The 57,671-nt window shown below is 73.9% G+C and carries 43 protein-coding genes and 1 CRISPR repeat array (1 of these 44 running past the window's edge); of the genes, 19 read left to right on the plus strand and 24 right to left on the minus strand.

Annotated features, from left to right (window positions below):
- Positions 1–167: 167 nt before the first annotated feature.
- Both ACIQIB_RS20405 and ACIQIB_RS20410 read right to left on the minus strand, forming a co-directional pair.
- Complete coding sequence (locus ACIQIB_RS20405) at positions 168–365, minus strand: DUF397 domain-containing protein (RefSeq protein ID WP_400650951.1); 198 nt, start codon at positions 363–365, stop codon at positions 168–170.
- A gap of 11 nt (positions 366–376) precedes the next feature.
- Positions 377–1,228: a helix-turn-helix domain-containing protein gene (locus ACIQIB_RS20410; protein WP_400759493.1), complete on the minus strand. Its 852-nt coding sequence runs from the start codon at positions 1,226–1,228 to the stop codon at positions 377–379.
- A 148-nt stretch (positions 1,229–1,376) separates the two neighbouring features.
- On the opposite strand from ACIQIB_RS20410, the gene ACIQIB_RS20415 reads away from it, so the two are divergent.
- A complete protein-coding gene (locus tag ACIQIB_RS20415) occupies positions 1,377–1,730 on the plus strand; it encodes a hypothetical protein (protein ID WP_400759495.1) in 354 nt (117 codons plus the stop codon).
- A 663-nt stretch (positions 1,731–2,393) separates the two neighbouring features.
- Positions 2,394–3,141: direct repeats of the CRISPR family, unit length 29 nt; unit sequence GTCGTGATCAGCCCTGGAGGGCTTGCAAC.
- A gap of 434 nt (positions 3,142–3,575) precedes the next feature.
- Here the strand turns inward: ACIQIB_RS20415 and ACIQIB_RS20420 are convergent.
- Genes ACIQIB_RS20420 through ACIQIB_RS20430 form a run of 3 tightly spaced genes read right to left on the minus strand, consistent with a single transcriptional unit; the run spans position 3,576 to position 8,810 of the window.
- On the minus strand, positions 3,576–4,568 hold the full coding sequence (locus ACIQIB_RS20420) for a thiopeptide-type bacteriocin biosynthesis protein (protein WP_400759498.1): 993 nt from the start codon (positions 4,566–4,568) through the stop codon (positions 3,576–3,578).
- A 34-nt stretch (positions 4,569–4,602) separates the two neighbouring features.
- Positions 4,603–5,814, minus strand: coding sequence for a lanthionine synthetase C family protein (locus tag ACIQIB_RS20425; protein WP_400759501.1), 1,212 nt, complete (start codon positions 5,812–5,814; stop codon positions 4,603–4,605).
- Positions 5,811–8,810, minus strand: a complete 3,000-nt coding sequence (locus ACIQIB_RS20430; protein ID WP_400759504.1) for a lantibiotic dehydratase — start codon at positions 8,808–8,810, stop codon at positions 5,811–5,813. The genes ACIQIB_RS20425 and ACIQIB_RS20430 overlap by 4 nt, the downstream gene beginning before the upstream one ends.
- 293 nt (positions 8,811–9,103) lie before the next feature.
- On the opposite strand from ACIQIB_RS20430, the gene ACIQIB_RS20435 reads away from it, so the two are divergent.
- From ACIQIB_RS20435 to ACIQIB_RS20450, 4 genes are all read left to right on the plus strand, one after another.
- Positions 9,104–10,168, plus strand: a complete 1,065-nt coding sequence (locus ACIQIB_RS20435) for an enoyl-CoA hydratase/isomerase family protein (protein WP_400759507.1) — start codon at positions 9,104–9,106, stop codon at positions 10,166–10,168.
- Between the two features lie 104 nt (positions 10,169–10,272).
- A complete protein-coding gene (locus ACIQIB_RS20440; RefSeq protein WP_400649816.1) occupies positions 10,273–10,938 on the plus strand; it encodes a GntR family transcriptional regulator in 666 nt (221 codons plus the stop codon).
- Positions 10,939–11,175: 237 nt separating this feature from the next.
- On the plus strand, positions 11,176–13,863 hold the full coding sequence (gene aceE / locus ACIQIB_RS20445; protein ID WP_363604562.1) for a pyruvate dehydrogenase (acetyl-transferring), homodimeric type: 2,688 nt from the start codon (positions 11,176–11,178) through the stop codon (positions 13,861–13,863).
- A 147-nt stretch (positions 13,864–14,010) separates the two neighbouring features.
- Positions 14,011–14,790 (plus strand): enoyl-CoA hydratase, encoded by a 780-nt coding sequence (locus tag ACIQIB_RS20450; RefSeq protein ID WP_363604561.1) that lies wholly within the window; start codon positions 14,011–14,013, stop codon positions 14,788–14,790.
- 136 nt (positions 14,791–14,926) lie between these two features.
- Here the strand turns inward: ACIQIB_RS20450 and ACIQIB_RS20455 are convergent, their stop codons facing one another.
- A complete protein-coding gene (locus ACIQIB_RS20455; protein ID WP_400759510.1) occupies positions 14,927–16,786 on the minus strand; it encodes an NAD-binding protein in 1,860 nt (619 codons plus the stop codon).
- A 242-nt stretch (positions 16,787–17,028) separates the two neighbouring features.
- Between ACIQIB_RS20455 and ACIQIB_RS20460 the strand changes: the two genes are divergently transcribed.
- A complete protein-coding gene (locus ACIQIB_RS20460; protein ID WP_400759512.1) occupies positions 17,029–17,628 on the plus strand; it encodes an HdeD family acid-resistance protein in 600 nt (199 codons plus the stop codon).
- Positions 17,629–17,842: 214 nt separating this feature from the next.
- Here ACIQIB_RS20460 and ACIQIB_RS20465 read toward each other — a convergent pair whose 3' ends face one another.
- A complete protein-coding gene (locus ACIQIB_RS20465) occupies positions 17,843–19,279 on the minus strand; it encodes a CoA transferase (RefSeq protein WP_400759513.1) in 1,437 nt (478 codons plus the stop codon).
- A gap of 21 nt (positions 19,280–19,300) precedes the next feature.
- Positions 19,301–19,930: a LysE family translocator gene (locus tag ACIQIB_RS20470; protein ID WP_363604554.1), complete on the minus strand. Its 630-nt coding sequence runs from the start codon at positions 19,928–19,930 to the stop codon at positions 19,301–19,303.
- Positions 19,931–20,050: 120 nt separating this feature from the next.
- On the opposite strand from ACIQIB_RS20470, the gene ACIQIB_RS20475 reads away from it, so the two are divergent.
- Positions 20,051–20,509, plus strand: coding sequence for an Lrp/AsnC family transcriptional regulator (locus ACIQIB_RS20475; RefSeq protein ID WP_400759515.1), 459 nt, complete (start codon positions 20,051–20,053; stop codon positions 20,507–20,509).
- A 32-nt stretch (positions 20,510–20,541) separates the two neighbouring features.
- Here the strand turns inward: ACIQIB_RS20475 and ACIQIB_RS20480 are convergent, their stop codons facing one another.
- Together ACIQIB_RS20480 and ACIQIB_RS20485 are read right to left on the minus strand one after the other, a co-directional pair.
- Positions 20,542–21,810, minus strand: coding sequence for a cytochrome P450 (locus ACIQIB_RS20480; protein ID WP_363604552.1), 1,269 nt, complete (start codon positions 21,808–21,810; stop codon positions 20,542–20,544).
- A gap of 109 nt (positions 21,811–21,919) precedes the next feature.
- A complete protein-coding gene (locus ACIQIB_RS20485; protein ID WP_400759517.1) occupies positions 21,920–22,078 on the minus strand; it encodes a hypothetical protein in 159 nt (52 codons plus the stop codon).
- 275 nt (positions 22,079–22,353) lie between these two features.
- Between ACIQIB_RS20485 and ACIQIB_RS20490 the strand changes: the two genes are divergently transcribed.
- The gene (locus ACIQIB_RS20490) at positions 22,354–23,262 is read left to right on the plus strand and encodes a hypothetical protein (protein WP_400759520.1); all 909 of its coding nucleotides are present in this window, start codon (positions 22,354–22,356) and stop codon (positions 23,260–23,262) included.
- Between the two features lie 250 nt (positions 23,263–23,512).
- Here the strand turns inward: ACIQIB_RS20490 and ACIQIB_RS20495 are convergent, their stop codons facing one another.
- Positions 23,513–23,851: a zf-HC2 domain-containing protein gene (locus ACIQIB_RS20495; protein ID WP_400759522.1), complete on the minus strand. Its 339-nt coding sequence runs from the start codon at positions 23,849–23,851 to the stop codon at positions 23,513–23,515.
- Between ACIQIB_RS20495 and ACIQIB_RS20500 the strand changes: the two genes are divergently transcribed.
- The 4 genes from ACIQIB_RS20500 (at position 23,850) to ACIQIB_RS20515 (ending at position 28,762) form a co-directional block, all read left to right on the plus strand.
- Complete coding sequence (locus tag ACIQIB_RS20500; protein WP_400759524.1) at positions 23,850–24,497, plus strand: sigma-70 family RNA polymerase sigma factor; 648 nt, start codon at positions 23,850–23,852, stop codon at positions 24,495–24,497. The genes ACIQIB_RS20495 and ACIQIB_RS20500 overlap by 2 nt on opposite strands.
- A 311-nt stretch (positions 24,498–24,808) precedes the next feature.
- A complete protein-coding gene (locus ACIQIB_RS20505; protein ID WP_400649842.1) occupies positions 24,809–26,200 on the plus strand; it encodes an MFS transporter in 1,392 nt (463 codons plus the stop codon).
- 129 nt (positions 26,201–26,329) lie between these two features.
- Positions 26,330–27,676, plus strand: a complete 1,347-nt coding sequence (locus ACIQIB_RS20510; protein WP_363604544.1) for a cytochrome P450 — start codon at positions 26,330–26,332, stop codon at positions 27,674–27,676.
- Positions 27,677–27,781: 105 nt separating this feature from the next.
- Complete coding sequence (locus tag ACIQIB_RS20515; RefSeq protein WP_363604542.1) at positions 27,782–28,762, plus strand: isocyanide synthase family protein; 981 nt, start codon at positions 27,782–27,784, stop codon at positions 28,760–28,762.
- Here ACIQIB_RS20515 and ACIQIB_RS20520 read toward each other — a convergent pair.
- From ACIQIB_RS20520 to ACIQIB_RS20530, 3 genes are read right to left on the minus strand one after another with little or no spacing between them, the layout of a single operon-like run.
- Entirely contained in the window at positions 28,744–29,559 is an 816-nt protein-coding gene (locus ACIQIB_RS20520) for an ABC transporter ATP-binding protein (RefSeq protein ID WP_400649845.1), read from the minus strand. The genes ACIQIB_RS20515 and ACIQIB_RS20520 overlap by 19 nt on opposite strands.
- Positions 29,556–30,635, minus strand: coding sequence for an iron ABC transporter permease (locus tag ACIQIB_RS20525; protein WP_363604539.1), 1,080 nt, complete (start codon positions 30,633–30,635; stop codon positions 29,556–29,558). The genes ACIQIB_RS20520 and ACIQIB_RS20525 overlap by 4 nt, the downstream gene beginning before the upstream one ends.
- 3 nt (positions 30,636–30,638) lie before the next feature.
- Complete coding sequence (locus tag ACIQIB_RS20530; protein WP_363604537.1) at positions 30,639–31,727, minus strand: ABC transporter substrate-binding protein; 1,089 nt, start codon at positions 31,725–31,727, stop codon at positions 30,639–30,641.
- 222 nt (positions 31,728–31,949) lie between these two features.
- Between ACIQIB_RS20530 and ACIQIB_RS20535 the strand changes: the two genes are divergently transcribed.
- Positions 31,950–32,714, plus strand: a complete 765-nt coding sequence (locus ACIQIB_RS20535; RefSeq protein WP_400759648.1) for a helical backbone metal receptor — start codon at positions 31,950–31,952, stop codon at positions 32,712–32,714.
- A gap of 10 nt (positions 32,715–32,724) precedes the next feature.
- Here ACIQIB_RS20535 and ACIQIB_RS20540 read toward each other — a convergent pair whose 3' ends face one another.
- Complete coding sequence (locus tag ACIQIB_RS20540; RefSeq protein WP_400759528.1) at positions 32,725–33,723, minus strand: LD-carboxypeptidase; 999 nt, start codon at positions 33,721–33,723, stop codon at positions 32,725–32,727.
- Positions 33,724–33,970: 247 nt separating this feature from the next.
- On the opposite strand from ACIQIB_RS20540, the gene ACIQIB_RS20545 reads away from it, so the two are divergent.
- Positions 33,971–34,969 (plus strand): transglycosylase SLT domain-containing protein, encoded by a 999-nt coding sequence (locus ACIQIB_RS20545; protein WP_363604533.1) that lies wholly within the window; start codon positions 33,971–33,973, stop codon positions 34,967–34,969.
- A 162-nt stretch (positions 34,970–35,131) separates the two neighbouring features.
- Here ACIQIB_RS20545 and ACIQIB_RS20550 read toward each other — a convergent pair whose 3' ends face one another.
- From ACIQIB_RS20550 to ACIQIB_RS20565, 4 genes are all read right to left on the minus strand, one after another.
- Complete coding sequence (locus tag ACIQIB_RS20550) at positions 35,132–37,561, minus strand: hypothetical protein (protein ID WP_400759531.1); 2,430 nt, start codon at positions 37,559–37,561, stop codon at positions 35,132–35,134.
- A 184-nt stretch (positions 37,562–37,745) separates the two neighbouring features.
- Positions 37,746–39,938 carry a hypothetical protein gene (locus tag ACIQIB_RS20555; RefSeq protein WP_400759533.1) on the minus strand — a complete coding sequence of 731 codons (2,193 nt, stop codon included), beginning with the start codon at positions 39,936–39,938 and terminating at the stop codon, positions 37,746–37,748.
- Between the two features lie 204 nt (positions 39,939–40,142).
- The gene (locus tag ACIQIB_RS20560) at positions 40,143–41,687 is read right to left on the minus strand and encodes a lipase maturation factor family protein (RefSeq protein WP_400759651.1); all 1,545 of its coding nucleotides are present in this window, start codon (positions 41,685–41,687) and stop codon (positions 40,143–40,145) included.
- A 335-nt stretch (positions 41,688–42,022) separates the two neighbouring features.
- Complete coding sequence (locus ACIQIB_RS20565; protein WP_363604527.1) at positions 42,023–43,081, minus strand: GAF domain-containing protein; 1,059 nt, start codon at positions 43,079–43,081, stop codon at positions 42,023–42,025.
- A gap of 422 nt (positions 43,082–43,503) precedes the next feature.
- On the opposite strand from ACIQIB_RS20565, the gene ACIQIB_RS20570 reads away from it, so the two are divergent.
- The 5 genes from ACIQIB_RS20570 (at position 43,504) to ACIQIB_RS20590 (ending at position 48,707) form a co-directional block, all read left to right on the plus strand.
- Positions 43,504–44,784: an acyl-CoA dehydrogenase family protein gene (locus tag ACIQIB_RS20570; protein WP_400759653.1), complete on the plus strand. Its 1,281-nt coding sequence runs from the start codon at positions 43,504–43,506 to the stop codon at positions 44,782–44,784.
- 399 nt (positions 44,785–45,183) lie between these two features.
- Positions 45,184–47,232, plus strand: a complete 2,049-nt coding sequence (locus tag ACIQIB_RS20575; protein ID WP_400759536.1) for a sensor histidine kinase — start codon at positions 45,184–45,186, stop codon at positions 47,230–47,232.
- On the plus strand, positions 47,232–47,663 hold the full coding sequence (locus ACIQIB_RS20580) for a roadblock/LC7 domain-containing protein (protein ID WP_363604524.1): 432 nt from the start codon (positions 47,232–47,234) through the stop codon (positions 47,661–47,663). Before ACIQIB_RS20575 ends, ACIQIB_RS20580 begins: the two co-directional genes overlap by 1 nt.
- The gene (locus ACIQIB_RS20585; protein WP_363604523.1) at positions 47,660–48,040 is read left to right on the plus strand and encodes a DUF742 domain-containing protein; all 381 of its coding nucleotides are present in this window, start codon (positions 47,660–47,662) and stop codon (positions 48,038–48,040) included. Before ACIQIB_RS20580 ends, ACIQIB_RS20585 begins: the two co-directional genes overlap by 4 nt.
- 94 nt (positions 48,041–48,134) lie before the next feature.
- Positions 48,135–48,707 carry an ATP/GTP-binding protein gene (locus ACIQIB_RS20590; protein ID WP_363604522.1) on the plus strand — a complete coding sequence of 191 codons (573 nt, stop codon included), beginning with the start codon at positions 48,135–48,137 and terminating at the stop codon, positions 48,705–48,707.
- A 54-nt stretch (positions 48,708–48,761) separates the two neighbouring features.
- Here ACIQIB_RS20590 and ACIQIB_RS20595 read toward each other — a convergent pair whose 3' ends face one another.
- The 5 genes from ACIQIB_RS20595 to ACIQIB_RS20615 form a co-directional block, all read right to left on the minus strand.
- Positions 48,762–49,232 (minus strand): MarR family winged helix-turn-helix transcriptional regulator, encoded by a 471-nt coding sequence (locus tag ACIQIB_RS20595; RefSeq protein WP_400759538.1) that lies wholly within the window; start codon positions 49,230–49,232, stop codon positions 48,762–48,764.
- 114 nt (positions 49,233–49,346) lie between these two features.
- Positions 49,347–51,338: a hypothetical protein gene (locus ACIQIB_RS20600; protein WP_400759540.1), complete on the minus strand. Its 1,992-nt coding sequence runs from the start codon at positions 51,336–51,338 to the stop codon at positions 49,347–49,349.
- Positions 51,335–55,249 (minus strand): DUF5682 family protein, encoded by a 3,915-nt coding sequence (locus ACIQIB_RS20605; RefSeq protein ID WP_400759542.1) that lies wholly within the window; start codon positions 55,247–55,249, stop codon positions 51,335–51,337. The genes ACIQIB_RS20600 and ACIQIB_RS20605 overlap by 4 nt, the downstream gene beginning before the upstream one ends.
- 4 nt (positions 55,250–55,253) lie before the next feature.
- Entirely contained in the window at positions 55,254–56,432 is a 1,179-nt protein-coding gene (locus tag ACIQIB_RS20610) for an AAA family ATPase (protein WP_363604515.1), read from the minus strand.
- Positions 56,429–57,671 carry the 3' portion of a hypothetical protein gene (locus ACIQIB_RS20615; protein ID WP_400759544.1) on the minus strand. 3,848 nt of this gene lie beyond the right edge of the window, so the window shows 1,243 of its 5,091 coding nt (coding positions 3,849–5,091); its start codon lies off the right edge, out of view — the gene reads right to left on this strand; its stop codon occupies positions 56,429–56,431. The genes ACIQIB_RS20610 and ACIQIB_RS20615 overlap by 4 nt, the downstream gene beginning before the upstream one ends.

A 57,671-nucleotide genomic window follows, 5' to 3' on the forward strand; every position in this document is an offset into this window, starting at 1 on the left:
AGGCCCCACTTTCATGCCCGGCCGACCAGAAGATCACCCGACCGAGTCGGCAGACTCGAACTCACGCCCACCAGGATCGATAGAGCAACGGCTAGCAAGGATCACAGAGGGCGACGTGTTTTACGTCCAGTCGTAAATCAGCGCACCCACACATGCGGCAGGACAGCCTAGTTTGTCAGGTGGTCGAACTCGCCTGCCTTGATGCCGCGCAGGAAGGCGCGGAGCTTGTCGGGGGTGGTGGTGATGATGGTGTCGGGGTCGTCGCTTTCGCGGAGCTTGATGGCGCCGTCGGGGGCTGCGGCGAGGCAGATGCAGTTGACCGACTCGGAACTGTAGCTGGACTTCTGCCAGTTGAGAGCTGACATGGCGCTTCCTCTCAGGTGTCCTTTTCGATACGGGCAATGAGATCACGTGACTTCGGGGGGCTGAGGGTGCAGGCTTCCATGAGGTCCAGAACCTTCTGATACTTCACCAGTTGCGCATGGGCGTCAAGGAACTCGGAGCCGTGATACGTATCGAGCTGCACGGTGTCGAGTTGGGGCACGGGTGCGGAGCAGTAGACGATGGACTGCCCGGAGCCGGGGAGCGTGCCCGCACCGAAGGGGATCACGAGAACCGAGACATTCTCGCGGGTGCTCACCTCGATGAGGTGCCTGTGTTGTGCGCGGGCCACTGCCGGCCCGCCGAACCCCATCCGCAGGGCTGCCTCATGGACAATCGCCGTGAGCGGGATCGCCTGTCGGCTGTAGAGGACTGCCTGCCGTTTCATCCGGTACGACACCCGGTGCTCCACGTCGTGCGGCGCCAGAGGCGGTACGGCGTTGCTGGCGAGTGCACGTGCCTGGTCGACGGTCTGGAGCAGGCCGGGGATGTGAATCACCGAGGCGATGCGCATCGCCGTGGTGTGGTGTTCCGTTTCGGCAAGATCGAGCATGTTTGGCGGCAGGATGTCGCGATACTCCTCCCACCACCCTCGGGTCCGCCTGCCGGTCATGCCGGCGAGAGCGTCGATCAGGTTCTGGTCTGTGCATGTGTAGGCGCGAGCGAACGTGCGGACGCGCTCCGCGCTCACCGCGTACCGGCCCGCTTCGATTCGGCTCATGTGGGCCTGGTTCACTCCGAGGCGTGCGGCGGCGGCAGTTGAGCTGAGCCCGGCGTTCTCGCGGAGTTTGCGCAGCTCAAGTCCGAGCCGCTGCTGTCGCAACGTTGGGGTGCCGCTCGCTGTCATCGTGCTCCCTCTCATCTCTCACTTACAGCACGCAAACCTTCGATTCCCAGCATGGCATTTCTATCATGATGGCGCTACGGTATGACACGGTTCACTTACTGCAAGTGATGAATCTTGGCTCAGTCACGCCTCCAGGCAGGAGACTTCCATGACCGCTGCGCCCTCGCAAAACCCCCGCCCTGCCACCCGTCTGTGGGCGACGCCTGTGCCCTTCGACCAGGAGCTGTGCGGGCTCGTGCTCGATACCGCGCCCCGGCTTTTCGCCGTCGTCCAGGTGTGCGGTAACGGCCGCGCGGACGCTGACGGATGGGTCGTGGCCTGGGGGCTCGCCGACGGTGACGGGTCGACCTACGTGGTCGGCGTCGACGGGCAGACGCGGATGACCGTCGCGTCGCCCGAGCGCGCCGTGCACCTGTTCACGGGGCAGCCGGGTATCACCGCGAGATTGGTGTGGCTCGCACAGCCGGCCGCTGCTGCGCTCGACCGGGCCGAAGCCGCCTGAACTCGCTTGCCTGCGCTGCCCGGTTGCCTCGGTTACTGAGCCGTGAGGACCGGTTGCCGCGGCGATCGTTCGTCGGTGGTCGGCGATAGCATCCGGTTCGGCGTGAACGGTACTGGCGAGACAGCAGGAAGTGGAACCGCCGTGGGCTTCGCTACGCGTGACATGCTTGCTGCAGTGACCGGGAGCTTTCTCATGTACTCGGCGCTCGGCGAGAGGTTCCGTACGCGGCATCCTGATCTTGCCGGGCGCCTTCAGATGTCGGCCTCCCCTGCGCCGCACCTGTCGGTGCCGCTGACCGGTGGCGTTCCGTGGTCCTTGCCCAGCTGCGTTTCGCCAAGCCGTATGACCACACCCCGGTCTGGGCGGTCGTGGGGCCGGACACCTCCGAGCCGCCTCGCATCTGGTGGGGCACCACGGACACCGACGTCCTTGTGGACGCAGGGCTGTCGCCGAGCTCGAACGCGGTGAGGAGCGGAGCCCCTGGAGGTGGGACGAGCCCGAGACCGGCGAGATCGTGGCAATCGGCTCCATAACACTCGGTGCTACCCTCGGCGGGCCGGGCGACATCCTGTGACCAGCACCGCTGCAGTACCGGCCGGTTGCCGCGCTGCCGCGACCCACGACGGCGCTCGCAGGCACTCTGACCTTGGACTTTACCCTCGGGTCGTGATCAGCCCTGGAGGGCTTGCAACGGGGGTTCTTCTCTGCGGTGTCCACCCGCAGAACCCAGTCGTGATCAGCCCTGGAGGGCTTGCAACGTGACCCGAACGTCCAGCGATGCAGGAAGGGCGCGAGTCGTGATCAGCCCTGGAGGGCTTGCAACCCGCGGCCCGTCCGCGTTTGCACACCCGGCCGGAGCGTCGTGATCAGCCCTGGAGGGCTTGCAACATCAGACCCTCCGACCTCAATGCGGTGAGGACCTTCTGGTCGTGATCAGCCCTGGAGGGCTTGCAACCCGGGGTGTACACCGCCGAGGAGATGGGGCAGGCGGGTCGTGATCAGCCCTGGAGGGCTTGCAACACTGGCGCCACGGCCGCCGTGAACTGTGCGGGTGGTCGTGATCAGCCCTGGAGGGCTTGCAACCCCCCTGGTACACGTACGAGCTGGCCTGGTGCGTCCGTCGTGATCAGCCCTGGAGGGCTTGCAACGAGATGCCCGCCCACGAGTACCTGGAGCAGCAGGCCCGCGTCGTGATCAGCCCTGGAGGGCTTGCAACGCGAAGGACCTCCGCGACGCCGCGCACGGACCCCTGGTCGTGATCAGCCCTGGAGGGCTTGCAACCCGATGGCGGGGTTGAGCTGGACGACCAGGTGGCTCGTCGTGATCAGCCCTGGAGGGCTTGCAACCTGCGCCTCGGGGTGTCGCCCGGGATGGTCAAGTTCGTCGTGATCAGCCCTGGAGGGCTTGCAACAAACCCGGGTTCGTGCCCTCCCATATGCTGCCCGCTTGATGCCGTCGAGCGGGCTCTCGTCATAGAGGCCGAGCCGGTGGGCGTCGAGGAGGATCGACTTCAGTTTGTCGAAGGCGTTGGGCTGGGGAGCGAGGCCGACGCCGTTGCGCTCCATGGCCTGGATGAAGGCCTCGACGACCTTGTGGTCGAAGGTGCTCATCCGGCGACTGCGGAAGGCGGGTAGAGGTGGTGTTCGAGGAGCGAGTTGAGGTGGTGTCACCGGTATCCAGTTACTCGGGCCCCGAGGACGTCGGCGTCCCGGTCCTGGCCGGTATCGGAAAGTCGGGGATTCGGGTGGGTTGGCACCAGACCGCAGGACCGTGGTCCGGTGCCCGCCTTGGTGTCTCCGAGGTGCTCTGCTGCTGAGCGGGTGAGGGCACCAGGCGGCAGGCCGGTCAGCACGGTGTGCCCAGCGGTGGGCCGAGGATGTGGTCGCGGGCGGCGCGTGCGAGGACGGCCTGGACGTGGGTCGGGATCGCGGCGCGGTTCCAGTGGAAGATCACCATGAGCGCGAGCATGGCGCGCAGTCCTCGTGTCAGTTCGCCCGTGCGGGCGGCTTCGGCGAGGTCGTGGCCGGTCTGCGTGAACGCGGCTGTGCGCTCTTCAAGGAGTTCGAGGGCCTGGCCGGGGGCGGTCATGGCCACGGTGTCCGCTGCCATCAGCCGGCCGATGCTGGACGTCGTCGACGTGATCGACTCGGGTGTGGTGCAGGTGGGCAGTTGGCGCATCTGTGCGACGCGGTCCCACACGTCGCCTTGCTCGGTCCACTCCTGGCCTGCGGCGCGCAGCATCGCGCTGCACAGCAGGATGGACAGTTCCGGGCGTCGCACGGGTATGACCGGTCCGGTCGCGTGGTGGCGCGACAGGGCCTCTCTCAGGATGGCGCGGCTGTCGGTGTGGAAGAGGCGGTGGGCGGCGTCCATTCCTCGCGGGCCGCCGAGGGCGGCGGTCTCGGGTTCGTAGATGCCGTGGGACCAGGTGGTGATCACGCCCTGCTGCTGAAGCGCTGTCAAGGTCCCGGTCAGGGAGGTGCGCAGTCTGGTGGCGGTGGTGGCGGGGCCGGGCTGGAAGCGCAAGCGCCAGACGGGGTGTTTGCGGACGTACCACCAGCTGAGGATGTCACCGCTCGTCTCCGCGTCGCGGAGATAGGGGAACAGCTGGGTGGCGAAGGCGTTCTCGGCGGTGTCCCAGGAGGCCGGCTGCACGAAGAAGTGGACCCAGGTGTCTGCGGGGTTGTCGATGGCGGCGCGTCCGGCCGTGCGGTAGGTCTCGGCGGCCGAGCCGAGCGTGGGTGCCGCCACGCCAACGCGGGCGGCGGCGTCGGCGAGTGGCGTTCCGGTGAGGACCGCGAGTACGGCCTTCTCGATGGCGTCGGGACGGGACGGCATGGGCGTCTTCTCGGGAGGAGGTGGGAGCGGGGGTTCAGGACAGGAGCAGGCAGGCGTCCCAGCCGGTGGCGGGCGAACCGCCCTGCTCGGTGGCGTGCAGGGCGAGGCGGGTTCCGGCGAGGCCGTCGAGGAACCCTGGCTCGCGGGCCGGAGCCTGGTCGTGGAGCAGCGCCCGTAGGGCGGGCAGGTGCGCGGCGAAGTCCCGTGCTCGTGCGGAGTCCTGGGCGACGCGGTGCACGGTGTGGAGCAGGCCGGCCGCACCGTGGCACAGTCCGGCGTCGCAGATCAGGGCGAGCTGGGCCGGGTCGGCGATGCACCGAAGGAGGGCCTGTTCAGCGGCGCGCTTGCGGTGGTCGTCGCCGAGCGCGATGGCGGCGAGCTGTTGTGCGCGAGCCAGACCGGGGGTGCCGTAGCACCAGCTTGGGCGCATCGGACCGTCCTGGAACACGGCGCCGGAGTAGTGCTCGCCGACGGTGACCCACTGCGGCCACCACGGTCCCGTGGCCGCGTCCTGGCGCAGGCCGTCCAGCCACGCCAGGATCCGCCGCATGGCGCCGGTGTGGCCGTCGACCAGAGCCCCGGCGCTCTTGGCCAGGGCCAGGAGCGCGAGCGGGCCGGTGATGCCGTGGGCCAGGCCGACGTTGCCGTGACCGCCGGGGAAGGCACCGGAGGTGCGGCCGGAGGGGTCGTAACGTACCCACCAGCCGGGCAGGTCGCTGCCGGGGATCGGCTGGGTCAGGCGTACGAGGTAGGAGAGGACGTCGTGCAGGGTGTCGCCGTGCGGGTCACGCCGCAGCAGGTAGGCGCCGAGACCGGTCAGCCCGTACAGCAGGTCGTACTCGGAGGCGGTGGTGAGTTCGCCGCGGTCGATGCGGGTGTGGGCGGTGTCGAGGCGGCGCCGGGTCAGGGCGGTGACCGCCGCATCGAGGGTGTGCAGGGTCTTGCGGTGGTGGCCGGTGGTGCCGGCCGCGGTGTGCAGGACGTAGGCGAGGGCCGGGGCTCCGACGAACAGGCCGGCGTCGTCGGAGCCGACGAGCGGGGTGCGGGCGATGCTGGTCAGCCGGTTCCGCACGGTGGCCCAGTCGCCGGTGCCGAGGTGGGCTCGTTCGATGTGCAGGAGGGTGATGCCGACGGCGCCGGTGGCGAGGGCCTGCGCGTGCGGGGGGTTGTCGGGCCCGCCCGGCACCGACGACGACGTGGCCGGCACGGAGTTGGGCGGTTGTGGACGGGCGGTGCGGGGGGTCATCGGAGGGCTCCGTGGGTGCGGGTGGTCCAGGAAAGGGCGGCGGCTCGGGCCAGGCGGTGGCAGGCGCGTTCCGCGTCGGGGTCGATCCCCGCCGCGCGGATGTGGTGCATGTGGAGCAGCGACGCCAGGACGCTGTCCGGGTGTGGGCCGTCAAGGACGGTGAGGCGGCGGCGGTAGGCGTCCAGGGCGGCGCGGCGCCGGGCCCAGGCTTCGGTGATCGAGGTGCCGGTGACGGCTCGCAGCGCTGCCCAGGTGTCGGCGGGGTCTGCGAGGGCGACGGCTTGGGTGAGCAGCGTTCGGTCCGGGGCGGGTGCGGGGGTGCGGGCGACGTTGTCGATGAGCCAGCGCATCCCTGCCTCGGTGCCGCCGAGGAAGCCAGCTGCGATGTCGGTCATGCTCGCCGCGGTCAACGCCGGTGCCCAGAGCTTGCCGGGCCCGGAGTGCTGGAGCTGGGCGAGGACGGCGGCGGAGTCCGCGACGAACATCCACTCCGCGAGGCCGAGCAGCGAGCCCTCGCCGTAGCGGCCGGTCTCGGGCCAGTAGGTGTCCCACTGCACCCGGCCGGTGGCCAGGCCGGCGTCGGCCAGGTCTCGTGCCCAGGCACTGACCCGGAGGGCGACCTCGCCGAAACCGCCGTCGCCGTGGCGGATCCGCAGCCGCAGGTGCGGGTCCGGGTCGCGGTAACGGATGAACCACCACGGCGTGTCGCCCAGGGCAGTGGTCAGGTCGGGCAGGCGGGCCAGCAGGTCAAGGTGGCGGGCCGGGTGGGCGTAGACCTTGGCGTACGCCCACCCGGCACCGGCGGCGCCCGGGGTGCGGCCCGGGGCGGGTGCAGCGGGCCGCTGGGGAACGGGCAGCCGGGCAGGCTCGCGGGTGGAGACGAGCGGGATGACGATCTCGTGCGCGCGGCCACCGATCCAGCCCAGGGCCCCAGGGGCGGGTGCCTCGCGCAGGATCGCTCGGCCGCGCTGGTCGACGTGGGCACGCAGGAGCTGCCGGTGGTGGCGCTCGGCGAGGTCGAGCCGAAGACGACGGTCACCGTCCCCGAGGTCCAAGTGGTCTGGTAGCAGACGCCGTTCTCGCAGCCGGGCGAGCGCGTTGTCCCAGTCCCGCCACGAGGACGCCGCCGGCGGAAGGTCGGCGCTCTCCAGGCACCAGCGGGCCGGGGCGAGGATGCTGCGCCCGTGCCGGACAGCGGGAAGGAATGGCAGCTTCCCGGCGGCCGGTCCCCAGGAGAACGGTGCCAGGACCGCGGTCCGGGCCCGGGGAAGTTCGATGAGGAACCGGGCCAGCGGGTGGGTGAAGTTGCTCAGTTGGACGGCGTTCAGGACGGTGGGTTCGATCGGGCGGCCGGTGGTGCGGGAGACCAGCCACAGGCAACGGGCGTCGCTGGTGACCGCGAGGTCGGTCAGCGGCACGGTGCCCTGGTTGTGTTCGGCGATTGTGATCGTCTCCAGCAGGACGCGGGCGGTGCGGGCGACGTTCTCGGTGCGCACGCGCAGCGGCGGGCTGGAGAGCTGGGCGCGGACGGCGCCGGCGGTGAGCGCCGGAGCCCGGCGCAGCGCGCTGGCCATGCGCCGGCCGTCCGCATCGTCGAAAAGGTGCAGGAACCGGCCGGTTGTGGTGCCCGCGCCGTGGGCGAGGCCGGTGACGACGAGCGTGAACAGTCCGTCGTCCAGCAGGTCCGGTGACTCGCTGTGGAGTTGGAAGCACAGCTCCAGGTGAGCGGGCACCTGCTCGACCGGTCCGGGGACCAGACGCGGCAGCACGTCCGTGACGTCCACCGCCGTCAGGCCGTCGAGAGCGGCCAGCTGCGCGACTTCGAGCAGCGTGGCGTCGCGCTCCTGCATGGCCGGTACGGTGGCCGGCAGCTGGGATCCGCGGTACCCGGCCGGGTAGCCGAGCCCGGTGTCGGGGTTGACCAGCTCCAGCAGCGGGACGTGCGCGCCCATGCCGTACCGCTCCAGGAAGCGGCCGTGGTAGTCCCGCCAGGCGGGCGGGCCCTGTGGGTAGGGACCGGCCAGCGCCAGGGCGGCGGCCGCGCGTTCGGCCTCCAGCGCGACGTTCCTGGGCAGGGCCAGGTCGCAGTCCAGCCGCAGGTCCACCGCCAGCAGCGGCGGGCCGCCGCCCGGGACGGCCGCCATCGCCTCCAGCGTCTCGGCGCGGGTACCGGCCTGGTGGCCCGGGTCCTCGGCGCCATGCCGGACAAGGTGGTCGTGCACGGCGCCGAGCAGGTACACCGTCGGTGCCACGGAGCCGCAGCCGGCGGCGCCGGCGTGCCCGAGCTGGGCCAGGAGATGGCCGAGCGGATCGGGAGCGGTCATCGGCGGCCTCAGCGAGGTGATGAGCACGCGCTGCCCGACCAGTCGCGTGACCATACGGTCGATGGCTCCGCACGGAGCGTCCGGGAACTCAACGCTCACCTTCGCCACCAGCTCCTCGACCAGGACAGCGTCCCGGGCGGCGGCCAGGATCGCCGCGACGGGCGGGGTCCGGCGAACCGACACCTCCTGCGGCGCGCCACCGCCAACGGGCGGCTGGCGGCAGGGCAGCACGAGCTGGTCGCCACGGATCTGGCAGGTTGCGTCCGCTACGACCAACAGCCGGCGCAGCAGTTCGGCGTCCGCCTCCAGCCGGTCCACCACGGCGGCCAGCCAGGCCGCGTCCGGTCGCGCGCAGGCTCGGTGCTCCCCGTCCCAGGAGACCTTCAGCCGGTCCCCCAGCCGGGCGGGCGTGACCCCGGCGAACAGGCCGAAGGGCGTCGCCCGGTGCCGGGCCCGCAGCAGGTAGCGCACCAGGGACTCCCCGAGCCGGCGCAGCTGACGCCCCGAGGCCACCTGGCCGGCTCCCACAGCCCGTACCCGGGCCGCCAGGACGGGGCTCGCCACCTCCACGGCCTCCGCCACACCGGGGTCGGCCCACGCCTCGGCCAGCCACCGCCGCCACGCCGCCGAGTCCTGCGCACCTTCGTCGCTCAGGTCCGGCCACGGTGCCACGGCCTCCGTCCCACCGTTCGCGGCAGCTCGCAGCAGCACCGTGTCCACAGCCCGGAACATCCCCACCCCCAGATCGACTTCGTACGGCCCGCACCCCGGGTGTGGCGGGGGCCCCGCCCGCCCCCCCCCCCCCCCCGGGCGGGGGGGGGGGGGGGGTTTTTGGGGGGGGGGGGGGGGGGGGCCCCCCCCCCCGCCCCCCCCCCCCGCTCGCCTCGCCCAGTACGGTGGCGGCAGGATCTTCGGACGAACGACGGCCGACCACGAACGACCAACGACGAACGGGAGCAGGCCCGATGAGCGCAGAGGTGCAGGTCTACCGGGACGGCGGGACCGGGCGGATCGTGCTCGACCGGCCGAGGGCGCTCAACTCGCTCACCCACGGCATGGTCACCGCCGTCCGGGAGGCGCTGGACGGCTGGGCGGCGGACGACACCGTACGCGCCGTGGTGCTGACCGGCGCGGGCGAGCGCGGGCTCTGCGCGGGGGCGGACATCCGCGCGATCCACGACGACGCCAAGGCGGGCGGGGCCGGTTCGCGGGCGTTCTTCCGGGACGAGTACCGGCTCAACGCGCTGATCGCCCGCTACCCGAAGCCGTACGTCGCGGTGATGGACGGCATCACCATGGGCGGCGGCGTCGGCCTCTCCGCGCACGGCGCGGTGCGGATCGTCACCGAGCGCTCCACCGTGGCGATGCCCGAGACCCGGATCGGCCTGGTGCCGGACGTCGGCGGCAGCCGCCTGCTGGCGAGCGCCCCGGGCGAGTTGGGCACCCACCTCGGACTCACCTCGGCCTCGATGGGCCCCGGCGACGCACTGCTCTGCGGCTTCGCGGACCACTTCGTCCCCTCGGAGCACGTCCCGGCCCTGCTCGCCGAGCTCGCCGGCCTCACCGAGCGTTCCGGGCTCACCGACCCCCGCGACCTCACCGGCGCGGTCGCCGCGCACGCCGAACCCGCGCCGCCGGCCGCGCTGGCGGCGCAGCGGGAGTGGATCGACGCCTGCTACGCCGCCGACACCGTCGAGGAGATCGTCGAGCGGCTGTTCGGCACCGGCGTCCCGGAGGCCAAGGAGGCCGCCGAGCAGCTGCTCGCCAACTCGCCGACGGCCGTCAAGGTCACCCTCGCCGCCCTGCGCCGGGCCCGTACGCTGCCGTCCCTGGAGGCGGTGCTGGACCAGGAGTACCGGATCTCCTGCGCGGCCCTGGCCGGCCACGACCTGGTCGAGGGCATCCGCGCCCAGGTCGTCGACAAGGACCGCGACCCGCACTGGTCCCCGGCGGACCTGTCCGCCGTCACGGACGCGGAGGTCGCCCGCCACTTCGCCCCGCGCGAGGACGACGAGCTGGGCCTGGCCTGAGCCGGTCGCCCCGGCGCCCCGACCGTCCCGGCATGCCGACCGCCCCGGTACGCCAGCCCGCCCCGGTACGCTGGCCGCCCGCACCCCTCCCCGCAGGAGCCCGCATGACGCCCGGCCACCCGGTCCACCAGCAGCTGCCGGACGACGGCGATCCGCTGTCGCGGGTGCCGCTCGGCGAGCAGGTGCGCGGGCTGCTGCTGGACGGGCTGATGAGCGGGCGGTGGCAGCCGGGCGACCGGATCGTGGAGCGGCGGCTGGCGGCCGAGCTGAACGTCAGCCAGGCCCCGGTGCGGGAGGCGCTGCGGGCGCTCCAGGCGCTGGGCCTGCTGGACTCGGAGCCCAACCGGGGCGTGCGGGTCCGCGAGATCAGCCCGGCCGAGCTGCGCGAGGTGTACGAGGTACGGGCGGTGCTGGAGCGGCTGGCGGCGGAGCTGGCCGTGGAGCGGCTGGGCGGGGACACCGCCGCACTGGAGCGGCACGCGGAGCTGATGGAGCGGGCGGCCTCGGCGGGCGACCCCCTCGGGCAGGCCCGGCACGGGGTGGCGTTCCACCGGGAGATCGTGGCGGCCGCCGGGAACGAGGTGCTGCTGCGCACCTGGGAGGGGCTGGGCGTGGAGGTGTGGACGGTCCTGTCACTGCACCGCGTCCGGCCGGAACTGCACGAGAACGCGGCGGACCACCGGCCGCTGATCGAGGCCTTCCGCCGGCAGGACCGGGAGGTCGGCCGGCTGCTGGCCGAGCACGTGCTGGAGTACGCCGGGTCGCTGTAGGCCGCGTCTCGGGCGACTCCGTCCCGGACGCGTCCCGGCTCCGCCTCGTCGCGGCCCCTCCCGACATAATAGTTCGTATAGAAATGATCGATCATCGCTCACATTACCGCCCAGTAACGGTTGACTCACCCATCCACACTCCCTACCTTCCGTAGAGAGGAATGCCGTTCCACATCATGGAATCGGCGCCAGACGCATACCCGGCAACGACGCACACCCGGCGAAGGGGAACCACCCGTGTCCCAGCTCGACCAGCTTCCCGACCACGACCCGGAGGAGGTCGCGGAGTGGCGCGCCTCGCTGGACGCCGCCAGCGACTTCGGCGGACCGCATCGCGCCGCCCACCTGCTGCGCCGCCTCGTCGAGCACGCCGAACTACGGCGCCTCGACGTGCCGCCGCTGCTGGAGACCCCGTACGTCAACACCATCCCGACCGCCGCCGAACCGGCCTTCCCCGGCGACGAGGCGATGGAGCGGCGGATCACCGCCTGGAACCGCTGGAACGCCGCCGCCATGGTGACCAGGGGCAACCAGCGCGGCGGCCTGGGTGGACACATGGCCACCTACGCCTCCGCCGCCTGGCTCTACGAGGTCGGCTTCCAGCACTTCTTCCGCGGCAAGGAGACCGACGGCTCCGGCGACCAGCTCTACCTCCAGGGCCACGCCTCGCCGGGGATCTACGCCCGGGCGTTTCTCGAAGGACGCATCGGCGAGGCCCAGTTGGACCGCTTCCGGCAGGAGGCCGGCGGAGGCGGCCTGCCGTCGTATCCGCACCCGCGCCGGCTGCCGTGGTTCTGGGAGTTCCCGACCGTCTCGATGGGCCTCGGCCCGCTGTCCGCGATCCACCAGGCCCGGTTCAACCGGTACCTGACCGCGCGCGGCATCAAGGACACCTCCCGATCGCACGTCTGGGCGTTCCTCGGGGACGGCGAGATGGACGAGCCCGAGGCCACCGCCGCCCTGGCGCTGGCCTCCCGCGAGGGGCTGGACAACCTCACCTTCGTGATCAACTGCAACCTCCAGCGGCTGGACGGCCCGGTACGCGGCAACGGCAAGATCGTGCAGGAGCTGGAGCGGCAGTTCCGGGCCGCCGGCTGGCACGTCGTCAAATCGCTCTGGGGCGAGGCCTGGGACGATCTGCTGGCACGAGACACCACCGGCGCGCTCGTCCGCCGGCTGCGCGAGGTGCCGGACGGACAGTTCCAGACCTACGCCGCCTCGGACGCCGGCTATCTGCGCGACCACCTCTTCACCGGGCCGGGCGACCCCGCGCTGCGCGCTCTCGCCGACACCCTGGACGACGCGCGCCTGCTGGAGACCGTCGCCACCTCCCGGGCCGGCCACGAGCCGCGCAAGGTGTACGCGGCGTACCGGGCCGCGCTGGAACACCGGGGCGCACCGACCGTCGTGCTGGTCCAGACCGTCAAGGGCTGGACGCTCGGCCCGGGATTCGAGGCCCGCAACGCCAACCACCAGATGAAGAAGCTCTCCGGCAGCGAGTTCCGCGCCATGCGCGATCTGCTCGAACTCCCCATCCCCGACAGCGTGCTGGGCGAGGGTCTGGTCCCGTACGCACACCCGGGACCGGACTCCCCCGAGGCCCGTTACCTCCGCGAGCGCCGTGCCGCGCTCGGCGGGCCGGCGCCCGCCCGCCGGGTGCGCTTCACCCCGCTGCCCGAGCTGCCCGACCGGCCGTTCGAGGCGCTGCGCAAGGGCTCGGGCAGCCAGGAGATCGCCACCACCATGGCCTTCGTCCGCCTGGTCAAGGAGCTGATGCGGGACGGTGCGACCGGCCACCGCTGGGTGCCGATCGTCCCCGACGAGGCCCGGACCTTCGGCATGGAGTCGCTCTTCCCCACCGCCGGCATCTACTCGCCACTGGGCCAGACGTACGACCCGGTGGACCGCGACCAACTGCTGCACTACAAGGAGTCGGCGACCGGCCAGATCCTCAACGAGGGCATCACCGAGGCCGGTTCGATGGCCTCGCTGACGGCCGCCGCCACCGCGTACGCCACCCACGGCGAGGCGGTGATCCCGTTCTACATCTTCTACTCGATGTTCGGCTGGCAGCGCACCGCCGACCAGATGTGGGCGCTGGCCGACCAGTTGGGCCGGGGCTTCCTGGTCGGCGCCACCGCCGGGCGCACCACCATGACCGGCGAAGGGCTGCAACACGCCGACGGGCACTCGCAGTTGATCGCCTCCACCAACCCGGCCGCGCTCTCCTACGACCCTGCGTTCGCCTACGAGATCGCGGTGATCGTGCGCGAGGGCCTGCGCCGGATGTACGGGCCGGACGGCGAGGACGTCTTCTACTACGTCACCGTCTACAACGAGACCCGGCCGCAGCCGCCGATACCCACGGGCGAGGGCGTCACCGAGGGCATCCTGCGTGGCCTCTACCGCTTCCGCGAGGCCGACCGCCCGGGGCCGGACGCGCCCCGGATCCAGCTGCTCGCCTCCGGCACCGCCGTGCACTGGGCGCTCGCCGCGCAGCGCCTGCTCGGCGAGGAGTGGGGGGTGGCGGCGGACGTCTGGTCGGCGCCGTCCTGGACGGAGCTGCGCCGCGAGGCGCTCGCCTGCGACGCCGCCAACCTGGCCGGGGCCGCCGCCGGGACGGGCGGCACCGCCCGCGTCCCGTACCTGACCCGGGTCCTGGCGGGCGCGCCCGGACCGGTGCTGGCCGTCAGCGACTGGATGCGTGCGGTGCCGGACCAGATCCGCCCCTGGGTGGAGCAGGACTGGACCTCGCTCGGCACCGACGGCTTCGGCCTCTCCGACAGCCGCGCCGCCGCCCGCCGCCACTTCGGCGTGGACGCCGAGTCGGTCACCGTGGCCGCGCTCGCCGCGCTGGCCCGCCGGGGCGAGGTCAAACCGGAGGCCGTCCAGCAGGCCGCCGGGCGGTACGACGTCCGGTTCTGACCGGCCGCGCGGGCCGCGGCCGGATCCCGGCACCCGTGACGACCGTCTCGCATGGCAAGACTGGCGCGAGGCGACCCGTGTCGTAGATCGTTGGGTGGTCAGGGCGCACCCGCGTGGTGCCGAGCAGCGACATGGGAGTCAATGGCGATGACCGAGACCTACGAGACGATCCTCGTCGAGCGCAAGGGCCGGGTCGGGCTGATCACGCTCAACCGGCCGAAGGCGCTCAACGCGCTGAACACCCAGCTGATGAACGAGGTCGTCACGGCCGCCACCGCCTTCGACCGGGACCCGGAGATCGGCTGTCTGGTGATCACCGGCTCGGAGAAGGCCTTCGCGGCCGGCGCCGACATCAAGGAGATGCAGGGGAACACCTTCCCCGGCGTCTACCTGGACGACTGGCTGGGTCCGTGGGACCGCCTCGGCGAGCTGCGCAAGCCGGTGGTCGCCGCGGTGGCCGGGTTCGCGCTGGGCGGCGGCTGCGAGCTGGCGATGCTCTGCGACATCCTGCTGGCGGCGGACACCGCGAAGTTCGGGCAGCCGGAGATCAAGCTCGGCGTCATCCCGGGCATCGGCGGTTCGCAGCGGCTGACCCGGGCGATCGGCAAGGCCAAGGCGATGGAACTCTGCCTGACCGGCCGGATGATGGGCGCCGAGGAGGCCGAGCGGGCCGGTCTGGTCTCCCGGATCGTCCCGGCCGACCAGCTGCTGGCCGAGGCGCTGGCCACCGCCGAGACCGTGGCGGCGATGTCCACCCCCGCCAGCATCATGATGAAGGAGAGCGTCAACCGCGCCTTCGAGACCACCCTCGCCGAGGGCGTCCGGTTCGAACGGCGGCTGTTCCACGCCACGTTCGCCACCGCCGACCAGAAGGAGGGCATGGCCGCCTTCGCCGAGAAGCGGCCGCCGTCCTTCACCCACCGCTGACGGGTTTCAGGTGACGGCCGACGAATGACGGATAACAGATAACAGATAACAGATTTCAACATCTGTTATCTGTTATCCGAAACCTGTCGCCCGTCAGCTGGCCGCCGGACCGGCTACCGCCGGACCCGCCCACCCGTCAGCCCTCCCCCACCAGCGCCGGGTTGATGCGGGCGAGCCCGCTCCGGGTGGCGGCGACCACGATCCGGTCGCCGGGCACCAGCCCCCGGGTGCGGTCGGCGTAGTTCCACCGGTAGGCCCCGGGGCTGTCGGCCGGGCGGACGGCGATCACCCGGACACCGCCCGGGTCCTCCAGGTCGTGCCGGTTCATCCCGACCAGGCCGCCGCCCTCCTCCGCCCGCAGTTCGGCGATCAGCAGCACATGCCGGAACACCGAGAGCGTGCCGAGCACTTCGCGCCCCATCAGGGCGGCGGCGAAGGCGGGTGCGGCGAGGTAGGAGACCGACCGGGACGCCGCGTTGTCCAGCGTGGCGTACACGTGCCGGGCGAAGTCGTCATTGAACAGCCGTACCACCACCCGGATTCCGGGCTTGCCGTGACGCGCCTCCAGAGCCGCCTCCAGGTTGGTGGCGTCGTCGCCGCTGACCGCGACCAGGGCCCGGCCGTGCTTCAGCCGGGCCCGGCGCAGCTGCTCCTCCAGTGGGCCGTCACCGACCACCACCGGGATGCCGAGCGCCCGGACGGCGGCGATGCCGCGCGCCTGCGGGTCGCGTTCGACGCAGACCACCGGCACGCCCAGCCCGTACAGTTGGGCGGCGACCCGGGTGCCGACATTGCCCAGGCCGAACACGATGACGTGGTCCCGGGTACCGGCGCCGGGGTTGCGGGGCTGGCCGCGCCGGCCGGAGCCGAGCACCTCGACCATGATGGCGGTGGCGACCGGGGCGAAGGTGATGCCGCAGAAGGTGATCACCACTTGGGCGACCCGCTGCCAGGCGCCGCCCGTGCCGGTCCCGGCGGTCGCTTCGGCGGGCTGGTCGGGCTGGGCGGCACCGGCCAGGTCGAGCAGCGAGACGTAGAGCGACCAGCCGAAGTCCCGGTTGAGGTACCAGAGCAGGCCGAAGGCGAGCAGCACGGCGGCCAGTGCCGTGATCAGGACCAGCCGCAGCCGGGCACTGGTGAAGAAGCGCAGCGTGTCGAGCAGCCGCCAGCGCAGCCGGCGCCACCAGCCGATCAGGACCGGCGGCTCGCTGGGCAGCGCCTGCAGAGCCGCCACCCCGCCGGCCGCCACCCCGCCGACCGCCGCCTCCGGCTCCCCGGTCCCGTCCTCCTCCACCCCGGTCTCCGCGGCCGGTGGCGGTCTCCGGACACCACCGGGACGGATCGGCCCGTCGTCGCCGAACTCCCTGGCCAGCCGGACGAACGCGGCCGAGTCCCCGTCCTGGTCGGGCAGCAGGCGGATCCGGCTGAGGTCCTGTCGGTCGATCTGGTCGGCGACCACGCAGATCCGGCCGGAGTCGATGTCGCCGTCGTAGGCGATGTGCAGGAAGCGGTCGCCGACCTGGACGGAGTTGGGGCGTGAGAGCGCGGCGGCGGCGAAGGCGGGCGCGGCGGTGGCGGAGCCGGAGAGCGCGGCGCCGTTCTTCAGCAGGTGCTGGATGTTCTCGCCGAGGCGCTGGTTGAACATCCGGAGCACGATGCGGATGTCCGGGTTGCAGCCCTGGGCGCCGAGCGCGGCATGGATGTTCCCCTCGTCGTGGCCGTCGACCAGCGCGAGGCCGCGCGCGGTCTCGACCCGGACGGCCCGCAGTGCCTCCTCGGTGATGCCCGCGCACTCGACCACGGCGGCCACTCCGGGCAGTTGCTCGATCCACGGCGCGTGGTCGCGGGTGCGGTCCGGGAGCAGCACCACCACCGGAACCTCGTAGTGCTCGACGAGTTCCAGGACCAGCCGGTGGGCCAGCGCGTTGCCCCCGCAGACGATGTAGTGCTGGCTGATCGGCTCGACCGGAGGGGTCCCCCACCCTTCAGAAGTCATACCGCAGGACGGTATCGACGCCGGGTGAGCGGCAGATGTCATTCGGGTGACTGAGGAGCAATCAGTTCCGCTGCCGTTCGACAGACCCCGCCGTCCCCCGAACGGGCGTATCCGACGGGCGGAACCCCGCACCCGTGGCGATCATGAAAGACGTCCCCTGCCCCGTCGCTTCCCCCCGCAACCGCTCACCCCGATCCCCCGATCCCCCCATCCAGCCATCCAGCCATCAGGAGTACGCCACCGTGGTCTCCCCACTCATCACCCCCGACGGTTCCCCGGTCGCCGGACCGCTCGGAACGCTCGCCAAGGCCGCCTGGCAGGTCCTGCTGCTCGCCGGACTCGCCTCCCTCGCCCTCGGGATCATCGTCTTCGTCTGGCCGAAGCAGACCCTGCTGGTGGTGGGCGTGCTGTTCGGCCTCTACCTGCTGATCATCGGCATCGTGCAGCTGGTCGCCGCCTTCGGCACGCACGCCACCACCGCGATGCGCGTCCTGGCCTTCATCAGCGGCGCGATCTGCGTGCTGCTGGGGCTGCTCTGCTTCCGCAGCGCCGTGCAGTCGCTGCTGCTGCTGGCGATCTGGATCGGCATCGGCTGGCTGTTCCGCGGTATCACCCAGCTCGCCGCCGCGGCCTCCGACCCGGACATGCCCGCGCGCGGCTGGCAGGCCTTCGCGGGCGTCGCCAACACGCTGGCCGGCGTACTGCTGATGATCTGGCCGGTCGGTTCGATCGCCGCCCTGACCGTCCTCGCCGGGTGCTGGCTGGTGATCCTCGGTCTGATCGAGATCATGACGGCCTTCCAGGTCCGCAGCCGGGCGAAGCAGATCCCGGCCGGCGTCTGAGCCCGCCACCGAACCGGAGCCGGTGAACCGGGCCCGGCGAGCCCGGCTCACCGGGAGCGCCCTGGAGCGGCGGAGGAGTTCCGCCGCGGCGAGCCCCTCGGCCACGGTCAGGCAGTACATCTCGGTCAGGACCGGGCACCGCTCGCCGGGCCAGGTGCAGTCGGTCGCGTGAGCGGTCATGGCCCCGATGCCGGCACCGGGGTCCGGCGGCCCGTCAGCGCCAGACGGCCGCGTCCGTCCCCCAGCGCCCCGGCGGCCGGGCCCAGTCGGTGGGGCCGCCCTCGTAGGCGATCGGCGGGAGGGCGTGGCGCAGCCGCCCGTACGGGGAGCCGGTCTCGGCGAGCCAGGGGGCGGGACCGTACGGGCCTCCGGCCGTCCCCTCCTCGGGCCGGATGCCGCGGACCAGCCAGGACGCGGTGCCGGCCAGCGAGAACCGCAGGTGACGGCCGCCGGGCCGGCCGGTGCGCTGGTCGGTGAGGGCGCGTAGGACGGCGGCGGCGATCAGGTAGCCGGTGCCGTGGTCGAGGGCCTGGGCGGGGAGGACGCCAGGGCGGCCGTCGGCGGCGGCCGTCAGGGCGGCGATGCCGGTCCCGGCCTGGACCAGGCTGTCGAAGCCTCGGCGGTCGGCCCACGGGCCGGTCCAGCCCCAGGCGCAGAGCTGGGCGACGATCAGCCCTGGTCGGCGTTCGAGCAGGGCGTCGGGGGCCAGACCGTGGCGGTCGAGGGCCCCGGGGCGGTAGCCGCTGACCACGACGTCGGCCGTGGCCAGCAGGTCCTCGAAGGCGGCGCGGTCGGCGGGGTCGGCGAGGTCGAGGCGGGTGGAGCGCTTGCCGAAGCCGGTGTCGGCGTGGGCGTCCTCGTCCTCGGGCAGGTGCGGGGAGTCGATCCGCAGCACGTCCGCGCCGAGCAGGGCGAGGGTGCGGGTGGCGACGGGGCCGGCGGTCACCCGGGTGAGGTCGAGGACCCGGAGGCCGGCGGCGGGCAGCGGGGCGGCGGGCAGCGGGCGGGCGGGGGCGGCGTCGACGGTCCGGGACTCGATCAGGGGGTGGGTGGACTCGCCCGGGGGTGCGACGGCGACGGCGAGCGCCCCCGCCTCGTACGCGCGCTCCTGGATCCGGACGGCGGGCTGCGCGCGCAGCGTCTCGGCGAACTGTTCGGGCGCGGTGTCCGGGGGCAGGCCGAGGGCGGCGAGCAGCCGGACCCTGTGGTGGGGGTAGTTGGCGTGGGTGCGGACCCAGCCGTCGGCGGCCTGCCAGAACCCGGAGAACGGGGCGAAGCCGACCGGGGCGCGGCCGTCGATCCGGAGGTGACGCTCGCTGACGAAGGCGGTGGCGACGGCGCCCTGGTCCACCCGGACGGCGGGAACGGGGCCGCCGTCGCGGTGGGCGGCGAGTTCGGCGGCGGCGAGCGAGCAGGCGGCGACGGTCGCCCGGGCGAGCTGCCGGACGGGCAGTCCGGAGGCCAGGACGGCATCGGGGCCGCGGAACGAGACCCGGTCCAGCAGCCCGGCGGGCCCGCCGACGGCGGCCCAGGCGTCCGCGGTGGGCCGGTCGCCGCCGGACCCACCGGACCCACCGGACCCACCGGGCTCAGCAGGTTCGGCGGGCTCAGCGGGCTCAGCGGGCAGCGGGCGGAACGAACGCTCGGTCATGCCCGCATTCTGCTCCGGATCTCAGGCGCTCGCCGTGACGCCCGCCACCAGCATCAGCAGCACCGCCGAGACGGCGGTCAGCCGGCGGGCCGCCCGCGGAGTGCCGCCGAACCGGCCGCCGAGCCGCCCGCTGGCATGCGCCACCAGGCCGTAGACCAGGGCGCAGGCCAGCACGTTGAGCGAGCCGAGGACGAGGACCTGCCCGCCGAGCGGCAGGGCGGCGGCCGGGTCGACGAACTGCGGCACCAGGGAGAGGTAGAGCAGCAGGCCCTTGGGATTGAGCAGGGCGGTGAGCATGCTCTGGCGCAGCACGGTGGCGGTGGGCTGCGGCCGGGGCGCGGCGAGGGCGGTCGCGGCACCGCCCCGGCGGAGGGCGAGCAGCATGGTGACGGCCAGCACCAGCAGGTAGGCGGCGCCGGTGAGGCGCAGCACGGGCAGGGCGGCGGGGACGGCGCGCAGGGCGGCGGCGAGTCCGGCGCTGGAGAGCAGGGTGTGGACGGCGTAGCCGGCGCAGACGCCGCCGACGGCGGTGAGGGCGGCGCGGCGGCCCTGGCCGAGACCGCGGGCGGCTATGTAGAGCCAGTCCGGGCCGGGGGTGCAGACCAGCAGCAGGTCGACCCCCAGGAAGAGGAGGAGGGCGTGGGTGTCCATGGGCGGTGACCTGTCGTGCTCGTTCGGGCGGTTTCCGGTCACTGACAGTAGCCGGATGAGGCTGGCATCCGATGGCCACTTCATGCCCTTCCGGGCCCGGTTTTGGCAGAATGTTGCGCCATGGACCGAATCGACCGCAGAATCCTCCACGAGCTCCAGCAGGAGGGTCGGCTGACCAACGCGGAGCTGGCCGTCCGGGTGGACCTCACCCCCTCGCCGTGCCTGCGCCGGGTACGGCAGTTGGAGCAGGACGGCGCGATCCTCGGCTACCGGGCGCTGCTGGACGGGGCGGCGGTGGGGCGGGGCTTCCAGCCGTTCGTGACGATCACGATGCGGCACGAGGACCGGGAGACGGTGGCGGAGTTCGAGCGCCGGGTCGCGGAGCTGCCGGAGGTGGTGGAGGCACACCGGCTGTTCGGCGAGCCGGACTATCTGCTGCGGATCGCGGTGGCGGACATCGCCGCGTACGAGCGGTTCATCACCGATGTGCTCTCCGGGCTGCCGGGGATCGCGCAGGTCAACTCGCATCTGACGATGAAGCGGGTGAAGGCCGACCGGGGCATCCCGACCGGCGGGTAGGACGCCCCGGCCCCCCTGGAAGCCCCGGCCCCCTAGAAGGTGAACCCCAGTGACCGGACCCGGTGGTCGAAGCTGGACGGGACCAGCTCCGGCTCGCCGACCGAGCGCACCTCGGGGAGCCGGGTGAACAGTTCACGGAAGAGCACCTTCATCTCCTGCCGCGCGAGGTGCGCGCCCAGGCAGTAGTGCGGGCCGCCGCCGCCGAAGCCGAGGTGGGGGTTGGGGGTGCGGGTGAGGTCGAAGGCGTCCGGGTCGGGGAAGACGGCCTCGTCGCGGTTGGCGGAACCGAAGAAGAGCACCACCTTCTCGCCCTCGCGCAGCAGGGTGCCGCCGGGGCCGCCGAGTTCGTGGTCGGCGGCCAGGGTCCGGCGGAACTGGATGATCGGGGTGGAGTGGCGGACGATCTCGTCCACCGCGCCGCCGAGGTGGCGGTCGAGGTCGCCGAGCAGCAGGGCGCGCTGCCCGGGGTGGACGGTCAGCAGGTGCAGGCCGTGGGCGAGCGCGTTGCGGGTGGTCTCGACGCCGGCGACCAGCAGCAGGGAGAAGAAGGCGCCGAGTTCCCGCCCGCTCAGCCGGCGGCCGTCCACGTCGGCGGTGACGAGGGCGGAGATCAGGTCGTCGGTGGGCCGGCGGCGGCGCTCGCGGCCGAGCTCGGCGACCATGCCCTGCATCCTGGCGAGGGCCCGCAGCCCGCGCCCGGGGACGCGGATGCGGCTGCGCAGCGGACGGGCCACGCCGGTGTGTTCGGAGGCGTGGTTGACCTGGTCGAGGATGGCGCGGCGGGGCTCCTCGGGGATGCCCATCATGTTGCAGATCACCTGGAAGGGGAGTTCGGCGGCGACCGAGGTGACGAAGTCCTCGGGCCGCCGCCGCACCACCCCGTCGACCAGTTGGGCGGCCACCCGGCGGATGTCGTCCTCGACCCGGGCGATCAGGCGCGGGGTGAACGCCCGGGAGACGATCCGGCGCAGCTGGGCGTGCCGGGGGTCGTCCAGGTTGACCATGGAGTCGCCGAACAGCAGCCGGACCCAGCGGGCGGGTTCGGGGGTGGTGACGCCCGGTCCGCTGAGGAAGACGGCGGGGGTGCGGCTGGCCTCGACCACGTCGGCGTGCCGGACCAGGGCGTGGAAGCCCCTGGCGCTGCCCGGGCGGCCGGCGGCGGGGCGCTCGCCGAAGTACACCGGGGCGGGCAGGGCACGCAGTTCGGCGAAGACCGCGGCACGGTCGGCGGCGGGCAGCCGCCAGAAGCGGGGGTCGGCGAGGTCGACGGCCGGGGCCGCGGGTTCGGTGACTGTGCCCATGCCGGGCCTCCTGTCCGGTCGGTGCCCACCTGACGTGCTGTGACGAGCACATTTAGGGAGCACCGACCGAATGGTGTCAAACCGCAACGACCGTACGATTGAAGGATATTCAGACGGTCGCATGCAGGGTTCGACCGCGGGCGCGCGAGGTGATGTCCGTGCCGATGCACTCCACGAGGGAGAACACCGACAGCTCGGCCGTGGCGTCGATCGGACGGACCACCGCCGCGAGATCGTCCTCGCGATAGTCGTGAATCAGCCAGTACACCGTTCCGCCCGCCTCTCCGTGCCCACCGGCCCGGGCCGCCGCCGACCCGACGGCGCTCCGCCGCGGGGTGCCCGAGCACTACGGGCGGGCACGGGCGGCGGTCCCGCGCCAGAACGGACAATCGAGTACTCGTCAACCGTACGAACCGTCTCTACCGCGCGACCTCCGGGGGTCCGTCGACCCGGCCCGGCCGGGCGGGCCGGGCATGCTCCCACCGGCATGGAACCGGCCAATACCGGAGGGGGCAGTACGGGGCGGTGGGGGCGGGTGCGACGATGAGTGTCATCGTGATGACCGACCGGATCCGCTCGCTGCGCGCCGTGGTCTTCGCCGCGCTGTGCGTGGCGCTGGCCGCCACGGCGCACGTCGCCATGGCCGGCGCGGGGGTCTCCCCGCCGGTGCTGGTGGGCGCGTTCGGCCTCACCCTCGGATTCACCTGGCTGCTCGCCGGGCGGCGACGCGGGCTCGGCCTGATCAGCGTCTGGATGGTCGCCGCGCAGAGCGCGCTGCACCTGGTGTTCGAACAGGCCGGGGCGCTCACCGCCGGCGGCACCGGTCTGGGCCGGCTCACCACGACGGACTGGACGGCGCTGCTGCTCTGCAATCCGGAGCGGGCGCCCGCCGGGCTCTCGCCCACCGATCTGGCCAGGATGGCCGGGATCGATCCCGACATCCCGCCGACCGAGGGGCTGCGCGCCGTGTCGGGCCTGCACCGACTGGGTTCGCACGGCGCGGCGGGTGTCGAGGCATCGAGGATGTCCGCGGGCATGCCGGGGATGTCCTCGTCGGGGATGTCCTCGTCAGGGGTCTCCTCGGAAATGGCCTCAGGGGTGTCCTCGTCCCATCTGCCGGGAATGGGCGGGATGCCTGGCCACGACATGTCGGCGCACGGCATGTCGGCCGGGATGATCGCCGCCCATGTGCTGGCCGCGTTCGCCTGCGCCCTGCTGCTCTGGCGCGGCGAGACGGCACTGGCCAGAATGTTCGAACTGCTGGGCGCGCTCGGCGCCGTGGTGGCCGGTGTGCTGCTGGTCCCGCTGCTGGCGCTGTTCGCCCGCCCGCAGGGGTACGAGCCCCCGGCCTCGCCGAGACCGGCCGAGCGGCGGGCCCGGCTCCCCCGGCTGGTGCTGCTCTCCCATGCCCTCGTCCGGCGCGGCCCGCCGGCGTTCGCGTCCGCCCTCTGACGCGCCCGCCGCCCGGACTCCGCCGATGGTCTCCGCCGCCGCGGGCAGGTCGCCCTGCGCCGCGCCGTCCCCTGACGGCCGCGCGCCGGGGCCCGGGCCCGCGCCCGCCGTCTCCTCCGGGACGCGGCTCCCCGCGCCCGCCCACCGACGCCGCCGGTGCCGTCCGCAACGGCACCGCGCCCAGACCTTGACCTCAGGACCTTCCATGCCTGACTACGACGGCGCACCGGCCTCGCCCGACGCCACCGTCCTACCGCACCGGCCCGCCGTCCCCCTGCCCGGGACGACCGGCCGAGACGCCCACCGCACCCACGCAGACCGTCGCGCCGGGGCCGGCCTCCCTGCCGGAGCCGCCCGACGTACCAGAGCCGTCCTTCCCCAGACCGGCGAAGAGCTGCGCCGACCACTGGGCCGAGGGCCCGTCGGGCAGACCCGTCAGGGCCGGCGCCCGCAGGCGTTCGGCCTGTTCCAGCCACTCCCGGCAGGCCGCGCACCGCGCGACGTGCTTGTCCAGCCGCCGGTCCGGCACACCGGCCGGCTCACCGTCGAGACGGGTGGACAGAGCGGTACGGAAATGGGCGCATCTCATGCGACCATCGTCCCGCACCGCCCGGCGGCCCGATCCGGCCGGGTGGGAGGCCGCCGTGGATGACGACCAGCTGACCGCGCTGGCCCTGGCCGCCCGCGAGGGCCGGGCGGCCGACGTCGAGGCGTTCGTCCGGGCCACCCAGCGGGACGTGTGGCGGTTCGTCGCCCACCTCACCGATGTGCAGTCCGCCGACGACCTGGCCCAGGAAACGTTCCTGCGCGCCCTGCGCAGTCTGCCCGGCTTCGCCGGACGTTCCTCCGCCCGGACCTGGCTGCTGTCGATCGCCCGGCGGACGGTCATCGACCGCTACCGCACGGCCGCCGCCCGTCCGCGCTGCGCCGCCCTGCCCGACTGGCAGGAGGCCGCCGAGCGGCAGAGCATCCCGCCGACCGCCGGCTTCGAGGACGGGGTCGCCCTCGGGGACCTGCTCGACCGGGTGCCGGCGCAGCGCCGCGAGGCCTTCGTGCTCACCCAGGTGGTCGGCCTGAGCTACGCCGAGGCCGCCGAGGTGGCCGGCTGCCCCGTCGGCACCGTCCGCTCCCGGGTCGCCCGCGCCCGGGAAGAGCTGATAGCCCGTCTCCGGGCGGCCGAGGCCGCCGATGTCTCGGCTCCGGCGCCGTCCGCCGAACTGGCGGCCGTCTGCTGACCGCACAGATCTAGAGCCCACCCGGGCGGCGCGCCCCGTACGGTCACCCCGTCGGAGCGCGCCGCCCTTCGCATGCCCGGACGACGGCACAAGTGGTGGTCGGACGGGCCGCGACCGGCCGACGAGCGGGTGGCGGGCAGGCGACGAACCTGTCGGCGGACGGTCAAGATCGGCCACCGAAGCAAGAATCCGGCCAACCGCAAGAATTCCTTCAAGTGTTCGGAACTGAAGCCCGCACACCTCCGACTGCTCTACCGGAACCCGCCGCCGAGGTGGTGTCCGGAACAGTGCGGGGGAAAGGAAGGAAGACCATGGCAGCGCAGCAGCCGCTCGCCACAGGTGGACTGAGTGGCGGCCAGGCAGAGCCGAAGGACCGGTGGAGCCTGGTCGTCGCGGCCGGCCTGCTCTCGTTCGTGGCGATGCTCGACATGAACGTGGTCAACCTGGCGCTCACCGACATCGCGGACAGCCTGCATGTCTCCTCCACCACCGCGCAGTGGGCCGTGCTCGGCTACCAGCTTCCGCTGGTCGCCCTGCTGCTGCCCGCCGGGCGCTGGCTCGACCAGGTCGGCACCCGGTCCGCGCTGCTGCTGGCGGTCAGTTGCTTCGCGCTCTGCAGCGTGCTCGCCTCCGTCGCCCCGTGGGCGAGCTGGCTGATCGCGGCCCGGCTGGCCCAGGGTGCCTTCGGCGCGGTGCTGTTCGTGCTGATGCCGGTGCTGGCCGCCACCGCGGTCCGGCCCGAACTGCGTGGCCGGGCCATGAGCGTGCCCGCCACCCTCGGCCCGCTCGGCGCCGTCACCGGCCCGGTGATCGGCGGGCTGCTGCTCGACCACGCCGGCTGGCGGGCCATCTTCCTGGTCAAACTACCGGTCTGCCTGGCCGCGTTGCTGATCGCCCGGCGGGACGCCCCGCGCGGCGGCAGGCTGCGGCTGCCCGACCGGGGCTCGCTGGGTGACGCCGCGCTGATCGGCTCGGCGGTGGCCGCCGTCCTGCTCGCGCTCACCCTCGCGCCCGACGCGCCGCTGTGGCTGCTGCTCGCGCTGCCCGCCGCCCCGCTCGTGGTCTTCTGGGCGCGCCGGCCCGGCGGTCGGCCGGTCATCGAGGTGCTGCGCGCCGCCGGCACCGCCGGGGTCAACGGCTCGGTGCTGGCGCTGGCCGCCGGCTTCGCCGCCAACCACTACCTGCTCGCCCAGCACCTCCGCCGGGACGACGGGATCAGCGCCACCGACACCGCTCTCACCATGCTCGCCTTCCCGCTGGGCATGGTGCTCGCCGGCCGCTTCGGCGGACGGCTGGCGGACCGCTGGGGCGCCCGGCCCACGGCGCTGACCGGCGCGGCCGTCACGGCGTTCGGCATGCTGCTGCTCGTCCCGCTGGACGCCGACTGGTCCTCGCTCGACATCGCCTGTCGGCTCGCGCTCGCCGGGGCCGGCATGGGCCTCAACGGCGGCCCGGTACAGGCGCTGGTGATGAGCTCCTCACCGCCGAAGCAGCTGGCCACCGCCGGCTCCGCCGTCCAGCTCGCCCGCAGCCTGGGCTTCGCCCTCGGCCCGGCCCTCGCCACCGCCGCCACGATGTTCGGCGGCACCGGCACCTCGGGCATCCGGGCGGGGCTCGTCCTGGCCACCCTGGTGGCCGCGCTCGCGGTGGCCCTTCTCGCCCTGCGCCACCGCACCAACGGCACCACCCGGAGCACCCCGTAACGCCCGGCACCATCCCGTCACACCGGTACGAGCCGCACCACTCGGGGACCCACCGCACCACCCGGCACCACCGCGCAACACCCCAGCACCACAGGCACCACCGACAACCCGACCGGAGGAACACCGCACATGACCGACACCGTGCACGATCCGACGGCAGGCAGGCCGGCCGGCGATGCGGCCGACGCCCCGAGCTGCCCCTTCGGATACGACAGACTCCCCGACCCGGTACCGCTGTACGGGCCGGAGTACAAGAGCGACCCCTATCCGCTCTACCAGCGGATGAGAGAGGCGGGCCCGGTCCACCGGGTCGAGTTCCCGAGCGGGATCGCCGCCTGGCTGGTGACCGGCTACCGGGCCGCCCACGAGACCCTCAGCGACCCGCGGCTCGGCAAGAACCACTCCCTGGGCAACGACGCCTGGCGCAAGCTCGCCTCGATCATGCCCGAGCCGCAGCACTCCCAGCTCCAGGTGCACCTGCTCCACCAGGACCCGCCGAAGCACACCACGATGCGCAAGCTCGTCCTGGACGCCTTCGCCCCCCGCCGGGTGGAGGCCCTGCGCCCGCGCATCCAGGAGCTCGCCGACGCCCTGGTCGACGAGTTGCCCGAGACCGGCGACGCCGACCTGGTGGCCGGCTTCGCGGCGCACTACCCGTTCCGGGTACTGGCCGAGGTCATCGGCCTGCCGCAGGAGCTGGCCGTCCGGTTCGACCGTGACTGGGGCAAGGTCGTCCAGCCGGTCGGCCCGCAGGACCCGGGCCGCCCGGCGTACGAGGGCCGGCTACGCGGCCTGCAGACGTACATCGCCGACGTCGTCACCCACAAGCGCGCCCACTACGACCCCGCCGGGCCCGATGTCGATCTGCTCGGCAGGCTCGTCACCGCTTGCGACGAAGGCGAGTTGAGCCCGGAAGAGCTCGACTCGATGGTGTTCCAGCTGCTCGTGGCCGGCCAGGAGCCCGTCACCAACCAGATCACCACCATGCTGATCACGCTGCTGCGCCACCCGGAGCAACTCGCCCGGCTGCGCGACGGAATCGCCGGAAACCCGGGCCTGCTCCCCCGGGCGGTGGAGGAACTGCTGCGCTACGACTCCGCGTTCGAGCTCACCACCTGGCGCTTCTTCGCCGAGGACAGCGACCTGCACGGGACCACCATCCCGGCCGGGGACTCGGTGATCATCTCGCTCTGTGCCGCCAACCGCGACGGCGAGCAGTTCCCGGACGCCGACGTCCTGGACTTCGACCGCACCCCCAACGCCCATCTGGCCTTCGGCCACGGCATCCACTTCTGCCCCGGCGCCGCCCTGGCGCGGACCGAACTCCAGGTAGCCATCGGCACGTTGATCACCCGGCTGCCCGGGCTGCGCCCGTCCGCCGGGCCCGGCCAGGAGATCGACGCACTCACCTGGGTGCCCGCCGTCCTGGCGCGCGGGGTCAACCAGCTGCCGGTCGCCTACGACAAGCGGGTCTGACCGGCCCCACCAACTCCCCGGCACCCCCTCAGCGTCCCGGCAACCAGTGCCGGGGCGTGGCTCCGCCTGCCCCGAAGCCCGTAACCCATTCCGTGGAGGACCACCATGCCGCCCGCCGGCACCGTTATCACCGACACCCAGTCCGCCAGCACCACCGGCCCCGTCACGGACCCGCAGTCCGTGGAGCGGCTCTGCGACGAGATCCTCGACCTGCTGCTGCCGCACCGCCGGGCCTCCGACCCCGAGGTCGACGCCACGCCCGCCGACTTCCCGCTCCAGCGGGAGCAATTGGCGGACTTCATCACCTCCGGCGACCCGATCCTGTTCACCCTGCCCGGCTTCCCGTGCAAGTCGCCCAACCTCGCCAAGGTGCTCAGCCACCTGCCCGACGAGGGCGAGCGCCTCTCGCTCACCTTCCTGAACGGGCTCTGCGAGGAGATCGGCAAGCTCTACGAGCCCGGCGCTCAGATACTCATCTGCTCCGACGGGCACATCTTCGGCGATCTGATCCACGTTCCCGACGACCACATCGACCAGTATTCCGACGAACTGACCGCGATGATCGAGCGCGAGGGCCTGAACCACCTCGCCACCTTCGACCTGCGGGCCGTCCTCGGCGACCTGCCGTTCGACGAGAAGCGCGCCCGGGTGCACGCCAAGTACGCGCCCACCAAGGAGGAGCTGCGCGAGCAGGTGCTCACCGACGAGGAGACCGCCCGCCTCTACCGCGGGATCACCCGGTTCCTCACCGAGGACACCTTCGGCTTCGAGGGCACCAAGTCCGCCCTGCAGCGGGACTGCCGCCAGCGTGCCTACGGCGTCATCCAGCGCAGCCGCGCCTGGGGCGACCTGATCGCCGAGCATCACCCCCGCTCCTTCCGCCTCTCCATCCACCCGCAGAAGGTCGGCGTGCTGAAGTTCGGCATCCGGCTGCTGGAGGCCGCCGACGTCTGGATGACGCCGTGGCACTCCTCGGTGCTCCACCAGCCGGACGGCCGCTGGGAGCTGCTGCGCAGCGAGGAGGCCGCGAAGGTCGGCCGCCTGGTCGAGCGCAACGGCCGCCCCAGTCACTTCGAGACCTCCTGACGGTGGCCGGCCGGCGCTGAGGCGCCGGCGGGCGTGCGGTGGTCGAACGCGATCAACGGGTCACCGGTGAGCGGATGTTCGACCACCGCCGCCCGCACGCCGAACACCTCGGCGAGCAGGTCGGCGGTCAGCACGTCACGCGGCACCCCGGACGCCACCAGGGTGCCGCGGTGCAGTACGTGCAGCCGGTCGCAGACCGAGGCCGCCGCGTTGAGGTCGTGCAGCGCGATCAGCGTGGTGCGGCGCTGTTCGCGCAGCAGGGTGAGGAGTTCCACCTGGTGGCGGACGTCCAGATGGTTGGTCGGCTCGTCCAGCACCAGGACGTCCGGCTGCTGGGCCAGCGCCCGGGCCAGCAGCACGCGCTGGCGCTCGCCGCCGGACAGCTGGGCGAACTGACAGGACGCCGACTCCGTCATGCCGACCCGCACCAGCGCCTCGGCGACCACCCGGTGGTCCTCGGCGTCGTCCGCGGCGAACGCCCGCTTGTACGGGGTGCGGCCCATCGCCACCACCTCGCGGACGGTCAACTCGAAGTCCCCGCCGCGCTCCTGGGGCAGCGCGGCGATGTGCCGGGCGGACTCCGCGGGGGTGAGCTCGGCGAGCTCCCGGCCGGCCAGCAGCACCCGGCCGGCGCTCGGCCGCAGATGCCGGTAGACCGTGCGGAGCAGACTGGACTTGCCGCTGCCGTTGGGGCCGACCAGACCGGCGATCTCCCCCTCCTTGGCGACCAGGTGGACGCCCGCCACCACCGTCCGCCCGGACAGGGTGACGCTCAGATCCTCGACCGCGATCCTCAACTTCGCTCCAGACGTCGGTCCAGCAGGTAGAGCAGGGTGGGCGCGCCGAGCAGGGCGGTGACCACGCCGATCGGGAGCTCCTGGGTGTCCAGCGCGGTGCGGGCGATGGTGTCGACCACCACCAGCAGCACCGCCCCGGTGAGGGCCGAGAGCGGCAGCAGCCGGCGGTGGTCGCCGCCGACCAGCAGCCGGCAGACGTGCGGCACCATCAGGCCGACGAAACCGATCGCGCCCGAGACCGCGACCAGGACGCCGGTCAGCACACTGGTGACAACGAAGATCTCGCGGCGCAGCCGGGTGACGTCCACGCCGAGCCCGGCCGCCGTCTCGTCGCCCATCAGCATGGCGTTCAGCCCCCGGGCGCGGGCCTGGAGCAAGGCCAGACCGAGGGCCACCGCGATGGCGGGGACGGCGAGTTGGCCCCAGACCGCGCCGCTGAGACTGCCCATCAGCCAGAACAGCACGCCCCTGGTCTGCTGTTCGTCGCTGGTCTGCAGCACCAGGTAGCTGGTGAAGCCGGTGAGGAACTGGCCGATACCGATGCCGGCCAGCACCAGGCGCAGCGGGGAGAAGCCGCCGCCGCGCCTGGCCAGGACCCAGACCAGGGAGAACGCGGCCAGTGCGCCGGCGAAGGCGGCGAGCGAGACGGTCAGGCCGATGGCGCTGCCGAAGTTCATCTCCAGGCCGAGCGAGGTGCCGAGGACGATCACCGCGACCGCGCCGAGCGAGGCCCCGGAGGAGATGCCGAGCAGATAGGGGTCGGCGAGCGGGTTGCGGACCAGGGCCTGGACGGCGGTGCCGACCAGGCCCAGGCCCGCCCCGACCATCGCCGCCAACAGGGCACGGGGGACGCGCAGTTGCCAGACGATGAGGTCCCGGGTGCCGGCCTCGGGCGCGCGTCCGGTGAGCCGGTGGGCGACCACCGACCAGACCTCGCCGGGCGGGATGTCCACCGACCCGAAGGACACCGCGGCGGTCAGCGCGAGGACCAGCGCGACGGCGAGCCCGGCGGCCAGCGGACCGGCCCGCAGGGTCCGCGCCCGGCTCCTCTTCTCGGTCAGGGCGGCCGTGGTCACCTGCTACTGCCCGTTCTTGACGAGGGTCGGATGGACGGTGGCGGCGATCTGCCGGACGGTGTCGGCGTCGCGTACCCCGGCGATGGTGGTGACCTCGGAGCCGATCCGCAGGAAGCGGCCGTCCTTGACCGCCTTCAGCCCCTGGGTGGCGGGGAAGCCGCGCAGGAAGGCCTCCGCGTCGGCGAAGGCCTTGCGGTTGTCCTCCTCGCTGCCCCGGTTGCGCACCGCGAGCTGGATCCAGTCCGGGTTCTTGGCCACCACGTCCTCCCAGGAGACCTGCTTGAAGTCGGCGTCGCAGTCGGCGAAGACGTTGCGCGCGCCGGCCAGGGTGATCACCGCGTTGGCGACCTGCCGGCCGCAGACGGCGACGGGCTGCTTGACGCCGCCGTCGAAGTCGAAGAGGAAGTAGCCGGGCCGCTGGTCGTCGGGGACGCCGGCGGTCGCGGTCCGCACCTCGCCGATCTGCTTCTCCATCCCGGCCACCAACTCCTCGGCCCGGGCGGCGGTCCCGGTCACGGCGCCGAGCCGGCGGATGTCGTTCTCCACCTCGGCGAGGTCGGTGCGCGGGCCCTTGGCGGCCTTCGGCGTGCCGGCGCAGGCGGTGGAGAGGAGGACGACGTGCTTGATGCCCGCCGCCGTGAACTCCTCCTCGCTCGGCCCGGCGCCCGCGCCGCCCATCATCGGCATCGACCCGAAGGTGTCGACGTAGAGGTCGGCGCCGGAGCCCAGCAGCTTCTCCTTGGCGATCACCGTGTCCCCCAGGACCGGGACCTTTGCGCCCTGGTCGGCCAGGGCCGCCGGGAGGCTGCCCTTCCCCGGCGGGAACCCGGTACCGATCACCCGGTCGCCGACGCCGAGTTGCAGCAGCATCTCCAGGCCTGCGGCATTGCTGGTGACGATCTTCCGGGGGGCCTCCTTGACGACGGTCTCCTTGCCCGCGCAGTCCGCCACCTTCACCGGATACGCCCCCGCGGCCGCCGCCTGGCCGCCGGCCCCGCTCACGGCGTCGTCGCTCCCCCCACCACCGCTTCCGCAGGCCGTGGCGAACAGGGCTACGGCGGCCGCGATACCGCAGAACACGCGAGGGCGCATGACAACTCTCCTGGTCAATGGTCGTGCTCGGGCCCGTCCTACGAACCCGGACCAGGTAGTCGGCCCTTGTGCCCGCTCGGTTCCCGGGACTTTCCGGCGCAGCGCCGCACCGTGCGAAACGGCACGGTCTACGGTGATGGGATGGCCTCTCCCCCGGCTCCCTCGGCTCGCTCCACCCACTTCTTCCCCTCCGACCTCTTCGCTCCGGTGGACGATCTCGGTATGCCCGTTCGAGTCGGCCCCCACCCTGTCCGGCGGGTCGTCTCGCTGGTCCCGTCGCTCACCGAGGCCGTCGCCGTCACCGCGCCCGGGCTGCTGGTCGGCGCCACCGACTGGTGCTCGCACCCCGCCGGTCTCGCCGTCACCCGCGTCGGCGGCACCAAGAACCCCGACGTCGACCGGATCGCGGCGCTCGCCCCCGACCTCGTCCTCGCCAATGACGAGGAGAACCGCCGGCCCGACCTCGACGCCCTGCGCGCGGCCGGTCTCCCGGTCTGGGTCACCGACATCCGCACCCTCGACGGGGCCTTCCGCTCGCTCCACCGGCTCCTCACCGCCGCCTGCGGCCTCCCGCGCCCGTCCTGGCTCGACGACGCCGAGGCCGCCTGGGCCACCGTCCTCCCCCGGCCGGCCCCGCTCCGTGCCGTCACCCCCGTCTGGCGCCGCCCCTGGATGGTGCTCGGCCGCGACACCTTCGCCGGTGACCTGCTCCGCCGCCTCGGCGTCCAGCTGATCCACGCCGACCACCCGGACCGCTACCCGGCCGTCCCGCTGCCCGAACTCCTCGCGTCGAAGCCGGAGTTGGTCGTGCTCCCCGACGAGCCCTATCACTTCACCGCCACCGACGGCCCCGAGGCGTTCCCCGGTGTCCCGGCGGCCCTGGTCAGCGGCCGCCATCTGACCTGGTACGGCCCGTCGCTGGCCGAGGCGCCGGGGGTGCTGGCGGCCCAGCTGGCGCGGGCGCTGCCCGGGGCGGCACCGGCCTGAGCGCCGGTGCTCAGGCCCGGACGACGGCCGGCTCGTCCAGGGCCAGCGTCCGGGCGGTGGCGTCGACGGTGGCCCTGATGCCCAGCGGGAGCGGGAGGTTGGGGCCGGCGTGCCCGAAGTCGACCCCGCCGAGCACCGGCAGCTCCCGGTCGCCGACGACGTCGAGGACCACGTCCCTCAGGGTGGGCCGGGTGTCCCCGCAGCCGGCGGCCGGGACCTGGTGCGGCACGCCGACGACCATCGCGGCGACCCGGTCCAGGACTCCGGAGAGCCGCAGGGCCTGGAGGTCGTGCCAGACCCCCGACAGCGGGCGGTCCACCTCCTCCCAGAACAGCACCGCGCCGTCGAAGCGCTCGGGAGGCAGGGCGAACGGCGTCGCCTGGAGCGTCACCAGCCGGCCGAGCAGGCCGCCGACCAGTGGCCCAGACGCCCGGCCGGGCCGCCAGCACTCCCAGGGGGAGAGCGCGGTCAAGGCGCCCAGCGGTTCGGTGCCGGTCAGCAACCGGGCGTAGGTCCCGGTGAGTTCGGCCCGGTGGTCGCGGTGTCCTGCGGGCCCTGGGCGGTGCCAGGAGCCGCCGAGGCCGTAGGTGGCCATGTCCGCGTGGATGCCGGCCAGCCCGGTGCGCGCGTGGAGGGCGAGCAGGAGGAGGGAGAGGTCGCTGCAGCCGAGGATCGGCTTGGGGTCCGCCCGGACGGCGTCGAGGTCCAGCAGGTCCAGGTAGCCCACCGTCGCCTGTCCGCCGGTGTGCGCCACGATCGCCCGGACCTCCGGATCCCGGAGCAGGCCGTTGAGTTCCCCGGCCTGCTCGACGGGCGGCGCCGAGGCCCACCACCGACGACGGTCGACGGCCGTCAGCGTGCTCCGGCGGACCCGGAAGCCCATCGCCTCAAGGGTGGCCACACCGCGGTCGAGCAGGGGCACCGCCTCGGCCTCCAGCGGTCCGGCGGGCGCGGCCACCGCGACGAGGTCCCCCGGGGCCAGGGCACGGGGACGCAGAAGGTCGGGCACTGGAGAACTCCCTGGCTCTCGGCCGCGCGTCGGCCGGCACGGCTCGTCCGGCCGAGTCTCATCGCGCGGTCGCCTCCCGGCAAACGATTTTCACCCCGGGCTTCCCGCCGGGCCGGCGAACGGGCCGAACCCGCCTATCAGTCCGATGATCTGCTCACCGTAAGATGACCGCCTCTCACCGGGCCGGCCGGTGACGACTGGGGGGTTGGATCGCATGCACCTGGGTGCTTCGCGTCGGGTACTGGTGATGGTGTCGGCTGCGGCGGTGTCGACGGCGCTGCTGACGGGCTGCGGCAGCAAGAAGGTCACCGACGAGGCCGGGGGGCCACCGAGCACACCGGCCGCCACCACCACGGAGATCTCGCCGTCCGCGGCCCCGACGGCCACCCCCTCCGACACGCCGACCGCGAGTACCGGCCCGAGCCCGACCGGCAGCCCGTCGCCGAGCACGAGCAGGTCGGCCAAGCCCAGCGCGACAACGAGCAGCGCGACGCCGAACGGCGCCAAGCCGAACAGCGCCAAGCCGAACAGCGCCAAGCCCTCCGCCCCGGTCGCGGAGAAGGCCCCCGCCCCCGTCGCGGCCGCGCCCGCGCCGACGGCCAAGCCCGGACCGGTCGCACCCCCGCCGCCGCCCGCGCCCGCGACCCCGCACGTCCCGCCGCTGCAGAGCAGTTGCAAGCCGAGCAAGCCCCAGCCCGACGAGCCGAAGGAGGCCGTGGCCGCGGCGCTCACCGCCGCCGCCGGCCAGCCCCGGGTGCTGAACCTCAGCAACGGCGGCACCGACAGGCTCCCGGCACTGCCCGCCAACCTGGTCAGGGCGATCGCCTGGCAGGAGAGCGGCTGGCAGTCCGGCATCCTCGCCTGTGACGGCGGCATCGGCACCATGCAGATCATGCCCGCCACGGTGAGCTGGATGAACAGCAAGTTCGGGACGGCCTCCGACCCGAAGACCCTCGCCGGGAACGTCCAGCTGGGCACCCAGCTGCTCGACTGGCTGGTCGCCTACTACGGCGACTCCTCCTTCGGCGGGAAGTACGACCTCTCCCCCGACCCGGTCACCGGCAAGACGCCGCTGCTCGACCTGGTCATCGCCGCGTACAACGCGGGCGCGGGCAACGTGCACTACAACACCGTCACCGACCCGGTCACCGGCGAGACCGGCGGCAGCCTGGTCATCCCCAACCCCGGCTACGTCGCCAACGTCAAGGCCCTGATGTCCAGCGCCCCCTGGACCAAGACCGACTGAGCCGCGGTACGGGGCCCGCGGCCACGAGCGGCGACAACGGCGGCCCCGCAACAGACCGGCGGCCCCACCGGCGATGAAGCACGGTGGGGCCGCCGCGGTGCTGCGGGCCGGCGTCCTGCGGCCTCGGACATGACGTCGGCCCGAGGACGAGCCGTCCCGCGGTCAGCTGTCCCGCGGGGCCGAGCGCTCGGTGACGGCAGCGCGTCGGCGGGACCGGCGCCACAGGGCGCAGCCCAGGACGATCAGGCCGCTCCCGGCCAGGCCCGCGACGGCGGTCTCCGGACCGCTGCCGGTACTGGGGAGGACGGAGCCCTCGGCGTGGCCGGCGCCCGGACCGCCGGGGTGGCCGCCATCAGCGGGCGGGACGGCGTTCGGCCGGTCGTGGCCGGGGTGGCCGGGGTGGCTCGGGCAGCCCGGGTGCCCGCCCTTGTGGTCGTGATCGGCCGGGCAGGGGGTGACGGTGACGGTGACCTCCGCCGGCGGACTCTCCACCGTCCCGCCCTGCGGGTCCAGAGCGGTCGCCCGGGCGCGGTTGGTGACCTTGCCGGCCTTCGCGTCGGCCTCGGTGACCTGGTACGTGCCGTGGCAGGTGGTGCTCTGGCCCGCGGCGAGGCTGGTCAGATCGCAGGTGACCTGCTGGACGCGGTCGTCGGTGACCGTGAGGCCCTGGAGTTCGGTGGTGCCGGTGTTGGTCACGGTGTAGGTGTAGTGGATCGTTTCGCCGGGCCGGACCGGGCCCTTGGTGTCGGCGTGCTTCTTCAGCTTCAGCCGCGACGCCCCTCTGATCGTGATCGTGGCGTCGACGGTCGGGGAGGTGACCGTGGTGCCGTTGGCGGTGCCGGTGGCGAAGGCGTGGTTGGTGACCTGGCCGGCCGCCGCGTCCGCCTCGGTCACCACATACGTGCCGTGACAGGTGGTGCCGGCCCCGGGGCTGCCCGCCGGTGCCAGCACGGTGGCGGCGCAGACGATGCCGGTGACCCTGTCGTCGGTCACCGTGACGGCGTCCAGCTGAACACCGCCGGTGTTGGTCACCAGGTAGGAGTAGGGCACGGTCTCCCCGACGGCGAACGGCTCGGGGGCGTCGACGTGCTTCTCCACCGTGATGCCCGGCGGAGTGACGATGGGCACGGTGGCCGAGGAGGGCGGCGAGGTGATCGGGGTGCCGTTGAAGGTGGCGGTGGCCTGGGCCGTGTTGGTGACGAAGCCGCGGGCCACGTCCTCGGCCGTGATGGTGTACGTCCCCGTACAGGTGACGGTCTCACCGGCCGCCAGCGTGCTGACCGGGCAGGTGACGGGGGTGACCAGCGGGTCGTTGACGGCCAGGTTGGTCACCGGGGAGGCACCCGCGTTGGTGACCACGAAGTCGTACGGGACGGGGGTACCCGGCACCAGCAGCCCGGGCAGCGGCTCGTGCGGGGTCTTGACCAGGCTCAGGGTGGGCAGCGGCTGCTCGGTGGTGATCGCCACGTTGCGGATCAGGTGGACGTCGGTGAAGGCGCCCGTCGACCCCGCGAACCCGAACTTGTACGTGGCGGGCACCGGCTCCGGAGCCGGCGTGGACAGCACCTGGTGCGGGCCGGTCCCGTCGTTGAAGTCGATGCCGACCGTCAGGACCGGGTGCGGGGCGGGCGTCAGATGGACGTTCACCCGACGCCGGGAGGGCTCCAGCGCGGTCTGCGCGTCCTGGGGCGTGACGCCCGGCGGCAGCGTGGTCAGCGGGCCCTGCAGCAGGCCCGGCAGCGTGGACGGCCACGGACCGGTGGTGGTGAAGTTGCTCGTCGTCGCCGTCAGGAAGCAGTACCCGAGCAGACCGTCCCCCGGCCCGCGGACGGTGACCATGTTGGCGCCCGGCGCGGGCACCCGGAACTGCGTACCGGCCGGCGAGCGCTGGGCGCAGCCGTTGCCGCGCTGCTCCCAGTCGCCGAAGTAGTTGCCCAGGACGTCGAGCCCGACCCCCAGGTAGCCGCGGTCGACGCCGGGCAGGAAGGCGAGGTTCGGGTCGTCGTTGGGCAGCTTCTGGGCATAGCCGAGGCTGCCGCCGAAAGCCCCCGGGTGGGTGAGGGACTCATCGCCGTCCACCAGGAAGAAGGAGATGCCGTCGGCCGGGGTGTTGGGCGTGGTGCTGCCGTACTGCCACTGGTCGAAGGTGACGTCCAGGCCGTTTCCGGCGGGGAGCGCCTGGTTGTAGAGGACGGCACCGCTCTGGTCGTTGCTGGAGTCGGTGACCCGGAGATAGCCGAACGGCGCCGCGTTGAGGGGCGGCACCGGCCCGGTCTCGGCAGCCGGGCACCCTCCGAGCGGATGGTTGCCCGGCCCGGGCGCCGCGGCGGCGGGGGCACCGGTCAGGCAGGCGGAGCCGACGGCCGTGAAGTCCGCGTCGGCGGTGGCCCCGGTGAAGGTCTCCTGAACCAGCGGCGTCCCGGTCGCCCTGACCCGTTCGGGGACGGCGGCGACCGCTTGTCGGGGGGCGGCCGCGGCCGGTGCGAGCTGACCGGTGAGGCCGACGCCGATCATTCCCAGCGTCACCGCTGCCGTCGCGAGGCGGACCGTACGGGCGTGGAGCCGCGACGGGCCGCCGTGTCTTCTTGCCATGGCAGCAATATGTATCCAGTCGACTACCCCCTGTCTCACCCGTGGCTGCCAGTCAGCTCATCGGCGCCCCCGCAGGAGTGGTACCACCGGACCCCGGGCGGGGGCCGGCCGGACGACGAGAACGCGAAAGGTGGCACCGCCGGACGAACCGGCGGTGCCACCCAGGATTCGACGGGGCCTGCGGTCAGCCCCTGGCGGCGGCGACCGCGGTCCCCAGCGCCTCCTTGATCCGCGGCCCCAGGCGGGCGAAGCCCAGCTCCTTCATCGCCGCCCGCAGCAACTCCTCGTCGCTGCGGTCGACGCCATCGCCGTCCAGCCACCGGACGACGGCCAGCAGTTCCTCCGCCGAGTAGGCGGTCACCGGGCGGCCCGGCGTGAAGTCCGGCTTCGCCGGCCGACCGGTGGCCGCAGGCTCGGGCTCAGCGGCGGCGGGCTCGGCCTCGGCCTCGACCTCAACGGCGGGGGCAGCCGACTCGACCTCAGCCACCGGCTCGGCAGCCGGCTCAGCAGCCTCGGGCACGACGGCCTCGGCCTCGACCGCCTCGGGTTCGACGACCGGCTCCGCCTCGACGACGTCAACCGAAGCGCCGGCCTCAACCTCAGCCACGACCGGCTCGACAACCTCAGCCACAACGCCCTCGGGCTCAGCCAGCTCGACCTCAGCCACCGGCTCGACAACCTCGGACACGACGGCCTCGACCTCAGTCACCACGGCCTCGGGCTCAGCCGACTCGACCTCAGCCACCGGCTCGGCAGTCGACTCAGCAACCTCCGCCACCTCAGCCACAACGGCCTCGGGCTCAGCCAGCTCGACCTCAGCCACCGGCTCGACACCCGACTCAACGGCCTCGGACACAACGGCCTCGACGACCGGCTCCGCCTCCACGACGTCAACCGAGGCCCCGGCCTCAACCTCCGCCACCTCAGCCGCAACCGGCTCGACGACCTCAGCCACCGGCTCGGCAGCCGACCCAGCGACCTCCGCCACCTCAACAACAACCGGCTCGGCCTCAGCCGCAACCGCCTCGGCCTCGGCCAGCTCGACCTCAGCCACCGGCTCGACAACCGACTCAACGGCCTCGGGCACCTCAGCCACCACGGCCTCGGGCTCGGGCTCGGCCGGAGTGGCCGACGCGGGCAGTACCAGGTCGTCGGCGGCGGGCGAGGGGGCCGGAAGAGTGACCACCCGGACCTGGGACTCGGCGGGCTCCTCGGCCGTCGGCTCGGCCTTCAGCTCAGCCGCCGGCTCGTCCGTCGCCGGAGCAGCGGCAGCCTCGGCCTCGGCGTCCGTCTCGGCCTCGGCTGCGGCCTCCGTCGCGACCTCGGCCCCGGCCTCGGCTTCGACCTTGATCTCCGTCTCGGCTTCGGCCTCGACCTCGGCCGCAGCCTCCGGCTCCGTGCCCGTCTCCGCGGCCGTGGCCAGCCCGTCCCGCTGGCCGCCGGCCAGGGCCTGGCGGGCGTTGTACGCGGCCTCGGCGGCGCGGCGGTCGGCGTGGGCGGCGGCGAGTTCGGTGAGGAGTTCGGTGAGTCCGGCCTCCTCCAGGGTGGTGCGCAGGGTGCGGAGGGTCGGGAGGCGGTAGAGGGTGCCCTCGTCCGCGGCGAGGCGGTCGACCAGGTCGATGAGGTCGGTGAACGACAGCCCGTCCAGGTCGTGGTCGGGCAGCAGGCGGGCGAGGCCGCCCAGGCCGCTGTTGATGGCCTCGAAGGCCTGGGCGGTGCGCTCGACCAGCGCGCCGTCGGCGGGCGGGACCGGCAGGGTGCCCTCGGAGGCGAGGACGGCCCAGGCGCGGCGCTCGACCTCGGCGGAGGCGAGCGCCTCGTGCAGGTCCTCGCGGCTGGGGCGGCGGGGGCCGGCGGCCAGGGCGGTGGCCTGCTTGCGCAGGGCGCGGGCGCGCAGCCAGGAGAGCTTGACGCCGCGCTCGCGGCGCCAGGTGCCGTCGGCGGTGGCGGCGGCGAGGGCGTCGAGGTCGGCCTCGTAGGCGGCGCCGACGAGGACGGTGGAGGTGCGGTGGACGCGCTGGAGGAGTTCGACGAGCAGCGCGGCCTTGGCCACGGTGTCCGGCTCCTCGAGCTTGGCTTCGGCGGCGAGCGCGGTGACGGCCTCCCAGGTCTGCTGGAGGTCGCGGCCGCGCAGTTCGGCGAGGGAGGTGGAGGCGGCGCGGGCGTCCTCCGGGGTGGCGACGGTGTCGACGGCCGCGTACCAGGCGTGGGTGTCGGCGGTGAGGCTGAAGGCGCCGAGCTCGGCGTACCGGCCGAGGTCCTCGCGGAGGTCGGGCTCTGCCGTGGCCTCCTGGCCGCGGGCCTGCTCCGGGTCCGTGGCGTCCTTGGCGGCTGCGTCGTCGGCGGCGTCGGCGTTGCGCGAGTGAAGCACTGTCATGTGAGGTCCGGTTCTGGGCGACTGCGGCGGGGCTGGCGGCGAGGGGAGGCGGACCGGGTGCGCACGGGGCCCCGACGGGAGGGGCTGGGGGCGCGCGGTCGGGCCGCCGGTTGTGGAGGCCCAGAATACGGGTGCCCGTTCGAGCCTTGCACGCACCCACCGCCCCACGGTCGGGTGTGGCGTGCCATACCGCCCGCGTGGCCGCTACTCGGGAGGGCCGGGCGGGTGGTGCGGCGCTGGGCCGGGCGAGTGGCCGCCCGGCCGCCGCAACCGGTCCACCGGCACGGTGCGGATCCGCCGTCCGAGCGGCGGGCGGTAGCCGGAACGGGTGAGGATGCCCAGGCTGACGGGCGCGAGGTATTCGTGCAGCGCCGTCCGGTGCCACCACGCGCCGGTTTCGCGCAGTTCGCGCCAATCGGTGAACCGGTAGAGATACAGGGTCGCCCGGACGTGGGTCGGTGGGGCGCCGGGGAAGGGGTTGTGGCGCAGCAGGCGCAGCGTGGCGGGGTCGTTGACCAGCAGGCGGGCGACGAACGGCAGGAACCAGGGCCGGGCGTAGGCGGGCGAGATCCCGGCGAACCACATCAGCCAGTCCAGCCGGAGGTGGTAGGGGGCGTACTGGCGTGGGAGGCGGCGCACGTCGCCGGGTTTGCCCTTGAAGCCGTACTCCTGCCACACCGTGTACCGGGTGACGACCGGTTCGTCGGTGCCCTCGACCACCACCTCCTGGCGGATCCGGTTGATGCTGCCGAAGGCGCCGTAGGTGTTGACCAGGTGCAGGCGGTTGAAGGAGCGGTTCATGATCTGGCGGCGGGAGACCATGTTCCGCACCGGCCAGTAGCTGAGGACCGCGACGGCGGCGGTCAGCGCGACCACCAGGCCCTCGTACCAGCCGGGTGCGGCGCCGTACGGGCCGGGCCGGGCCGGGAGGCCGAGCCGGTGCGGGTCGACGGCGGCGAGGGCGAGGGTGATGGTCAGCCAGTTGAGCCAGGCGAAGTTGCCGGAGGCGACCAGCCACAGCTGGGTGAGGACGACGAGGCAGGCCGCGTAGGTGGCGATCGGCTGCGGGAGGAAGAGGCCGACCGGGACGACGAGCTGGGTGAGGTGGTTGGCGGCGGCCTCGACGCGGTGCAGCGGGGCCGGCAGGTGGTGGAAGAACCAGCTGAACGGGCCGGGCATCGGCTGGGTCTCGTGGTGGTACCGGAGGCAGGTGAGGTCGCGCCAGCAGCGGTCGCCGCGCAGTTTGATCAGGCCTGCGCCGAACTCGACCCGGAAGAGCAGCCAACGCATCAGCCAGAGCACCGGGAGGGGCGGGGCGGTGTCCTCGTTGCCGAGGAAGGCGCCGAGGAAGCCGGCCTCCAGCAGCAGGGACTCCCAGCCGAAGGAGTACCAGGTCTGTCCGACGTTGACGATCGACAGGTAGAGCAGCCAGAGCACCGCCCAGAGCGGCACCGTCGCCCAGAGCGGGACGGCGTCCCCCAGTCCGCCGGCCAGGGCGGCGGCGAGGGCGGCTCCGGTCCAGGAGACGGCGGCGAAGAAGCGGTCGCTGTAGTGGAGGTGGAAGAGGCCGGGCGCCTGCCGGAACGGCACCCGGGCGGTGAAGCGCGGCACCGGCAGCATGCCGTCCGCGCCGATCAGGGCCCGGAACTGGGCGGCGGCGCCCAGGAAGCCGATCAGGTAGAGGGCGGCCAGCATCCGTTGCAGGAGCAGCCTGCTGAGCCAGTACTCGGGTGCGGCGAACCACTCCATGCGGCCCATGCCTACCATCGGCGGGCCGCGCGCGGGGCGTGCCCGGGGCTGCCTGCTCCGCCGGTTCACCCGCCCGGGCCCGGTCGGGTGAACCGGCGGGCCCGGCGGCAGGCCGGCCGGGAGGCGGGATGCCGGGGCGGCGGCGTGGCAGGACAGCGGCGTGACCGGGGGCAGTGTGGCCGGAAAACACGGCCCCCGCCCGGACGGCGAAGTGGCGGGGAGCCTCTCCTCGGGGGTGAGAGGCGCCCCGCCACGGTGTCGGCGGTAACTGCGGTGGGAGCGGCGGTGGTCGGCCGGGTGGTCGCCGGTCCGTCGCCACGGTGGTCGGTCAGGGCTCAGCCCGGCAGGACGAGTCCGGTCTCCCCGGCGGCGACGCCCGGACGGCCGGTGGTGGCGCCGTTCTGCTGGAGCCGGTCGACCAGCAGCGCGGCGAGCGTGCCCAGCTCCTCCTCCGTGCGGGACTGCGCGGTGACGTCCATGCCCACGGTGAGGACACCGTTGACCTGGCCGGTGCGCGCGGCCCGCAGCGGGGTGCAGGTGAAGCTGAAGATCTGCTGGCCCCGCTGGGCGTCCGGCCGGGCGGACTGGATCCGGACGTCGTTCAGGACGGTGGTCCGTCCGGTGCGGTAGGCCTCGGCGACGGCCTGCTGCAGGCCGGCCGCGCCGAGCTGCGGGTAGGCCTGGCCGACCGAGCCGTACGCCGCGGGGGCGCCGAAGGTGTCGGCGTGCTGGGCGTTGGCGTAGCGGATCTCCTGGCCGGGGCCGTCGGTGAGGATGATCGGGAACGGTGAGCCGTCGAAGGCCGCGAACATCTCCTGCTGCTGGGCGAGCAGGTTGTCGCGCAGCCGGATCTCGGAGAGCAGGGCCTCGGCGAGGTGCTGGATGTCGCGCAGCCGCTCGCGGCCCCACTGGCGGGGTTCGTGGTCGAGCACGCAGACGGTGCCGATGACGGTGTTGGTGTCGTCGACGAGCGGGGCGCCGAGGTAGGCGCGCACGCCCAGCTCGTCCACGACCGGGTTTCCGGCGAACCGGGGGTAGGCGAGGATGTCGTCCAGCGCGAGGGGGGAGCGCTGGGCGACGACGTGGGGGCAGAAGCCGTGGCTCATCGGCATCTGACGGGTCGGCAGGTCGAAGGCGATGCCTCGGTCGGCCCAGGAGGATCCTTCGGGTGCGACCTCGGCCGAACTTGGCGGAATGTAGAGCCCACGGAACATCTGGCGCTCGTCGTTGATGAAGTTGACCATCGCGATTGGGGCGCGGGTGATGCTGGCGGCCAGGTGAGCGAAGCGGTCGAAGGCCTCGTCCGCGGTCGGTTCGTTGAGACCCAGGCTGCGCAGCCTGCGGGTCCGCTCGGACTCACCGGCGGCACCCGGGAACTGGCCTTGAGTGCTCATCACATCAGTCATGGCGCACATGTAATCAGACATCCGACACGATCCGCGCTCCCGGCTCTCCGGTTCGGCCGTGCTGATGAACAGTCAAAGCCGCATGTGGACGGCGGCTTGGGCAGGTCGCGAAGTGAAGAAGGACCATTTCCCCGCCCCCCTGCGTTCCAATCCTCCCGGTGTTCGGTTGAAACGATTCACGCCAATCGAAGGTCAACTGTGGAGGCACCCGGGTCCCCATACGACAATGAGCCCTGCCGAAAACACGGATGGCGTCCCCCGGATGCCGCCCGAACTTCCGCACGCGCCCGGCTTGCAACAGGACACCCGGCCGCCAGCACCCCGCCCCCACGTCCATTGGCGGACGAGCGGAATCGGCAGCACGGACGGAGGCACAACCACCCGCTGACCGAGAGGACCCACCCATGGCTATGGACTACTTCACCGACGAGCGGCACGAGAGCCTCCGAGCCGAGGTCCGGGAGTTCGCGGAGAAGGAAGTACGTCCGCAGGTGGCCAGAATGGAAGCCGACCGCGGAGTGGAGTTCGAGCTCTCCCGGGAGATCGCCCGCCGCGGCTGGATCGGCGTCACCATTCCGCGCGAGTTCGGCGGACTCGGTCTCGGCCACCTCGCCAAAACCGTGATCGTCGAGGAGCTCTCCCGGGTCAGCGGCGCGATGGGCGCGATGGCACAGGCCTCGCAGCTCGGAGTCGCCAAGGTCATCCACTACGGCTCCGACGCCCAACGGCGCCACTGGCTGCCGCGGTTCGCCTCCGGGGAGTCGCTGCCGACCATCGCCGTCACCGAGCCCGAGTCGGGCGGCCATGTGCTCGGCATGTCCGGCACCGCGCGGCGCGAGGGCGACGAGTACGTGCTCAACGGCCGCAAGTGGTTCGTCGGCAACTCGCACATCGGCGACGTGCACGGCGTGGTGCTGCGCACCGGCGAGGGCAGCCGGGGGCTCTCCGCGTTCCTGGTGGAGAGCGACCGCCCGGGTTTCCGGCCCGGCACCCTCGGCTCGCAGAGCGGACTGCACGGCTTCAGCTTCGGCGAACTCGTCTTCGAGGACTGCCGGATCCCCGCCGCCAACCGGCTGGGCGAGGAGAGCCAGGGCCTGGACGTCGCCTACTCCTCCTCCACGCTGTACGGGCGGCTGAACCTGGCCGCCGTCGCGCTCGGCATCCACCGGGCGATCGTCGAGGACACGGTGCGCTTCGCCGAGGGGCGCGCGCTCTACGGCAGGCCGCTCTCCCAACTGCCCAACATCGCACTGAAGCTGGGCGAGATGCAGTCCCGGCTGATGACCGCCAAGCTCTCCGCGTACCACGCCTCGCACCTGCTGGACCACGGCAAGGCCTGCGACGCCGAGCTGATGAACGCCAAGCTGATCAACACCGAGTACGCGCTGGACTCCGCACGCAACGCGATGGAGATCCACGCCGCCCGGGGTCTCCAGGCCGAGTTCCACATCGAGCGCTACCTGCGCGACGCCACCCACGTCTACCCGCCGGCCGGCACCTCGGACGTCCAGCGGCTGCGGCTCGGCCAGGTCGCCGCGGGCACCTACGGCAAGCAGTGGTCGGCCGAGCTGTCCGGCCCGGCCAGCTGGGCCTGGACCGAACTGGCCCAGCACGAGGCGGAGGTGGAGAGCGACGCCGAGCGCACGATGGAGCTGGAGGCCTCCGTGCTGCACATGCCGCTGGCGGGCTGAACGGGCCCGGTCCGGCCGGGCGTCGGCGTCGACGTACGGGGGTCGCGCCGGCGACGCACCGGCGATTGACCTGTTCCTGGCGGCTTTCCGGAGACCGGCCGCGGCCTCCGGAAAGCCGTCGGCGCTCCCGAAACCCTTTCTGACCTGTGACGATCCGTCATCCGGCGGTCTCCGGCGGGGCATCCGGCCCCGTCACCACCCGTTCACATATCGTCAGTTGATGTTGCGATCAGGGCACCTGGGGCTGGTAGCGTTCCTGCAGTCGGCGGGCCGTGCTGCACCCCGCACGGACGGTGACACCGCGTCAGTCCGTCCGGCAACCCCGGCCGTGGCGCCCTGAAGCCCCGGCCGGACCGCGCACGGGCCACCCCACCGTTCGGCCCTGCAACAAGGAATCAGATGCCAGGCATATCGGCCCCCCGCACGGGCCACCGCGCCGGCCGGTCCGGCTCCCTCCGCAGCTCGCTCCTCGCCCTCGCGCTGGTCCCCTGCCTGGGCCTGGCCGCCGCCTGGGGCTATGCGGCCTTCCTGCTGCGCGGCGCCGGACACCGCACGCCCCTGCTGGCCGTCAGCGCGGCCGTCGCCGTCGTCCTGCTCTGGAGCCTGGTCCACGGCGTGCGGGTCGCCCTGGCCCTGTCCGGCCGGCTGGCGGACCTGCGCACCGACACCCTCGCACTGGCCCGGCACGAGATCCCCGAGGTGGTCGGCCGGCTCCAGGCCGGCGAGTCCGTCCCGTCGCCGCCCGCCTGGGCCCCGCCCCGACGCCCCGGCGACGAGGTCCAGCAGACCGCCGACGGCCTCGCCGCCGTCCGGCAGGCCGCCGTCGCCGCCATCGTCCACCAGGCCCAGGGCCGCGAGGGGACGAAGAAGGTCTTCCTCAACATCGCCCGCCGCACCCAGATCCTGATCCATCGCCAGATCAGCATGCTGGACGCGCTGGAGCGCGAGCACGAGGAACCGGAGCTGCTGCGCGAGCTGTTCGCGGTCGACCACCTGGCGACCCGGATGCGCCGCAACGCCGAGAACCTGGTCATCCTCGGCGGCGCCCTGCCCGCCCGGCGCTGGCGCAACGCCGTGCCGATGGTCAACGTGCTGCGCAGCGCCGTCTCGGAGACCGAGAACTACGCCCGGGTGGTCGTCCAGGGCGTGCCGCGCGCCTCGCTCAGCGGGCAGGCCGTCGCCGACGTCATCCACCTGATCGCCGAGCTGATCGAGAACGGCACCACCTTCTCCCCGCCGTACACCCAGGTGCAGGTCTCCGCGCAGGAGGTCCCCAAGGGCCTGGCCGTCGAGGTCGAGGACCGCGGCCTCGGCATGAGCGAGGAGGAGTACGAGCGGCTCAACGACTACCTGGCCAACCCGCCCGAGCTGGACGTCTCCGCGCTCGGCGACGACCTGCGGCTCGGCCTCTTCGTGGTGGCGCGGCTCGCCGCCCGGCACGACATCCAGGTCACGCTGCGCCCCTCCCCCTACGGCGGCACCCGGGCCGTGGTGCTCGTGCCCGCCGTCCTGCTGGAGCAGGCGGAGCAGTCGGCGTCGGTGCCCGGCCTGCCGACCGGCGCCCGGGTCACCCGGACACCGGTGCCGGAGGAGGCCGTGGACGGCGGGTCGGCGGAGGAGGCCCACGCCGAACTGTCGGGCGCGCTGGCCGGGGTACTCGGCGGGCTGCTGGGCAACGGGCCGGGCGCGGCGCCGGGCGCTGGCCCGAACCAGCCGGGCCAGGCTCCCGGGCAGGTGCCCGCTCATGCGTCGGGTCGGGAGTCCGGTCATGCGTCCGGTCATGCGCCGGGTCGGGCACCGTATCAGGCGTCCGGTGACGGCGACAGCAGTGTGATCATCGGAGAACTTCTGGCCCAGTACCCCATCGACAGCGGACGGGCCGACGGGGAGCCCGCCAACGGCGGTCTGCCGGTGGGCTCCCCGATCCCCGGGCTGCCCGGCGCCGTGGTCGTGCCCCGGCCCGTGCTGCCCCGGCCGTACGACGGCCTGACCGACGAGCCGGCGGCCGGCCTCCCGGGCGGCCCTCCGCCGGACGGCCGGCACGACGACCTGCCGACGAGCCACCCCGCCGACCGTCGCACGCCCAGCCACCGGCGCGCCCCGGAGGCCCCCGTGGAGCACGGCCCGGACGGCGAGCTGCGTACCCCGCGCATCCTGCCGCAGCGGGTGCGCAACGCCAGCCTCGCCGAGCAGCTGCGCGAGGCCAACGCGCCCGGCGCCATGCCGCCGCCGGCCGTCGCCCCGGCCGCACCAACGGCCGGTCCGTACGGCACCCCGGCCCCGGCTCCCGGCGGCTCGGCCGAGGACCTCTCCCCGCAGCGGTCCCGCGCCACCATGGCCGCCATCCAGCGCGGCACCCGAACCGCCCGTGCGGCGGCCCCCGACTCGGACGCACCGGCCGCTCCCCCCGCACCGGCCGCACCTTCCGCAGCTAAGGACGAGCAGTGATGACGCAGCACACCGAAACCCCGCGCGACCTCAACTGGCTGCTGGACCAGCTGGTGGCCCGGGTACCCGAGACCCGGCACGCCATCGTCCTCTCCGAGGACGGCCTGCTGGTCGGCCTCTCCCAGGACCTGGACCGCGCCGATGCCGAACACCTGTCGGCCGTCGCCTCCGGCCTGCAGAGCCTCGCCCGCGGCGCCGGCCACCGCTTCAACGGCGGCCGGGTCCGGCAGACGGTGATCGAGATGGACCAGCTGTTCCTGTTCGTCACCACCGCCGGGCAGGGCGCCCGGCTCGCCGTCCTCACCAGCGAACTGGTCGACGCGGGCCTGATGGCGTACGAGATCAACGTGCTGGTCAAGCAGGTCGGCCAGTACCTCACCGCGGCGCCGCGCAGCGACGCCGGCCAGGTCGGCGCGGGCGGCGGTGCGTGACCGCCGGCGCCGAGGAGGCCTGGTTCTTCGACAAGGACGCCGGCCATCTGGTCCGCCCCTACGCCATCACCAACGGGCGGACCGGCCCGGTCCGTGACGGCTTCGCACTGATCACCCTGGTGGTCACCGCGGACCCGCTCACGGACACCGCCCGGCTGACGCCGGAGCCGGCCGCGATCATCGACCTGTGCCGCGAACGCCCGCTGGCCGTGGCCGAGATCGCGGCCAGCCTCGACCTGCCGGTGAGCGTCGTCAAGGTGCTGCTGGACGATCTGGCCGAGGCGCGGCTGATCCTCACCCGGGCGCCGGTCCAGCTCGCCGAGGCACCGGACCTCTCGCTGATCCAGGCCGTGATCGAGGGCGTCCGCCGGCTCTGACCGGCGGCCCCGCCCTGCTCGGCCCCTCACGGCCGTCGCCGCACGCCGGTGGCCGTTCTCTTCTTACCTTCAGTTCTCTTTCAGGAGACCCGAATTGACGTCCCAGAGCCTGGTGCCGGGCGCGGTCAAGATCCTTGTCGCCGGTGGCTTCGGCGTCGGCAAGACCACCATGGTCGGCTCGGTCAGCGAGATCGAACCGCTGCAGACCGAGGAGCGGATGACCCGCGCCAGCATCGGGGTCGACAGCCTCGACGGTGTCCAGGGCAAGTCCACCACCACCGTGGCGATGGACTTCGGCCGGATCACCATCCGCGAGGACCTGGTGCTCTATCTCTTCGGCACGCCGGGCCAGTTCCGGTTCTGGTTCATGTGGGACGACCTCGCCCTGGGCGCGCTCGGCGCGATCGTGCTGGCCGACACCCGGCGGCTCGAATCCAGCTTCGCCGCCGTGGACTTCTTCGAGCAGCGCGGCATCCCGTTCGCCATAGGGGTCAACTGCTTCCACGGCCGCCGCGACTGCGCGCCCGAGGACGTCCGCCGCGCCCTCGACCTGGACGCGACCGTGCCGGTCGTGCTCTGCGACGTCCGCGAGCGGGCCTCCAGCAAGGAGTTGCTGCTCGCCCTCCTCGACCGGGTGCACCGGGACGCCCTCGCCGGGCGGCGCTGAGGACCGGCCCGACCACGATCTGGGCTGCCCCGGCCGGGACAGCCCCCGGGGCGATCAGACCGCGGTCGGGGCGGCCCGGGCGGCGGGCTCCAGTTCGCCCAGGGCACGGACCAGCGGGGCCAGCTCCGGGATCTCGGTGGCCTTGGCCAAAGTGGCCTCCAGCGCGGCCTCGTGGACCGGGCGGGCGGCTGCCAGCAGTTGGCGGCCCTGCGGGGTCAGCTCGGTGTAGATGCCGCGCCGGTCGTCCATGCAGAGGTAGCGGCTGAGCAGGCCGCGGTCCTCCAGCCTGGTCACCAGGCGGGTGGTCGCGCTGCTGCTCAGCGCGGCCGCGCGGGCCAGCTGCTGCATCCGCATGTGCCAGCCGTCCTGCCGGGAGAGCGCCTCCAGCACGGTGTACTCGACCACCGAGAGCTGGTGCTCCGCCTGGAGCGCCTTCTCCAGCGCGGCGTCGATCAGACCGTGCAGCGCGGCGAGCGTACGCCAGCCGCAGGCGCGGATCTCGGCGGCATCGTCGTGGATACCCATGGCTCGCCTCTCTGTTCCCGTCTGTTCCCGGTCCAGGTTCCGTCGTCCGGTTCCCTCTCCCGGCCCCGGCCGTCCTACGGCCTCTGAACGCTTCCTGTCCGCCAAGTATGCCATTTAGCGCGAATTACCTGCTTTTGCAAATACTTTTGCCGGCGCCTCGGCCTCGGCCCCCTCGTGCCGGCCCTGGTCCGGGACCCAGGCGCCCGCGCAGAGCGCCGAGGCCAGCTCCTCGCCGTAACAGGCCGCCGCCAGCCAGGCACCGGTGAACGCGTCGTGGTCATCCGCCACGACCCGGCCGAAGACATCCCGGGGCTGGTCCCCCGCCGCCGCGCGCAGCCCGCCCAGCAGGGCCGCCCCCGTGGCCAGGCCCGCCGACCGCAGCTGTGCCTGGTCGGTGCCCGCCGACCCCGCGCCGAACGCCAGCCCGAGCCGCCCGCCGGTGACGGCCTGCTCGACCCGGCGGGTGAGCAGGTGCACGGGGGCGTCCGGGGCCGGGTCCTCCGGGGCGGCGACCGTGGCAGCCGTGGCAGGCGGGACGGCGGCAGGCGGGGCTGCCGGGGTGAGGTCGGCGGTCTGCATCCGCTCCAGGCCGAGGTTGACCCGGCCCGCCCGGTCGGCGGGCAGGGCCAGCACGGGCGACTGCGGCCCCGGCTCGCCGGGCGGCACGCCGATCGCCAGCAGCCGCAGCTCCGGACGGGCCGCGCGCTCCAGCCGTCCGATCACCCGCAGGCGCAGGCCCGGGGCCGTGGCCAGCAGGGCCAGATTGCCCCGGTAGGCCAGGCCCGGGTGGTCGTGTGCCGCGCGCAGGGCGATCACCAGCCCGTCGCAGTCGGCGAGCAACTGCGCCCCGCCGCCCGGTCCGTACGGGGCGGCGCCCAGCAGCGTCACGTCCAGGAACAGCAGGTCGCTCCCGGCCGGCCGGCTCTCGTACGGCAGCGCCGCCGCCGACAGGGCCCGCTCCACCTGCGCGGCCGGCGGCTCGGCCCAGAGCGCGGCCGACGGCGCCTCCGTCCACGCCGCCCCCGCCGCGCGGACCGCCCGGACGGAGGCGCCCGCGCCCAGCCGTCCGGCGGCCGACCTGGTCGCCCCCTGGACCGCCAGCCCGGCGCGGCTGAACTCCCGGTGGCCGAGCGAGGCGTCCCCCAGCCGCACCGCCCGGTTCCCGGCCCCGACGGCGTGCGGGGCGGCCGTCGTCGCGTCGTCGTGCGGCATGATCTCCGCGAGGGTGCTCAGCCGACCGGTCGCGTCCACCGCCCAGCTGAGCACACCCGCGTGGGTGGCCGTCAGCACCGGCTCGACGAACAGCCCGTACAGCCGCAGGCCGCCCACCTCGCCGTACACCTGGCGGGCGGTGCCGCGCAGTTCGTCGACCCGGCCCGCCCCGGCCGCCAGGGCGGCGGTGAGCTCCAGCACCTCGCGCAGGCCCGCGACCAGGTCGGCGAGCCGGTGGTCCGGCTCGCCCGAGCGGGCCGCGCGGACCCGCGTCACCACGGCCACCGCGGCGGCGGCCGGCCGGTACAGCCCGGCGATCCGGGCCCGGTGGGCGGCCCGCAGCAGCTCCGCCTGCAGGACGGCGCCCGCCCCGCTCACCCCGGCCGCCAGCACGGCGGCCGCCGCCCGGTGGAGGTGGCGGACGGCGGCCCGCTCGGGCGCGGTGAGGGGGGCCTCCGGGCCCGGGGCGTCTCCGGCGGCTTCCCCGGGCGCGCGCTCCGGCCCCTCGGCCGGGCCCGGACCGGTCTCCCCCGAACCGGTCTCGGTCAAGGGGTCGGTCGAGGGGTCGGCCAGGCGGCAGACCGTGACCGCCGCCGCGCGGTGGACACAGGCGGGTGCCAGCAGACAGCCGCAGCGGACGTCGGCCGCGTCGGCGACCACCCCTCCCGGCGCGTGCAGGACGAGTGACGTCTCCTCGTCCACCGCGATCCGCCACTCGTCACCGGAGTGCTCCACCGGCCGGTCGGCCAGCTTCTCCGCCGCGCCGTCCAACCGCTTCTGCAGGCGGGCCGACAGCCCGGCCACCACCTCGGCGACCACCTCCGGCCGTACGGCGGGCCAGGCCTGCCGTTCCGTGACGCCCTGCTGCTCCGTCGTGCTCTGCTGCTCCGTCATCGGACCTTCTCCCCCACCCAGCGGGCCAGTTCCAGCGGGCTGAGCGCCGCCACGGGCATTCCGGCCGCGACGAGTTGGCTCGCGACCGCCTTCGAATAGCGGGCCGTCCCCGTGTCGTCCAGCGCGGCGCAGCCGAGCAGCTGGCAGCCGGAGTCGACGAGGGCCCTGGTCTGGGCGAGCAGCCCGCCGATCGGGCCGCCCTCCTCGAAGTCGCTGATCACCGCGACGAGTGTGCGGGACGGCACCGTCACCAGCTCCCGTGCGTACTTCAGCCCGGTCGCGATGCTGGTCCCCCCGCCGATCCGGACCTCCAGGAGCAGACTCAGCGGATCCTCGACCCGCTCGGTGAGGTCGACGATCTCGGTGGAGAAGGCCACGAAGTGGGTGCTCAGCGACGGCACCCCGGCCAGGATCGAGGCCGTCAGCGCCGCCCAGACCGTGGACGACTCCATCGACCCGGAGACGTCCACGACCAGGATCAGCCGCCAGTCGGCTGCCTTGCGGGCCCTGGTCCGGAACACCGGCCGCTCGGGGACGATCACCGTGCCGCCGCCCGGTACGCCCGGCCGGGCCGGACGGGCGGTGGCGAGGTTGGCCCGGATCGTCCGGTCCAGGTCCAGGCCGCCGCCCGGCCGGCGGCTCGGGCGCGGCACGCTGATCCCGGTCAGGGCGGGCCGCAGCCTGGTCGCCAGCTCCCGGGTCAGCTCGTCGACCAGGCGCCGCACCAGCGGGCGCAGCCTCGCGATCCGGGCCTCCGGCAGGCCCCCGGCGTGCTCCAGGACGGTGCGGAGCAGATCGACGGACGGGCGGACGGCGGCCGGGTCGATCGCGTCCAGCGCGTCGGTCCGGCCGTGCGCGACGGCCGCGGCGAGCACCTCCTCGCGGATGCCGGGCCCGAACAGCGTGGCCAGTTCCTCGGACCACTCCCGGACCCCGGGGTACGGGGCCTCGCGGCCGCCCCGGCTGCCACCGGCGCCGCCACGCCCGTCCAGCCCGGGGCCGGAACCCTCGCCCCGGCCGGTGCCGTACAGCTCGTCGAGTGCGGTGGCGAGGCGGGCCGACCGCCCGCCGAGGCCGCCGCTCCCGGGCCGTCCGAGCAGCAGCCGCCAGCGCTCGGCGGGCGCGAGGGCATGGGTGGCGGGGTCGGCGGCGATGTCGTGGCCGGACGCGGCCGGGCCCGAGGTGGCCTGACCCGCCGCCCGGGGCGGTGTGGCAGGTCCGGCCGCCGCCGGGGAGGGCCCGGGGACGGCCGGAGGAAACAGGCCGCGTCGGCCCAGGGCGGTGCGGGCGGCCAGGTCGGCGCGGGCCCAACGGGCCAGCAGCGCGGGCGCGACGGTGTCGGGCAGGGCCTGGAGCCGGGTGCCGAGCCGCTCCTCGACCAGGGTCAGCAGCCGGTCGCGGGCGGCCGGACTGAGGGTGTCGAAGCCGCCCCGCAGGGCGGGCAGCCGGTCCAGGAACCCGCTGTCGGGCAGGCTGGTGACGCGCTCCAGCACCGGTTCCAGCACCTCGGGCGCGGAGGCGAACAGCCCCTCCGCCGCGGTGAGCAGCCCGACCAGCGCCCGCCCGAGCACGTGCCGGGCGGCCGGTTCGGTGGCACCGTCCACCCAGGAGGCGACGCGGTCGCCGAAGGCGGTGGGCCGTTCCTGTCCGAGCAGCACCCGCACCGAACCGGCCGCACCCCGCACCAACGGGCTCCCCCCGACGGCGAGTTCGGCCAGCGCATGACCGAGTCGCAGGCCGCCGGACTGGTCGGCCCGACGGGCCAGCTCCACCAGGGCCCGCGCGTCGGCGGGGTCGTCGGAGCCGCCCAGCCCTTCCAGCTGGCGTACGGCGGCGACGGTCAGCAGCCCGCCGGCGGCGGCCAGCGCGGCGGCGCGGTCACCGGCACCCGCCGAACCGTCGGGCGAAACGGGTGAAGCGGGCGCACCCGGCTCAGGACGAACGCCCGGGGCGGCGAGCGGTCCCGGGTCCGCGCCCGTCCCCGGCGCGCCCTCGGCGGGCCCGGCCGCCTGCGCGTCGCCCGGCGGCGCCGGGGCGGCGAGGCCCGGGATGTGACCGGCGGTGAGGCGGTCGAGGAGGGCGAGGCCGTCGAGGAGTTCGGGCAGCGTCCCGCTCTCCGGGAGGACGGCGGTGAGCTGGGCGAGCCGGGTGTCGGCCAGCGCGGGCAGGCCGCAGGCGGCGGCGTCGGCGAGGCCCTGGACGACCTCGCGGGCCGTCGGGCCGTCCGCCTGCCGCTCACGGCGGAGCCGCTCGCGCAGGGCTCCCTCGGCGGCCTGGGCCGGGGTGACGCCGCGGGTGCCCGCCACCGTCAGCATCGCGGCGACGGCCGGGGTCCACCGGACCTGCCAGCGGGTGCCGAGGGTCTCGGTGCCGCCGGCGCCGGTGCCGGCGACCGGCTCGCCGTACGGGACTCCGCAGGCGGCGAGGCGGTGCAGGAGCAGTTCTCGGCGGCGGTCGAGGGGGGAGCGCAGCGGGTCGAGGCGCAGTTCGCGCGGGGCGGCCTCGCCGGAGTCGGCGGGGCCGGGGAGGCCGAGGTCGGCGAGCAGGACCTCGACTGCGGGGGCGAGGCCGCTGCGCGGGGCGGCGGGCGCGGGCCGCCCGGTGCGGGTGCCGACCAGGACGCGTTCCAGCGCGCGGGCGACGGCCCGGCCGCGGCCGAGGGGTTCGCCCTGGGCGAGCACGGTCTGGACGGCCTCGACGAGTTCGCCGCGGCCGGGGGCGGCGAGCCCGCGCAGCCGGGCGAGGTCTCCGGCGAGCCGGACGATCTCGCGGGCGTCGGCCGGGCCCGACGGGTGGTCCTGGGTGCGCAGGGCGGCGCAGATCCGGACGGCGGTGCCGGTGAGGGCGTCGGCGAGCCGGTCCGCGTCCCCGCCCGCGTCGAGGACGGTGTGCTGCCACTCGGGGTCGCGGATGCCCGCCGGGTAGCCGGAGCGGGCGTCGAGCAGCGGGTAGGTGTAGGGGATCAGCGAGACGACGTGGCCGCCGTCCGGCCCGGGCACCCCGTCGGACGCCTCGCCGGACGCCTCGCCGGACGCCTCGCCGGCGGTGTCCGCCGACGGGTCGAGCAGCGCGGGCGCGTGGAAGGCGCCGACCACGGCGGCCACCCGGCGCCCGTCCGCGGCGGCCGCCCGGATGCGCGCCCGCATCCAGGCCTCGCGCCGCAGGTCGTACCGGTCGACGCCGTCGCCCTGCTCGGCGTCGCGGCGCATCGCCCAGCCGACCAGCAGGGCGGCACGCCGGACGGCCTCCGGGGTGGAGCCGGGGGCCGCGGTCTCGACCAGGCGGTCCCAGAGGTCCTCGTCGTCGTCCCGCCCGGTGAGCCGGTGGCGCAGCGCGTCGGCCACGCCCGGACCGGTGTCGGCGGCCGGTCCGTCGGGGCTCGGACCGGCGGGACGGCCCACGGACCGGCCCTCGGACCGACCCTCGGACCGGTGCGCGAGCGGCAGGTCGCAGGCGATCGCCTCGACACCGTTGCGACGGGCCCAGCGCAGGGCCGCCAGCTCCGGCGAGAAGTCCGCGAACGGGTAGAAGGCGAGCCCGGGGGTACGGTCCGAGGTGCCCTCCCCCGGGCCCGCGCCGTCCTCGGGCCCGCCGGGGGCGGCGGCGAGGGCGACGGGCGCCTGGGTGGACTCGTCGGCCAGCCAGCCGAGCCAGGGCTGGAACTCGGCGGGCAGTTCGACCAGCACCGCCTCGGGCCGGACGGCGTCGAGCAGCGCGGGCACCACCGCACTGAGCGACGGCGCGTGGTGCCGCACGCCGATCAGATAGGGCCCCGGCCCGCCGGTGCCGGAGGCGGCCAGCCGGGCCGCCTCCGCCTCGACGACCTCGCGCGGGTCTCGCGGGTCTCGCGAGTCCTGGGGCTCCGCGCCATCGGGGATGTCGGGGCTGTCGGGGATGTCCGCGCTGCTCATCGCCTCACGCCTCCAGTGCCGAGCGCAGGTCCCAGAGGGTGCGCCAGGTGGCGGCGCCCTGCTCGGCCCTGCGGCGGACCGGGCCGTCCCAGTAGCCGAGCAGGCGGGCCGCGTCGGCCGGGTCGTCCTTGCGGACGACGCCGATCAGCTGGCCGGGCAGCCGGCCGAGCACGTCCCCGGTGTCGGGGAGGTAGGCGGCGCCGACGCCGAGGGCGGTGGCCACCGAGACGGCCTCGGCGGTGCTCATCACGGTGGACGGGCGTTCGACGTCCCAGCCCTCGGTGGAGCGGCCGGTGCGCAGGTCCCGGAAGGCGGTGACGAGTGCCTCCAGGACCGCGTCGTCCACCGCGTAGGCGGCGCCGGCCCGGGCGACGGCGGCGGTGGACTGGCGACGGACCAGCTCGACCTCGGCCGCGAGGCTGCCGATCGGGCCGACCGTCTCGAAGTTGAACCGGCGCTTGAGGGCGGCGGACATCTCGCTGACGCCCTTGTCGCGCAGGTTGGCGGTGGCGATCAGGGTGAATCCGGCCGCGGCGTGCAGCTGCCCGTCCGGGGTGCCGGCCAGCTCGGGGACGGCGATCCGGCGCTCGGAGAGCAGGGAGACCAGGGCGTCCTGCACCTCGGGCAGGCAGCGGGTGACCTCCTCGACCCGGGCGACGGCTCCGGTGGTCATCGCGGTGAGCACCGGAGAGGGCACCAGGGCGTCCCGGCTGGGGCCCTTGGCGAGCAGCAGGGCGTAGTTCCAGCCGTACTTGAGCTGGTCCTCGGTGGTACCGGCGGTGCCCTGGACGGTGAGCGCGCTGGTGCCGCAGACCGCGGCGGCGAGCAGCTCGGAGAGCATCGACTTGGCGGTGCCGGGCTCGCCGACGAGCAGCAGGCCGCGCTCGCCGGCGAGGGTGACGACACAGCGCTCGACGAGTGCCCGCTCGCCGACGAACTTCTGCTCGATGGCCAGGCTCTTCCGTCCGGCCTTGAGCTTCTGGCCGTCGCTGCCCATCACGAAGGTGACCACGGCGCGCGGGGTGAGCCGCCAGCCGGGCGGGCGCGGGCCGGCGTCGTGGGCGGCCAGGAACTCCAGTTCGGCCGCGTACTTCTCCTCCGGCGGAACGATCTGCCGGGCGGCGGGGGCGGCCCCGGGGACGGCCGGGGAGCCGGCGACGGGGTCGGTCACGGTGGTACTCATCGGCGGGCGGCCTTCCTGCGCTTGCTGGTCTGGAGCTCTTCGTAGCCGGGGACGTCCCCCGTGCCGATCCGCTGCCAGGCCCGGGCGAACAGCTCGGGAACCGGCAGGTACGGCAGGACGGCGTGGTGGGTGGGCAGTTCGTACAGGCCGGCCTTCCAGGTCTCGGCGGGCAGGCCGGGGGACTTGGCCTCCTGCCAGCCGCCGGGCAGGAACAGGCTGCGGCCGGCCCGGGCCCGCTTGGCCTCCAGCACCAGGCTGGTGGCGGCGAGTTCGGCACGGGCCTTCTTCAGCCGGGCGGGCTTCCAGCCCGTCCAGCGGGCGACGTTGCGGTCGGTCGGGTCGGGCAGGGCGAGCAACTGGAGGTAGAGCACGGCGGCGTCCTCGCCGAGGCCGTGCGCGGCGACCACCTCGGCGACCAGGCCGGGGACGCTGAACTGCGGGTTCTGCGCCCAGCCGGTCTCCGCCGGGGAGGCCTGGGACTCCGGTGACTCCTGGGGCTCCGGGGCCGCCACCAGCCGCTCCAGCTCGCCGCTCAGGACGGCTTCCAGAGCGAGCCGCTGAGCGCTGAACACGTGCGGGTAGGAGAGCCCGTCGAGCAGTTCGAGCAGCGGGTCGTCGGCACCGGTGAGCCCGGCGGGGCGCAGCCAGGCCCGTTCCTTGCCCCCGTAGCCGGGGGCGAGAACCAGGGCCTCGCCGCAGCGGACCAGCCCGTCGGCGTCCGCGCCGCCCTCGGCCGGCAGACCGTACCTGGTGCGCAGGACCGGGGTCAGCCGCTCGCCCTTGACGGTGTACTCGAGCTCGTTGTCCAGCAGCAGGTGCGGGTCGGCGAGGCGCGCGCGCAGGGCCTCGGCGGCCCGGGGCAGCAGCGAGCGCAGCGGGCTGTCGTACGGGAGGTGGTAGGCGAGCCAGCGCAGGGCGGCGACGGCGCCGCGCAGGTCGTGTTTGGTCGGCGCCGCTGCCTGGTCGTCGGCGAGGAGCTGCTGGGTGCCGTCGTCCTTGCCTGCGGCCAGCCGGAATCCGGTGGTGCCGCTGAGCCAGGCCGTCCGGTCGGGGTTGAGCATCGCCTCGATCTGCTGGACACCGACACCGCTGACGGTGGCCTGGGCGTCCTCGGGGAGGGTGACGAGCCGTCCGAACCGCTGCGTCCACTGCTCGGCACCGGCGGTGACATCGGGGCCCTCGGTCCAGAGGGTCTTCGGGTCGGCGGGCAGCAGGGCGGCCCAGACGGCGGCCAGGGCC

The organism is Kitasatospora sp. NPDC092286 (genome assembly GCF_044755565.1).
Classification (GTDB): domain Bacteria; phylum Actinomycetota; class Actinomycetes; order Streptomycetales; family Streptomycetaceae; genus Kitasatospora.

Excerpts from the sequence above, each read along its gene's own strand:
- ACIQIB_RS20405 (WP_400650951.1), bottom strand. The coding sequence starts at position 365 with ATGTCAGCTCTCAACTGGCAGAAGTCCAGCTACAGTTCCGAGTCGGTC.
- ACIQIB_RS20410 (WP_400759493.1), bottom strand. The coding sequence starts at position 1,228 with ATGACAGCGAGCGGCACCCCAACGTTGCGACAGCAGCGGCTCGGACTT.
- ACIQIB_RS20415 (WP_400759495.1), top strand. The coding sequence starts at position 1,377 with ATGACCGCTGCGCCCTCGCAAAACCCCCGCCCTGCCACCCGTCTGTGG.
- ACIQIB_RS20420 (WP_400759498.1), bottom strand. The coding sequence starts at position 4,568 with ATGCCGTCCCGTCCCGACGCCATCGAGAAGGCCGTACTCGCGGTCCTC.
- ACIQIB_RS20425 (WP_400759501.1), bottom strand. The coding sequence starts at position 5,814 with ATGACCCCCCGCACCGCCCGTCCACAACCGCCCAACTCCGTGCCGGCC.
- ACIQIB_RS20435 (WP_400759507.1), top strand. The coding sequence starts at position 9,104 with ATGAGCGCAGAGGTGCAGGTCTACCGGGACGGCGGGACCGGGCGGATC.
- ACIQIB_RS20440 (WP_400649816.1), top strand. The coding sequence starts at position 10,273 with ATGACGCCCGGCCACCCGGTCCACCAGCAGCTGCCGGACGACGGCGAT.
- ACIQIB_RS20450 (WP_363604561.1), top strand. The coding sequence starts at position 14,011 with ATGACCGAGACCTACGAGACGATCCTCGTCGAGCGCAAGGGCCGGGTC.
- ACIQIB_RS20455 (WP_400759510.1), bottom strand. The coding sequence starts at position 16,786 with ATGACTTCTGAAGGGTGGGGGACCCCTCCGGTCGAGCCGATCAGCCAG.
- ACIQIB_RS20465 (WP_400759513.1), bottom strand. The coding sequence starts at position 19,279 with ATGACCGAGCGTTCGTTCCGCCCGCTGCCCGCTGAGCCCGCTGAGCCC.
- ACIQIB_RS20470 (WP_363604554.1), bottom strand. The coding sequence starts at position 19,930 with ATGGACACCCACGCCCTCCTCCTCTTCCTGGGGGTCGACCTGCTGCTG.
- ACIQIB_RS20475 (WP_400759515.1), top strand. The coding sequence starts at position 20,051 with ATGGACCGAATCGACCGCAGAATCCTCCACGAGCTCCAGCAGGAGGGT.
- ACIQIB_RS20480 (WP_363604552.1), bottom strand. The coding sequence starts at position 21,810 with ATGGGCACAGTCACCGAACCCGCGGCCCCGGCCGTCGACCTCGCCGAC.
- ACIQIB_RS20490 (WP_400759520.1), top strand. The coding sequence starts at position 22,354 with ATGAGTGTCATCGTGATGACCGACCGGATCCGCTCGCTGCGCGCCGTG.
- ACIQIB_RS20500 (WP_400759524.1), top strand. The coding sequence starts at position 23,850 with ATGCGACCATCGTCCCGCACCGCCCGGCGGCCCGATCCGGCCGGGTGG.
- ACIQIB_RS20495 (WP_400759522.1), bottom strand. The coding sequence starts at position 23,851 with ATGAGATGCGCCCATTTCCGTACCGCTCTGTCCACCCGTCTCGACGGT.
- ACIQIB_RS20505 (WP_400649842.1), top strand. The coding sequence starts at position 24,809 with ATGGCAGCGCAGCAGCCGCTCGCCACAGGTGGACTGAGTGGCGGCCAG.
- ACIQIB_RS20510 (WP_363604544.1), top strand. The coding sequence starts at position 26,330 with ATGACCGACACCGTGCACGATCCGACGGCAGGCAGGCCGGCCGGCGAT.
- ACIQIB_RS20515 (WP_363604542.1), top strand. The coding sequence starts at position 27,782 with ATGCCGCCCGCCGGCACCGTTATCACCGACACCCAGTCCGCCAGCACC.
- ACIQIB_RS20530 (WP_363604537.1), bottom strand. The coding sequence starts at position 31,727 with ATGCGCCCTCGCGTGTTCTGCGGTATCGCGGCCGCCGTAGCCCTGTTC.
- ACIQIB_RS20535 (WP_400759648.1), top strand. The coding sequence starts at position 31,950 with ATGCCCGTTCGAGTCGGCCCCCACCCTGTCCGGCGGGTCGTCTCGCTG.
- ACIQIB_RS20545 (WP_363604533.1), top strand. The coding sequence starts at position 33,971 with ATGGTGTCGGCTGCGGCGGTGTCGACGGCGCTGCTGACGGGCTGCGGC.
- ACIQIB_RS20550 (WP_400759531.1), bottom strand. The coding sequence starts at position 37,561 with ATGGCAAGAAGACACGGCGGCCCGTCGCGGCTCCACGCCCGTACGGTC.
- ACIQIB_RS20555 (WP_400759533.1), bottom strand. The coding sequence starts at position 39,938 with ATGACAGTGCTTCACTCGCGCAACGCCGACGCCGCCGACGACGCAGCC.
- ACIQIB_RS20560 (WP_400759651.1), bottom strand. The coding sequence starts at position 41,687 with ATGGAGTGGTTCGCCGCACCCGAGTACTGGCTCAGCAGGCTGCTCCTG.
- ACIQIB_RS20565 (WP_363604527.1), bottom strand. The coding sequence starts at position 43,081 with ATGAGCACTCAAGGCCAGTTCCCGGGTGCCGCCGGTGAGTCCGAGCGG.
- ACIQIB_RS20570 (WP_400759653.1), top strand. The coding sequence starts at position 43,504 with ATGGACTACTTCACCGACGAGCGGCACGAGAGCCTCCGAGCCGAGGTC.
- ACIQIB_RS20575 (WP_400759536.1), top strand. The coding sequence starts at position 45,184 with ATGCCAGGCATATCGGCCCCCCGCACGGGCCACCGCGCCGGCCGGTCC.
- ACIQIB_RS20580 (WP_363604524.1), top strand. The coding sequence starts at position 47,232 with ATGACGCAGCACACCGAAACCCCGCGCGACCTCAACTGGCTGCTGGAC.
- ACIQIB_RS20595 (WP_400759538.1), bottom strand. The coding sequence starts at position 49,232 with ATGGGTATCCACGACGATGCCGCCGAGATCCGCGCCTGCGGCTGGCGT.
- ACIQIB_RS20600 (WP_400759540.1), bottom strand. The coding sequence starts at position 51,338 with ATGACGGAGCAGCAGAGCACGACGGAGCAGCAGGGCGTCACGGAACGG.
- ACIQIB_RS20605 (WP_400759542.1), bottom strand. The coding sequence starts at position 55,249 with ATGAGCAGCGCGGACATCCCCGACAGCCCCGACATCCCCGATGGCGCG.
- ACIQIB_RS20610 (WP_363604515.1), bottom strand. The coding sequence starts at position 56,432 with ATGAGTACCACCGTGACCGACCCCGTCGCCGGCTCCCCGGCCGTCCCC.